This window comes from Sulfitobacter sp. KMM 9851, from assembly GCF_057178245.1.
The window spans coordinates 793815-849310 of the sequence record NZ_CM169991.1; the positions used below are offsets into that span (position 1 = coordinate 793815).

The window sequence follows — 55496 nt, forward strand, 5'->3', positions numbered from 1 at the left end:
CGAAGGGGCATCGGTCTTTTACGGGGTGACATGGCTGGGCCGCGAATTCGAGGCGCAGACCGAAGGCCAGCTTGTCGGCTCGCTGCGGGTCAACCTGCGCTTTTAAGCGGCGGGCGTTCAAGCACACGCCTGGGTTACATGAAGGTCAATTTACAACAGGCTGGAATCGCGTCCAAATACCCCCTTTCGTGAAGACGTCCTTTTTGCTAGGCTCCGGGTAATAAAAAACGTGAGGCAGGCAGAGCAGACTATGAAAACGGGCTTTAAGGGCACGTTTGTCATAAGCTGGTCGCAAACAGAGATCGACGGCCTAGATGCCGCGCCGGTGCAGTCGCTCAACGTAGGGGCAGCATGGGCATGGCGGGGCGACGCCATCCGTGTGGATGGACCGAGCGATGTATTGCGGCTGGATCAGGCAGACGGCGCGGAAGAACTTCGCAAACGTGCGGCACGCATGGTGCACCGCCTTGTCGGCGCGGCGCTGGATCATGATGTGATTGTGCCCGCGAAATTGGCGCGTGAGATTGCCGATACCCCCTTGATGGATAACAGTTTTGTCGTCACCGACGGCGGGCGGTCCTATACCGTGACCCTGATCGAAGTGGGGCGCGGCAGCCAGCCGTTGTTGATGTTCCTCGATGAAATGCCACCGCGCAATTCTGATCTTTGGGTGGTGCATCACACGCTTGGCACCGCGCCAAGTGATCATGCAGGCCCCGGCACCGGCGGCGTTATCTGCTTTACGCCCGGCACCCGCATCCGCACCCCACATGGGGTGGCGCTGATCGAGGATCTGCGCGAAGGCGATCTGATCCAGACCAAGGACAACGGCGCGCAACCCCTACAGTGGGTCGGCAGCCGCCGCATGACCGGCGCGCGTTTCTTTGCCATGCCGCGCCTGCGCCCAGTGCGGTTTCGCGCCGGCGCGTTGGGCAATGATCTGCCCGATGGCGATCTGTTGGTGTCTCCCGAACACCGGATCCTGATCAAAGGCCCCAAGGCCCAGAGCCTGTTCAACACCAACGAGGTGCTTGTTGCGGCCAAGGATCTGATCAACGGCGATAGTATCTCTGTCGACCTCAAGCTGCGCGAGGTGACCTATATTCACGTGCTGCTTGAACGGCATCAGGTGATGTGGGCCAACGGTGTCGAAACCGAAAGCTTCCATCCCGCATCCGCCGCGTTCAACACGCTGGGTGAAAGCGACCGCGGGCGTCTGTTGGCCGAATACCCCGAGTTGGAGTTTGATCCACATACCTATGGCAGCTACGCCCGGCGCAACCTGTCGGCATCTGAAGCGGCAATATTGAACCACGCCGCCTGAGCTTAGCTCTCTTTGTCGCCGACCAGTGCCTTGATGATCGCGCGGGCGCTGTCGGATGACCAATCTGCATCCCCCTGTAGCCGTGCAATCTCGCGCCCGGTGGGATCAATCAATACCGAAATAGGCAGGCCAAAGACGCCCATCTGGCTGGCAAGCATCTGTTTGGGGTCTTGGTGGCGCGGCAGGCTATCGATGCCCGCCTCGGCAAAGAACCGTTTGATCCCCTCGGGCGTGTTGCGCCCGGTGGCGATGGTCAGCACCTGAAACTTGTCCCCGCCAAATTCCTTTTGCAGCGCATTCAGCTGTGGCATTTCCTTGCGGCAGGGGGCGCACCATGTGGCCCAGAAATTCACCAGCACATACTTGCCCTGATAGTCCTCAAGGCTGATCTTTTCGCCATCGTCTTCGCGTTCAAATGTGGCGTCTGATGTGGCCTCGGGCGTGTCATGGATCACCAGTTTGCGCATATCTCCCTCGCGCAGGCCGGCAATGTCTGCGCCCGCCGCTAGAGCGGGGTTTGCACCTGCGACAAGCAGCGTATAAACGAGGCCGAGCACCAGATTTTTCATTCGTCCCTCCAAGGGTTTTTGCACATGACTGACACGACCTCGAACAAGATGTGGGGTGGCCGTTTTGCCGCCGGACCGGACGCGATCATGGAGGCAATCAATGCCTCGATCGGGTTCGACAAACGGATGGCCGCACAAGATATCGCCGGGTCGCGCGCCCATGCCGCCATGCTGGCGGCAACGGGTATCCTGACTGATAACGATGCGGAGGCCATTCGGGAAGGGCTGCTCACGATCTTGTCAGAGATCGAAGGGGGTACGTTCGAATTTTCTGCCGCGCTCGAAGACATCCACATGAACGTCGAGGCACGGCTGAAAGACCTGATCGGCGAACCAGCAGGACGCCTGCATACAGGCCGGTCGCGCAACGATCAGGTGGCGACCGATTTCAAACTTTGGGTGCGCGACCAACTGGATGCGACTGACGCCGGTCTGGTGGCATTGATCACTGCCCTGCTGGGTCAGGCCGAGGCGGGGGCCGATTGGGTGATGCCCGGATTTACCCATTTGCAGGTCGCCCAACCCGTGACATGGGGCCATCACATGATGGCCTATGTCGAGATGTTTGGCCGCGATCTGTCGCGCATCCGCGACGCGCGCAAGCGCATGAACGAAAGCCCGTTGGGTGCTGCGGCGCTGGCGGGCACGTCTTTCCCGATCGACCGCGACATGACGGCGCAGGCGCTGGGGTTTGACGCGCCGTCGGCCAATTCGCTGGATGCAGTGAGCGACCGCGATTTTGCGCTGGAGTTTCTGGGTGCCGCCAGCATCTGTGCCATGCACCTCAGCCGCTTTGCCGAAGAACTGGTGATCTGGTCCTCGGCGCAGTTCCGGTTTGTGGCGCTGTCGGATCGTTTTTCGACCGGGTCGAGCATCATGCCGCAAAAGAAGAACCCCGATGCGGCCGAACTGATCCGCGCCAAGGTGGGGCGGATTTTTGGTGCGAACACGGCGCTGATGATGGTGATGAAGGGACTGCCGCTGGCCTATTCCAAGGACATGCAGGAAGACAAGGAACAGGTGTTTGACGCCGCCGATAACCTGATGCTGGCGCTTGCTGCGATGACGGGAATGGTCGGCGACATGACGGCGCAAAAGGACAATCTGGCAGCGGCGGCGGGGTCGGGTTTTTCGACCGCGACCGATCTGGCTGATTGGCTGGTGCGGGTGCTGGGCCTGCCATTCCGCGATGCGCACCACATCACCGGCACGCTGGTGGCCAAGGCCGAGGCGCAGGGCTGTGACCTGCCGGACCTGACGCTGGCACAGATGCAATCGGTGCACGGCGCGATCACTAATGATGTCTTTGACGTCCTGGGCGTGCAAAATTCGGTCAATTCGCGTATATCCTACGGCGGCACGGCACCGGCGCAGGTGCGTGCGCAGATCAAACGGTGGAAGGATATTCTATCATGAAGTCTATTGCGGTCGTGATGGCCCTGCTGGCGCTGGCAGCCTGCGGCGCCGATGGCGAACCGGTGCAGCCCACTGGCACGGCGCAGGTGACCATGTCGTCGTCTGGGGTGCAACTGGGCACCACTATTGGGGCGCGGCGCGGGCCCTTTGCGCTGACACTGGGGCTGGGTCTGTGAGGCGGCTGACCCTGCTGGCGGTGTTAGGCGCTTTGGCAGCCTGTACGCCGCCGGGGGGCGATACCATTCCCGCCGGCCGCTCTGACAGCCGCCAACAGCCCAGTGTGACCGAACCGGGCATGCATGTGTCGGGCCACGTCAATGTTGGCGTGAAAAAGCGGTTCTGAGATGTCACCACTGCGTATGATCTATCTGGCGCTCGCGATCTGGGGCGCGCTGCATCCGATGTATTATTTTGTGACGTGGTTTCAGGCCAACGGCTGGGACATATGGGCGATGGTCGCGGCTTGGCACGCGAATGCCGCCGCCAGCGGGCTGGTCTGGGATCTGACGATCGCCGCGGTTGCGCTGACGGTCTGGATCTTGGCCGAGGTCGCCGTGCGGCGCAATTGGGTCGCCTTGATTGCCATTCCCGCTACGTTCTGTATTGGGGTCAGCTGTGGCCTGCCGCTTTATCTGTATTTGCGGACAGCGCCCATCAGATAGGGGCCGTTCGCACGGGGCCGGGGCCTCCGGCGGGGAATATTTAGGACCAAAAAGAGATGGATCATTTTCTCTATCGTAACGGTGTGCTGCACGCCGAGGACGTCAGTGTGGCCGAGATTGCCGCCGCCGTAGGCACGCCATTTTACGTCTATTCCACGGCGACGTTGCTGCGGCATTACCGCCTGTTCGACGAGGCATTGGCAGGCATGGAGCATTTGGTCTGTTATGCGATGAAGGCCAATTCGAACCAGGCAGTCCTGCGCACACTGGCGCATGCGGGTGCCGGGATGGATGTGGTATCGGGCGGGGAATACCGACGCGCGCGGGCGGCGGGTGTGCCGGGCGAGCGGATCGTGTTTTCCGGTGTGGGCAAGACCCGCGCTGAGATCGAACTGGCGCTGGCGGGCGGTATTCGCCAGTTTAACGTCGAAAGCGAGCCGGAGATGGTGGTGTTGGACGCGGTGGCGCAATCCATGGGCAAGGTCGCACCGATCACGATCCGCGTGAACCCCGATGTGGATGCCAAAACCCACGCAAAGATTGCCACCGGCAAGAGCGAGAACAAGTTCGGTATCCCGATTGCCCGTGCCCGCGAAGTCTATGCCATGGCCGCAGCGATGCCGGGGCTGGAGGTGATCGGCATAGATGTGCACATCGGCAGCCAGTTAACCGATCTGGAGCCGTATCGGCAGGCCTATTCCAAAGTGGCCGAGCTGACACAGCTGTTGCGCGCCGATGGCCATGATATCAGGCGGCTGGATTTGGGGGGCGGTCTGGGTATCCCTTACGAGCGATCCAATGCCGCACCGCCATTGCCCACTGATTACGGCGCGCTGGTGCGCGAAACGTTGAGCCATCTGGAGTGCGAGATCGAGATCGAACCGGGCCGCCTGATCGCGGGCAACGCGGGGTTGATGGTGAGCGAGGTCATTTACCTCAAGTCCGGCGAGGGTCGCGATTTTCTGATCCTCGACGGCGCGATGAACGACCTGATCCGCCCCGCGATGTATGACGCCTGGCACGACATCGTTCCGGTGGTCGAGCCTGCCGCGGGTGTCGAGACGCAGCCCTATGACATCGTCGGCCCAGTCTGCGAATCCGGCGATACCTTTGCAAAGCAGCGTGCGATGCCGCCGCTTTCTGCGGGTGATCTGGTCGCCTTCCGTTCGGCCGGGGCATATGGCGCGGTGATGAGCAGCGAATACAATTCGCGCCCGCTGATCCCCGAAGTATTGGTCAGTGGCGATCAATTCGCGGTTATCCGCGCAAGGCCAAGCTTTGACGAAATGATAAATCGCGATACCATCCCCGAATGGCTGTGACGGCATAGTGTCGTCACGGGCGTCGGGAGACAGCGTTTCATGGTGACATTTACCCCAAATGATCTGCGGCGCGCGCTGGTGCGGTTGCGCTGGCCGCTGCGCTGGACATGGGGCGGGATGCTGGCCGAAAATCTGGTGCGCAGTCTCTGGCCCTTGCTGAGCCTTTGTTTGGCGATTCTTGCAGTGCTGATGCTGGGTCTGCACGACCAGATGGTGATTGAGGCCGCCTGGGCGCTCGCCGTGCTGGGGGGGCTGGGGTTTCTATGGACGCTGATCTTTGCGCTGCGGCGGTTTCGCGTGCCCAGTCGCGCCGATGCGATGGCCCGACTGGATGCCAGTCTGCCGGGGCGACCTATACAAGCGATGCTGGACGATCAGGTGATCGGCGCGGGTGATGCGGCGTCGATGGCGGTCTGGCGGGCGCATAAGGCCAGGATGGCGGACCGCGCCGCTGCTGCACGTGCCGTGCCGGGTGATCTGCGCGTGGCGCGGGCCGACCCCTTTGCGCTGCGCTATGTCGCATTGCTGGCGTTCATCATTGCGCTGCTGTTTGGCTCGATCTGGCGGGTGGGCACTGTCGCTGGCATGGCACCGGGCGGCGGCGGGTTGGCCAGTGGGCCGGTTTGGGAAGGCTGGGCAGAACCCCCCCGCCACACCGGTAAGCCGACGCTTTACCTCAATGATCTGGCCGAAGGGCCACTGGCACTGCCATCCGGCACACTGATCACTTTGCGGCTTTATGGCGAAGTTGGCGCGCTGACCGTGAGTGAAACCGTGTCTGGCCGCACGGCCGATCTGCCTGCGGCCTCGGACAGTGCACAGGATTTTACCGTGGTGCAGAGCGGGGGCATCGACATCAGTGGCGCTGGCGCACGAGCGTGGGAGATCACAATGCTGCCCGACGGCGCCCCGCAGGTCGAAAAGACGGGTGAGCCGGAAGTCAGCGCGCTGGGCGAGATGCGCCTGCCATTCACCGCGCGCGATGATTACGGCGTCGCGGCGGGCGAGGCGCGGGTCAGCCTTGACCTGCCATCGGTGACTAGGCGCTATGGTCTGACGGTCGACCCTGACACACGCCCTGATATCGTGGTGCCGCTGCCGATGCCGATCACCGGCGACCGTCGACAATTCAGCGAATTCCTGATCGAAAACTTCTCAAAGCACCCGTGGGCAAATCTGCCGGTGACCATCAGCCTCAGCGTGCTCGACGCTGCCGAACAGCAAGGGCAGACGCAAGGTGAGGCGCTGGTGTTGCCGGGGCGCCGGTTTTTTGATCCAGCGGCGGCGGCGGTGATTGAAATGCGCCGCGATTTGCTGTGGTCGCGCGCCAATGCCCCGCGCATCGCGCAGGTTCTGCGCGCCGTCGCCTATCAGCCGGGCGACAGCCTGCGGTCGGAAATCACCGCGCTGCGTCTGCGCGAACTGATTGAGCGGCTTGAGATCCGCGCCCGCTATGGGCTCCCGGATGACGTGCAGGACGACATCGCCGAAGACATGTGGGGCCTTGCCATCACGCTGGAGGAAGGCGTGCTCAGCGATGCGCTGGAGCGGATGCGCCGGGCGCAGGATCGCCTGAACGAAGCAATGAAGAACGGTGCCTCGAAGGAGGAAATCGCCGAGCTGATGGATGAGCTGCGCCGCGCCACCGAGAACTACATGCAACAACTCCAGCGCCAGCAGGCGCAGGAGCAGGAGGGCGAAGGCCAGCAGCAACCGCAGGGCGAGACCATGCAGATGACGCAGGATGATCTGCAACGCATGATGGACCGGATTCAGGACCTGATGGAACAGGGCCGTATGGCCGAGGCCGAACAGGCGTTAAAGGAACTTCAGGAATTGATGGAGAACATGCGTGTTACCGAAGGCCAGCAGGGCGAGCGCGGCCAGACCCCCGGTGAACAGGCGATGGAAGGGCTGTCGGACACGCTGCGCGAACAGCAAGGGCTGAGCGACCGCGCCTTCCGCGACTTGCAGGAACAGTTCAACCCCGGTGCGGGGGCGGGTGAAAACCAAGGCAACGAAGGGCGCAATGGCGGTCAGGGCCGCGGGCAAAGCCACGAGGGTCAGAACGGTCAGGGCCAGGGCGGCGGTGAAGAACCCCAAGGCGAGGGCGAAGGCCAGAGTGGGCCGCGCGCCGACGGCGGAGAAGAGGGTGAAGGTGACGGCCAGGGTGCCGAGGGTCTGGCCGGAAGGCAACAGGCGCTGCGCGACGAGTTGCGCCGTCAGCAGGGTCGCTTGCCGGGCCAGGGTACGCCCGACGGCGATGCGGCGCGCGATGCGTTGGGGCGTGCGGGCGATGCCATGGACCGTGCAGAAGAGGCGCTGCGCCAGGATGATCTGGCCGAAGCGATCGACAATCAAGCGCAAGCGATGGAAGCGTTGCGCGAAGGCATGCGGTCGCTGGGCGATGCTATGGCACAGGATCAAGAAAACCGCGAGCCAGGCCAAGGCACAGCCGAGTTTGACCGCCGCGCCGAAAACCGCGATCCGCTGGGGCGTGAACAGGGCAATTCGGGCGCCAACAGCACTGACGGGCCGTTGGCCGATGGCGAAGATGGCTATGGCCGCGCCCGCCGTCTGCTCGATGAAATCCGCCGCCGCTCGGGCGAGACGGAGCGGCCCGAGGTCGAGCGTGATTATCTCAACCGTCTGCTCGACAGGTTTTAGCAAACGCGCTGCGCGCAGATAGCGGCACGCTTTACTCTCTTTTTGGTTAAAATATTCCCGGGGGTGCGGGGGCTGGCCCCCGCTTGCTGCGCTCAGGTAACGCCTAGCCCTGCGATTTAGATGCCATGTTATCGAGCCAGATCAGCGCCGACTGCAAATGGCCATCCAGCCAGAGGCGCATTTGGTCCATCCAGGTGACATAGGACGACAACACCGGATCAACCTGCGGCACGGTGCGCGCAATCTGGGGGGCATAGGCATAGACCAGCGCCATGACTGCCGCGAGCAGCAGCATCAACCCGAAACCGCGGCGGAAACTGCCACTCTTGCGGGGTTTGGCTGGGTCATCCAATGCGCTGGTGTTGTCTGCGCTGTTGCCTGTGCGGTCACTGTCATTGCGCAGCGTCGAATTGATCTCTTCGATATCGGGCAGCAGATCGCGGCGCGACGAAACGGCAGCGGCATTGGCGGCCGCGTCCGAAACCGGCTCAGGTTCGCCACGCATCCGTGCCATCCGTATCCGGGCTTCGCGCGCGCGGCGTTCAGCCTCGTCGTCGCCGCCATCACCTTCGTCCAGCCCCAGGTCGGGCTGGCTTTCCAGCGGGTCTGACGCCCGCGCACGGCGGGCCTCATGCTCGGCCTCGGCTTCTTGACGCAGAATATCGGCCACCTCAGGGTCCAGCTGTCGGCGCTCCGATTTTGGCTGTGGTGGGGTGGGGGGCGGTGGCGGCGGTGCGGTTTCCTCGTCCGGTGCTGGGGCATCGGCCTCCAGCGCCGCGTCTTCGTCGGCATCGGGGGTATTATCGGGATGATGCTGAAACCAGGTTTGTCCGCAATTGGAACATTGCACGTCACGACCGGCCTGCGGCATGACCTCGTCGGGGACTTCATATTGCGCGTCACAATTCGGGCAGATCAGCCGCATAGTTTATCCTGAAATCCGTTTTCACCAAATGTCATCTTTAACAAATAGCATATGTCCTAGAATACTACAGGAAAAGTGCAATCTGGACGGAATGCCGTGATCTGGTGGATTGAATCCCATCCGGTGCTGAGGCACAACAGGTCGATGGAATTGGGGTATTTTTGTGATCGAGCTGGAAAATGTAGCCTATAGCTATGGCGGCGGCGAATTATTGTCCGACATAACGCTAAAACTGGCCGCCGGATCTTTTCATTTTCTGACTGGTCCGTCAGGGGCGGGCAAGACCACGCTGATGAAACTGTGCTATGGGGCGTTGCTGCCCACGGCGGGGCATGTGCGGCTGTTTGGTGCCGACGTGCGCGGGCTGGGCCGCGATGACATTGCCATGGTGCGCCGCCGGGTGGGCGTGGTGCATCAGGATGTGAAATTTCTCGACCATCTGCCGCTAACCGACAATATCGCGCTGCCGCTCATGGTCTCGGGTCGCCATACAGACGCTGGTGGCGGCGATCTGGACGAGCTGATGTCCTGGGTCGGGTTGACCAACCGCGCAGATGCGCTGCCGCCGGAACTGTCGGGGGGGGAACGGCAACGCGCCGCATTGGCGCGCGCGGTGATCATGTCGCCCGACGTTGTGCTGGCGGATGAACCCACCGGCAATATCGATTGGGAAATGTCCCAGCGCCTGCTGCGCCTGCTGATCGAGCTGAACCGCATGGGCAAGACCGTGCTGATCGCCACGCACGACCTGAGCTTGATCCGCGCCACAAAGGCGCATGTGCAGGCGCGGGTGCTGCGCATCGCCAACCGGCGCATTCAATTGGCGGGGGCGGATCTGTGAAGCGGTTTGAACTAGGCAGTCTCAAGGCGCTGGTTGTAGGGGATCGACAGGCTGACCGCGTGGTGCCACCCTCTGGATTTACCGCGCAGTTGACGTTGTTCGTGGCAGGGGCGATGGCGTTTCTCGCGGTTTTTGCGCTGGCTCTGTCGTTGGCCTCGGGGCGGTTGGCGCATGTCTGGGGGCAGGAATTGGCGCGTTCGGCCACCTTGCGGATTGTTGCCCCGCTGGACCAGCGCGCGGCCCAGACCGAAGCGGCCTTGCGGGTGCTTGAGACCACGCGCGGCGTGGCGTCGGCGCGCGCGCTGAGCGATGCAGAACAGCAGGCGCTGCTGGCGCCCTGGTTTGGCCCGGATCTGGCGATTGACAGCCTGCCTGTGCCGCGCCTGATTGAGATCATCGAAGATGACAACGGCATGGACCCGGTGGGCCTGCGCCTGCGGCTGGCCGCCGAAGTGCCGGGTGCGGTGCTGGACGACCACAGCCGCTGGCGCGCACCCCTGGTGGCGGCCGCGGCGCGGTTGCGTCTGCTGGGCTGGGTTTCGACGCTGTTGATCGGGGTCGCCGTGGCTGCGATGATTACGCTGGCGGCGCAGGCTGCACTGGCGGCAAACGCGCAGGTGATTGCCGTTCTGCGGTTGGTCGGCGCGACAGACGACTATATCGCGCAGGCCTTCATCCGCCGCTTTACCCTGCGCGCCTTTCTGGGCGCTGCGGCGGGGACGGTGCTGGGCATGGCGGCGGTTTTGCTGCTGCCAGATGCCTCTGACGCCGGCGGATTTCTGACCGGGCTTGGCTTTCAGGGGTGGCATTGGGGCGTGCCGCTGCTGGTGCCGTTGCTGGCCGGGGCGGTGGCCTTTGGTGCCACGGGTGCCGCAGCGCGGCGCACATTAAGGGAGCTGACCTGATGTATCTACTGCAATGGATAAGGTCGATCATCTATATTGTGCAGGTGACGATCGCGATGCCGGTGATTGGCCTGGCGTTTGCGCCCTGGGCGATGTTTTCCAAACGCGGCGCCTATGCGGCCTGCAAAACCTATGCCGCTTGGTGCATGTGGTCGGCACGCTGGCTGATTGGGCTGCGCAGCGAAGTGCGCGGCGCCGTACCGCAAGGCGAGGTCTTGGTCGCGGCCAAACACCAGTCGTTTTTGGACATCATGATGATCTTTCACGCCCTGCCACGGGCAAAGTTTATTATGAAACGCGAAGTTCTCTGGACGCCGGTGATCGGACAATACACCAAACGCATGCAGATGATTGCCGTCGACCGTGGCAAACGCGGCAAGGCGATCGGCAAGATGCTGGATGATGTGAACGCCGGACGGATCGAGCCGGGGCAGATCGTGATCTATCCACAAGGCACCCGCGTCGCACCGGGCGCGCACAAACCCTACAAGGTCGGCACCGCTGTTCTTTATGGTCAACTGGGGCAACCCTGCGTGCCGGTGGCGACCAACGCGGGCTATTTCTGGCCGCGCCGTGGGCTGTTCCGCCGTCCCGGTCTGGCGGTGGTGGAATTTCTTGATCCGATTGAACCGGGTTTGGACAAAGCCGCGTTTATGGCACGACTGGAGAGCCAGATCGAGACGCAGTCAGATGTGCTGCTGGCCGAAGCCGGGTGGCAGCCAAATGCCTAAAATCGCCGACATTGCCGCACTTGAGGCGCTGTATGGCACCCCCGGCGCGGTATCGCTGCGCAAGGTCACCGACCATCTGACCCCCAGTTATGCCAAATGGATCGCAGCCGCGCGGCTTTGTGTACTTAGCACGGTGGGGGCCGAGGGCACTGACGCCAGCCCACGCGGCGATGACGGACCGGTGGTGGCGCAGCTGGATGCGCGTACCCTTGCCTTGCCCGATTGGCGTGGCAACCAGCGGCTGGACAGCCTGCGCAATATCGTGGGCGACCCGCGTGTGTCGCTGATGTTTTTTGTGCGGGGATCAAACAATGTGCTGCGTGTGAATGGGCAGGCGTTTTTGAGTGACGATACCGATCTGCGCGCGCGGTTTGAAAAGAAGGGCCGCCAGCCCACCACGGTGATCGTGATTGCTGTGGGTGAGGTATATAGCCAATGCGCACGGGCATTGATGCGCGCCGGTATTTGGGCGGGGGCCGACGACAGCACGGGTCTGCCGACGGTGGGCGACATGATGGCGGAAATCACCAATGGGGTCGAAGGCGGCGCGGCCTACGACAGCGCATGGGGCGCGCGGGCCGAAAAGACGATGTGGTAACGTTGATGCCACAGCAGGTAACCAAAACAAATTGACCATAACTCAAATCTGGTCGTGGTCATATTTTCTGTCTAACCCGTTACTATCGAATAGTTAGATAGGATTTTTTAATGAAGACGTATATTTTGCCCGTATTGATTTCGCTTGCGATGTTGAGCGGGTGCGCCCAGAAATCTACCGATATTTCAGCATCTTACGTGTCGCCATTGGCATACCAAAGCCATTCCTGCAAACAATTGGTGCAAGAGGCCAACCGCGTCAGCGCGCGTGTGGGCGAATTGTCGGGTGTGCAAAATAAAAAGGCCAGCAATGATGCCGTTGCAACCGGCGTGGCGATTGTGGTGTTTTGGCCCGCCGCGTTTTTCATCAAGGGCGATAAACAAACCGCTGGTGAATTGGCGCGTTTGAAAGGCGAATTGGAAGCGATGGAAAAAACCAGCATCCAGAAAAATTGCGGTATTGTATTTCAGCGCCAAGCTGAACCAAAACCGGCTAAAAAAACCTAGGGTCAGGGCATAAATTACAATACCGGGAAAGCAGGCCAATGGCCGCTTTCCCATCGCACGCCAGTGTTGCCGCGCGGGAAGTCTCCGGGCGGTTTTTTTATGATCGCATGTCTGGGATCGGGGATGGGCCGTTTAAAAGAAAGGCGGCGCCGCCAGATCGGATATGTGAAACAGGTGTCAGCCTGCATATCAATACGTATCGACATGGCCCGGTTGGGGCCTCATCCATCGTAGGGTGCCGGGTGGGGGTTTAGCCCGTTCCGGCGGTGTCGCGACGATCGTGGTTTTATGCCAGAACCGTTAACGCCGCGTGGCCAGGCCGTGCGCTGGTGAGCCCGGACAGGCAACAGGAGCAGACCAACGGCTTTTCATTGGCTTGGTGGCGCGCCACCAAACGCTTTCCCTCTCGCACTTTCACGAAATGCCGCGCGGGATGTATGCTGGGCAGTTGTCCGCCGCTGTTTGAGGCAGCAAACAAGCGTTCAATCTCCGTGATCCGGTCGGCGCCAAGGGCCGATGTCGCAGAGGCCCCCATAAAAAGACTTTCGGATGCGACCCCATGGGAGAACAATATCTGATGGGTGTCGAACAGCAGGTGAATATAGGTCACGCCGCGGCCATTTACTGCATAGGCGACGCCCGGCAGATCTAGCAAGGCTTTGGCAGGGGCCAGAACCTGTTTGGTGCCGAACATCCGTTGGGCAGTATGCGAAGATAACAGGATGCGGTGCTGGGGCGAGACGACCAGATCACGCGCCGGTATCCCATCGCCAAGCGCGCCACGTGTAATCTTGATCGGTCGCAGGGCGGCATTGGCCATCACGGCAAGCGGGCCGATCCTGCGCCGGGCCGTCCACCGCAGCGGCTGTGCCCCGTTGTCGAGCGTATTCAGCATATCGCCGCAGCGCAGTGTTTCGATGGGGCGGGGGCCGTATAGCGTCCCTACCAAGGTTCCCTGTGCAAAGCAGGTGAACGCCAAGTTCGCCAGATTTGTATAGGTAAAAGAAAAGGAATCGTCAGCGACACTATCGAGCGTGATTGATTGCACCGGTCCGTCAGTCAAGGCGGCATTGGCCCAATGCCCCTCGACATGCGGTGCGATGAACACCCGCCCGCCCGTGTCCTGCATTACGACGACCTGCGTCAGCGCGGTGGAGCCGTCCGTGTAAGTCACCGTGACGTTATAGAGCATGCTGGAATCTAGCTCGGACGTGGTATCAGCGTGCGTTAGCGTTTCGCCAGCATTCCAATCGTTGTCATATGTCCGGCCGTCCCCATCGGGGTCGTTCAAGGTGAGGGGGGTATCGTTTCGCCATGCGGGATCACCCGCGCTGCCAAAACTTTGGCCAACAAGGTCCATGGAGTTTTCGGAGAAATCGTTCCCTTCGGTGGGGTCGACGTCCGCGTAGGTTCCCAGATAGAATGCGTTGAATGTATTTGATGGCATCCGGTTCCCATCACCTCGTGAAGGGAACTTTTGCCACTATACCATTTCAAAATCGTTAGTGTGATGGGGCACCGGCCCGGGGGTGGGCTGAATGCCCACCCCGCGAACTTTACATATGGATCGCGCCATCGCCGCAGGCCAGTGCCGCTTCGCGCACCGCTTCGGAGTAGGTGGGGTGCGCGTGACAGGTCATTGCCAGGTCCTGTGCCGACGCGCCAAATTCCATAGCGACGCAAACCTCGTGGATCAGATCGCCAGCGCCGGGGCCGATGATGTGGCAGCCCAGGATGCGGTCCGTTTCCTTATCCGCGAGGATTTTCACAAAACCGTCGCCAGCAAAGACCGCCTTGGCCCGCGCGTTGCCCATGAACGAGAACTTGCCGACCTTGTAGTCGCGGCCCGCTTCTTTCAGCGTGGCTTCGGTTTCGCCGACATTGGCGACTTCGGGGTGGGTGTAGATGACGCCGGGGATCACGCTGTAATTTACATGTCCGTGTTTGCCCGCGATCACTTCGGCCACTGCCATGCCTTCGTCTTCGGCCTTGTGGGCCAGCATTGGACCTTCGATCACATCGCCCAGGGCGTAGATGCCTTTGACGGATGTTTCCCAATGATCGTTGACCGCGATCTGGCCGCGTTTTGTCATTTCGATCCCCAGAGTATCGAGGCCAAGACCGGCGACGTAGGGTTTGCGCCCGGTGGCCACAAGTACAACATCGGCGTCGATCGCGTGTTCGCTATCGTCCTTGCGCAGCTTGTAGGTGACTGTGGCCTTGGTCTTGTTGGCTTCGGTTTTCTGCACCGCGGCCCCCATGATAAACTTGAAGCCCTGCTTTTTCAGCATTCGCTGAAAGGTCTTCTGGACCTCTGGGTCCATGCCGGGGGTGATCGCATCAAGGTATTCGACCACCGTCACCTCGGAGCCGAGGCGGGCATAAACGCTGCCCAGTTCCAGCCCGATCACGCCTGCACCGATTACCACAAGCCTTTTGGGCACCTTGCCCAGTTCCAGCGCACCGGTGGAGGTTACGACGATCTTTTCATCGACCTCAACGCCGGGCAGGGTTGCAGGCTCTGACCCGGAGGCGATGATGATGTGTTTTGCGTCATGCACCTCGTCGCCGACCTTGACCTTGCCGGCCTCGGGAACTGATCCCCAGCCCTTGAGCCAGTCGATCTTGTTCTTTTTGAACAGAAATTCAATGCCCTTGGTGTTGGTGTCGATGGTGGTCTGCTTGTAGGACAGCATCTGGTTCCAGTCGACGGAGGGCGATTTGCCTTTCAGGCCCATCGCGGCAAAGTTGTGTTCGGCTTCGTGCAGCATATGGGTGGCATGCAGCAGGGCCTTGGATGGGATACAGCCCACGTTCAGACAGGTGCCGCCCAGTGTCTCGCGGCCTTCGACGCAGGCGGTTTTCAGCCCCAGTTGCGCACAGCGGATTGCAGCGACATAGCCGCCGGGGCCGGAGCCGATCACGATGACATCATAGCTGGACATGGGAAGTCTCCTTAGCAGTCTTGAGTTGGGGGCAGGGTAGGGGGCGCTGTGCCCCGGCGCAAGCGCCTGCCCCTGTTGCGTATAAGTGAAAGGGTGAAATCAGAAAAGGGCCGCGATCAGGATTAGAACAGTGGCAAAAAACCCCACACACCAGATCAGCGAGCGGTGCGGGCGCAGGCCCATTGCATAGGCGGGGACATAGGCGATGCGGGCGATCAGGTAGATCCAGGCACAGACAGCGGTAAAGCCGGAGTTCTGGCCCGACATCTGGGTGACGCCCACAGCGATGCCAAAAAGGATCAGCCCCTCGAAATGGTTGTCAAAGGCCCGCCCCAGCCGCGCGGTACGCTCGGACATTGGGCGGCTAGGGTCGCGGTCGCGTGCGGACATGGTGTAGCCGGGGCCGACCTCGCGGTTGGCGGGGATGGCATAGGCCAGAAACTGCACAGCTTGTAGAAGGGCAGCAAGGGTGAGAACGGTGAGTTCCGGGCTCATGCGGTTTCGAGGAAATAGGCCGAGGCACTGGTAACGGTGGCCTTGTCATCACTGGCAAGGGCGGCAGAACGGTCGAGCCAGGTCTGTGCCTTGGCACGGTCATTGACTGTGGCAAGAAAGAAGGCGTGCGTGTTGCTGCTGGCGTCTTTCCAGACTTGCAGCACGCTTAGCCCCGCATCGCGGCGCGATTCAGCGTCGGCGTCAAAGGCGGTTTTCCACGCGGTGAAATCGGTGACTTCGTAGTGGCAGATCATCTGCATTGGAATGCCCTTTCAGAGCGCGAGAAGGTAAAGGATGGCAGTTGCGGCAAAGCCGATCAGCCAAGTCAGCGTGCGCAGCGCCGGGATCCCAAAAATGTAAAGCGGCAGATAGATGATGCGTGCCAGCAAGAACACCTGCGCGGCGAGCAGCGAGGCGTCGGTGGTGCGGCCCAATGCCACGAGGATCAGAATGGCGGGGGCGAAAAGTGCCAGCGCCACGACGGAGTTATCCAGCGCGCGGCCAAGGCGGGCGGTCATGCCCGTGGTGCTGCGGGTCTCGTCCCGGCTGGAAATCAGGTAGCCCATGGAAAGCTGGGTCATCGCGCCCAGCACTTGCAGCAGGATGGTGAGCATGACCAAAAGGCCATAGGCTGCGAGAATGGTTGTTTCGGTCATTGGGGCGGTCCTTCTCGGCGGTGATTAAAGTGACGGGGCGGGGTTTCCCCCGCCCCAGCCTATCACAGATCCATCAACAAGCGGCGTGGATCTTCGAGCATCTCTTTGACGCGGACGAGGAATGTCACAGCGCCTTTGCCGTCGATGATCCGGTGGTCATAGCTAAGCGAGATATACATCATCGGGCGGATCACGATCTCGCCGCCCACGACCATCGCGCGGTCTTGAATTTTCGCCATGCCAAGGATGCCGGACTGTGGTGGGTTCAGGATCGGGGCGGTCATCAGCGAGCCGTAGACGCCGCCGTTGGAGATGGTGAAAGTGCCGCCCGTCATGTCGGCCATGGTCAGTTTGCCATCGCGGGCTTTTTTGCCCATGGCGTTAACGGCCTTTTCGATTTCGGCAAAGGACATCGCATCCGCGTCCTTGATCACCGGCACGACGAGGCCGGTGGGTGTGCCGGCGGCAACGCCCATGTGGACGTAGTTCTTGTAGATCACGTCGGTCCCGTCGATCTCGGCGTTGACCTCGGGGATCTCTTTCAGCGCGTGGCAGCAGGCCTTGGTGAAGAAGGACATAAAGCCCATGCGCACGCCGTGTTTCTTTTCGAACGCTTCTTTGTATTGGTTGCGGATGCCCATCACCTCGGTCATGTCGACCTCGTTAAAGGTGGTCAGGATCGCAGCGGTGTTCTGTGCCTCTTTCAGGCGGCGTGCCATGGTCTGTTTGAGGCGTGTCATCTTGACCCGTTCTTCGCGCGCGGCGTCATCGGCAGCGGAGGCGGGGCGCGGTGCGGCAGGTTTTGCGTCCTGCTTGGGCGCGGCAGAGGTGCCTGCGGCAATGGCTTTGGCCACATCTTCTTTCATCACGCGGCCATCGCGGCCCGAGCCGGTGACCTGATCGCGGCTGATGCCTGCTTCGGCCATGGCCTTTTTGGCCGATGGCGCGTCTTCGACATCTTTGCTCGAGCCGCTGCTGGCGGGTGCTGCTTTGTCGTCACCCTTGTCGCTGCTGGCGGGGGCGGCGGCGCCGTCGCCGGAGGAAATCACGGCCAGTTTCGCCGATGCCTCGACGGTGCTGCCCTCTTCGGCGAGGATTTCGGTAAGGGTGCCGGCGGCGGGGCTGGGCACTTCGACGCTGACTTTGTCGGTTTCCAATTCGCACAGCATTTCATCCTGCGCGACGGTATCGCCGACCTTTTTGAACCATGTGCTGACGGTGGCTTCGGACACGCTTTCGCCGAGGGTCGGCACCATGACGTCGACAGCGTCGCCGCCGCCGCCATTGCCGCTGTCGCGCTCTTTGGTGTCTTCGGGGCCTGCTTCTTTGGCCTTGTGCGCGCTGCCTGCGTCGCTTGCGGATGTCTTGTCGCTTTTCGTGGATTTGCTGCCTGCGTCGCCTTCGGAGATATTGGCGAGCAGGGCGTCGACCCCCACGGTCTCGCCTTCGGCGGCGACGATTTCGCTGAGCGTGCCAGCCACGGGGCTGGGCACTTCGACGGTGACCTTGTCGGTTTCCAGCTCGCAGAGCATTTCATCAACGGCGACTGTATCGCCGGGTTTCTTGAACCATGTGGCAACGGTGGCTTCGGTCACGGATTCGCCCAGGGTGGGCACGCGTACTTCGCTTGTCATGGTTATTTTCCTTTAACTGTCAGCGCGTCGTCGATGAGGGCTGCTTGTTGTGATTTGTGCATGGATGCCAGCCCGGTTGCGGGCGAGGCAGCGGTGGCGCGACCGGCATAGTCGGCGCGACCGTGTTTGGCTTTGATCCGGCCCAGAACCCATTCGATATTGGGTTCGATGAACGACCAGGCGCCTTGGTTCTTGGGTTCTTCCTGGCACCAGACCATTTCGGCGCCTTTGAAGCGTTCCAATTCCTTGACCGCGGATTGTGCGGGGAAGGGATAGAATTGTTCGAAGCGCAGCAAATAGACATCGTCGATGCCGCGCGCATCGCGTTCTTCGAGCAGGTCAAAGTAGACCTTGCCCGAACACATGACCACGCGCTTGATCTTGTCATCTGCCACCAGTTTGGTGTCGGAATTGCCGTGCTGGGCGTCATCCCACAGCACCCGGTGGAAACTGCTACCGGTGGTAAATTCCTCGGCCCGGCTGACGGCCAGTTTGTGGCGCAGCAGGGATTTGGGCGTCATCAGCATCAGCGGTTTGCGGTAGCTGCGGTGCAACTGGCGGCGCAGGATGTGGAAGTAGTTGGCAGGCGTGGTGCAGTTGGCCACGATCCAGTTGTCGCCACCGCACATGGTAAGAAAGCGTTCCAGGCGCGCGGAGGAGTGTTCGGGGCCCTGGCCCTCGTAGCCATGGGGCATCAGGCAGACGAGACCGGACATGCGCAGCCATTTCGATTCACCGCTTGAGATGAATTGATCGAACATGATCTGCGCGCCGTTGGCGAAATCGCCAAACTGCGCTTCCCAGAGCGTCAGCGCGTTGGGTTCGGCCAGCGAATAGCCGTATTCGAACCCCAGCACGGCATATTCGCTCAGCATGGAGTCGATGACTTCGTATTCGGCCTGCCCTTCGCGGATGTGGTTCAGGGGGTAATAGCGGTCTTCGTTCTCTTGGTTGATGAAGGCCGAGTGGCGTTGGCTGAAGGTGCCGCGGGTGCTGTCCTGACCGGACAGGCGCACCTTGTAGCCTTCGGTCAGCAGGGAACCGAACGCCAGCGCCTCGGCGGTGGCCCAATCAAATCCGGCGCCGTTTTCGAACATGTCGGCCTTGGCTTCGATCAGGCGGCCAATGGTCTTGTGCAGCGGAAATTTTTCCGGCGGAGTGACCAGCGCCTTGCCGACTTCGGCCATCGTCTCCTTGGAAATCGCGGTTTTGCCGCGCTGGTATTTCTTGTTCTGCTTGTCGAGGTGGGACCACTTGCCATCCAGCCAGTCCGCCTTGTTGGGGCGATAGTCCTTGCCCGCCTCAAACTCTTCGCCCAAGTGCTTCTGGAACGCGGCCTTCATGTCTTCGATCTCGCCTTCGGGGATCAGACCGTCCTTGACCAGTCGTTCGGTGTACAGGGTTAGCGTGGTTTTCTGCTTTTTGATCTTTTTGTACATCACCGGGTTGGTGAACATCGGCTCGTCGCCTTCGTTGTGACCAAAGCGGCGGTAGCAGATCAGATCGATCACCACGTCCTTGTGGAATTTTTGACGGAACTCGGTCGCGACGCGGGCGGCGTGAACGACCGCTTCGGGATCGTCGCCGTTGACGTGAAAGATCGGTGCCTCGACCACCAGCGCGTTGTCGGTGGGATAGGGAGAAGAGCGCGAGAAATGCGGTGCGGTGGTAAAGCCGATCTGGTTGTTCACCACGATGTGCATGGTGCCGCCGGTCTTGTGCCCCTTGAGGCCCGACAGGGCGAAACATTCGGCCACCACGCCCTGACCTGCGAACGCGGCATCGCCGTGCAGCAGGATCGGCATAACGGCTGTGCGGTCGCGGTCGTTCAACTGATCCTGCTTGGCGCGCACTTTGCCAATCACCACGGGGTTCACTGCCTCAAGGTGGGACGGGTTTGCCGTCAGTGACAGGTGGACACTGTTGCCGTCAAATTCACGGTCCGACGACGCGCCGAGGTGGTATTTCACATCGCCCGAGCCATCGACGTCTTCGGGCTTAAAGCTGCCGCCCTGAAATTCGTTAAAGATCGCGCGGTAGGGTTTTTGCATGACGTTGGCGAGCACCGAAAGGCGGCCCCGGTGGGGCATGCCGATGACGATGTCGCGCACGCCAAGGGAGCCGCCACGTTTGATGATCTGTTCCATCGCGGGCACCAGGCTTTCGCCGCCATCGAGGCCAAAGCGTTTAGTGCCCATGTATTTAACGTGTAGGAACTTCTCAAAGCCTTCGGCCTCGACCAGTTTGCCCAAGATCGCCTTGCGGCCTTCCTTGGTAAAGGCGATTTCCTTGCCGTAGCCTTCGATCCGTTCCTTGAGCCAGCCTGCCTGCTCGGGGTCGGAGATGTGCATGTATTGCAGCGCAAATGTGCCGCAATAGGTGCGCTTCACGATATCCACGATCTGCTTCATCGTCGCCACTTCGAGGCCCAGCACATTGTCGATAAAGATCGGCCGGTCCATGTCGGCGGCGGTAAAGCCGTACGATGCAGGGTCAAGTTCGGGTTGTTCGCCGGTCTCGCGCATACCCAGCGGGTCCAGATCTGCGGCGAGGTGGCCGCGGATACGGTAGGCGCGGATCAGCATCAGCGCGCGGATACTGTCGAGTACGGCCTGCTTGACCGAGGCATCGGTAATCTCGACGCCCTTCTCGGCGGCCTTGGCCTTGATCTTGTTGCCTGCTGCGGCGGCTTCTTCGGGTTCGGGCCAGACGCCGGTTAGCGCACCCATGACATCGCCTGTTGGTGCTGGGGGCCAGTCGCGGCGCGCCCAGGACGGGCCGGCCGCTTCGGCCTGAGCGGTTTCGGCGTCGTCGCCCATTGCGGCAAAAAAGGCAGCCCATGCGTCATCGACCGCCGAGGGGTCGTTGGCATAGCGGGCATACATCGCCTCAAGGTAGTCCGCATTTTCGCCCTCCATGAAGGACGAGGCGTGAAACTGTTCGTTGGCGGGTTGGTCGGTCATGAGAGTACCTCAGCAGGTGATGTGGGCGCGGGGTCTGTTTGTCGCCGTAGGATGTGCAGCGCGGCTAAGAAGGCTGCGGGTGTATCAACCGTCCCGCAACGGTTTTTGGTCGAGGGGGGCGCCGGGGGGCCACATAATGTGGCCGCTGGCAGGGGTGTTCGCCCGGACGCAGGGCAGAGTATCGCCCGACCGCGTGCGGTCGAGAGGGACTCATATATGTATATGTCCGGGCGTGGCGCATATCAGCCTTTGTCGATCGCTTCCTGAACCGCTTCGCCAAGTGTGGCGGGGCTGTCTGCCACCACAATACCGGCTTCGCGCATCGCGTTGATCTTGCTTTCGGCGTCGCCCTTGCCACCGGCAACGATGGCGCCCGCGTGGCCCATGCGGCGGCCGGGAGGGGCGGTGCGGCCCGCAATGAAGCCAGCGGTGGGTTTCCAGCGGCCTTTTTTCTTTTCGTCGGCCAGGAACTGTGCGGCTTCTTCTTCGGCAGAGCCGCCGATTTCACCGATCATGATGATCGAGGTGGTTTCGGGGTCGGCCAGGAACATTTCCAGCACGTCGATATGTTCGGTCCCTTTGATCGGGTCGCCGCCGATGCCCACGGCTGTGGACTGGCCCAGACCCAGATCAGAGGTTTGTTTCACCGCCTCATAGGTCAGCGTGCCGGAGCGCGACACAACGCCAACGGTACCGCGGCGGTGGATATGGCCGGGCATGATGCCGATTTTGCAGGCATCAGGTGTGATCACGCCGGGGCAGTTGGGGCCGATCAGGCGCGACTTGGACCCTTCGAGCGCACGCTGTACGCGCATCATGTCAAGCACCGGGATGCCTTCTGTGATGCAGACGATCAGTTCCATCTCGGCGTCGATCGCCTCGAGGATCGAATCCGCGGCGAAGGGGGGCGGCACGTAGATGACCGACGCATTTGCTTCGGTGACGTGTTTTGCTTCGTGAACGGAGTTGAACACCGGCAGGTTCAGGTGCGTCTGCCCGCCTTTGCCGGGGGTCACGCCGCCGACCATTTTGGTGCCATAGGCGATGGCCTGTTCGGTGTGGAACGTCCCTTGCGAGCCGGTCAGGCCCTGGCAGATGACTTTGGTGTTTTCGTCGATGAGTACGGCCATGTGAGGCGTCTCCTTTGTTTATTCATTATTTACGTGGCGGGGACCGGTCTGCGCAGGCGCAGATCAGTCGATGATTGGTGCGGACCCGTCTGCGGGGTTCGGGATGTGGCAGGCTTGTGTACCTTGGGTGCCACAGGGCGCGACAACGCCGCTAGGCGACTGCGCAAAGGCCGATGGGCTGGGGTGGACGGCCTGAGGGCCGGGGCGTACGGGCGCATAGCCGCCGCCACAGGCAGACAGCCCGGCCGCGAGGAAGAGCGCGGCACAAAGCCGTAGGGAAGCGGAGGAAGAGAGGAAATGCGTCATGAAGGAGCAGCCTTTTCTATCAAAACCGAAATATTGTCATCAACCGGCAACGTCACGCGGTTGATCAGGCGGGTCGAAAACCCGGCGCGGGCACAGGTGTCACGCAGGGTATTCAGGGTGAAATAATTGACGTGATCCGGGTGGCGAAAGCCGCACCATTTGGCGCCGATCACCCGGCGGTTGAGCGAACCGAAGTTTGGCACGCGAATGAACACGCGGCCCTGATCCTTGAGCGCGCGATGCGCCCCGCGCAGCACCGACATGACGTTGGTTTCATGTTCGAGGTAGGAAAACATCACGATGCCATCGAAGGTTTCCTTGGGAAACGTCCATATCGCTTCGGCGCCCGCGCCGTGCTGACATCGCCCGCCCGCCTGCCGCATACGCGCATCGGCGATAGCGTGCAATTCGTCGGACAATTCGATTCCGTAGGGTGTCATCGGCGCGGTGATCCGCTGGCCCCAGCCACAGCCGACGTCCAGTACATGGCCGTCATTGAACCAGCGGCGAAAGGATTTGGTTTTGTCACGGTACATGCCCAGGCGGTTGCGCAACCGGCGGGCAAGCGGACTGAAAACTGTCGATCCCTTCGAGGCAGCCTTTTTCGCGGTATAGGTTTTTTCCCAGGCCAGATCGTCCTGCAACACCTCATAGGCGGGTGGGTTGCGCAGGTAGGTCATGGTGCAGGCGGTGCATTGGCCAAGCAGCCAGGGCTGCGGCGCATACTGCGGCAGCGGGGTTGCCTCGGTGCACGAACAGCTGGGGCAAGCGCGCAGGCCGTCCTGCAGGGGCTGAGAGGCATGGGGCGATGTCATTGTTGCACCTCAAGGCCCAGCCCATCATAGAGCCGGTCAATGGCCATGAATGTCTGTCTTGTGCCGTCTGTATCGCGGGTGCCGACATGCACAACCGCGACACGGCCGCGCAGCAATTCACGACCCTGCAAAAACGCGGTGCCGGGCAGGGCGGTGTGGGTGTCGGGTAGGGCGATGGCGTGGCCAAAGACCGGCGGCGTCGCCATCTGGTCGTGCAGGGCGGCGATGGCGGCGGGGGTGTGATCGCCGTCAAAACCCACTTCGCAGCGCCGCTCAACGCCGCGTGGGGCATTGGCGGGGCGCGGCTCAAGGCTGTCGTCCCAGAATGTGAGGGTAAAAGGAGCGGTGTCGGCGCCTATGTTGTCGCGGGCCTGTGCCTCGGTCTGGCCAGCCTTGAAGCACCAGGTGTTGAACGCAGCAATAGCCGCCTCTGCCGAGCCGCCAAAGGCGGGTGCGCCAAGGGCGCAGGCCACGAGAAGGGGCGGCACGACACGCATCAGAACAGCGCCTCGTCTTCGTCAACAAGCAGGTCGAGGGCGCGCAGGGTTATTAGCCCGGCCCCCATGATCATCAGGGTCCGCGAAATGGAGCCGGTCAGGTTGGACGGCAGCAGCCCCGCCAATCCGTCACGCGATTTGCGTGCGGCGCGGCGCAGGCCACGGTCGCGGCGGGTGTGATTGTCGGGCTCTGGAAGGCGCAGCAGATCGGGCTGCCACTGGCGGATCAACAGCCCGGCACCAAGAAGCACGATGCCCGCGAGAACAGGCGAGGATTGTGGGGAGTCATCCATCATGCGTTCCTTACGATGCGCCAGACAGGGATGCGCGGAGCCCGAAAAGTGCCAAGATGCACCCTTCGTGGCCCCGCCCTGTTTGCCCCAAACGCCCCAAAGGAGCGTTTGCCGACATCAAAGATGTCGGGAAGGCAATCACCCCTTCACAGCTTTCACGATCTTTTCGGCGCCATCCTTGAGGTTGTCCGCCGCGATCACGTCGAGACCACTTTCGTTGATGATCTTCTTGCCTTCTTCCACCTTGGTGCCTTCCAGGCGCACAACCAGCGGCACTTTCAGACCGACTTCCTTTACCGCCGCAACAACGCCTTCCGCGATGACGTCGCAGCGCATGATGCCGCCGAAGATGTTGACCAGAATGCCTTTGACCTGCGGGTCGGAGGTGATGATCTTGAACGCCTCGGTAACCTTTTCCTTGGTCGCACCACCGCCCACGTCGAGGAAGTTGGCAGGTTCGGCACCATAAAGCTTGATGATGTCCATCGTCGCCATCGCAAGGCCCGCACCGTTGACCATGCAGCCAATCTCGCCGTCCAGCGCGATGTAGTTCAGGTCGTATTTGGACGCTTCGAGTTCCTTGGGGTCTTCTTCGGTGGTGTCGCGCAGTTCGGCGATATCGGCGTGGCGGTAGATCGCGTTGCCATCAAAGCTGACCTTGGCGTCGAGGACCTTGAGGTCGCCGCCGTCGGTGACGATCAGCGGGTTGATTTCCAGCATCTCCATGTCTTTGTCCATGAAGGCTTTGTAAAGTTGACCCATCAGCGTGACGCACTGCTTGGTCTGCTTGCCCTCAAGGCCAAGCGAAAACGCAATGCGACGACCGTGGAACGCCTGATAGCCGGTGGCCGGATCGACGGAGAAAGACAGGATCTTTTCGGGGGTCGATGCAGCAACCTCTTCGATGTCCATACCGCCTTCGGTCGAGCACACGAACGAAACGCGACTGGTCTGGCGATCGACCAGCAGGGCGAGGTAAAGTTCAGTCTCGATGCCGGAACCGTCTTCGATGTAGATGCGGTTGACCTGTTTGCCCGCAGGGCCGGTCTGATGCGTGACCAGCGTGCGGCCCAGCATTTTTTTGGCTTCTTGCGCGGCTTCTTCAACCGATTTGGTCAGACGCACGCCGCCTTTGTCGCCAGCATCCGCTTCTTTGAAGCTGCCCTTGCCACGGCCACCTGCGTGGATCTGTGCCTTGACCACCCAAAGCGGCCCGTCCATTTCGCCAGCGGCGTTTTTCGCGTCTTCGGCCTTTAGCACAACGCGGCCATCGGACACGGGCGCACCATAGCTGCGCAGGAGGGCTTTCGCCTGATATTCGTGGATGTTCATGAAAAACGGTCCCGTTTCTGTTCCAGTCAACCCGCAGTATGCGAGTGAGTCTTACGGCTCGGTAAACAGTTTTTCTGAGAAACATAGGTTTGGCCAGCTAAAAGCGACATTTGTGATCACACGGCAAATACGTGTGATCACAAAATTTGCAGTCTGGCGATGTTTCAGGTTTTGCCGGGAGTGATTCCAAAATGTTATGTGTTATTTGCGGGGTTGGGACAGGCAGCACCTACGACGCGGGGGGCTATTTTATTGAGTTGAGGCCGAACATATTGCCCTCGCTGTCCATACATAAGGCGACCCAGCCAAATTCGCCGATGGAAAACTTGGGCCGGATGACCTTGCCGCCCGCATGTTCGACACGCGCCTGTTCTGCGGCGCAGTCGTGAACCGCAAAGTAGATGATGGTGCCGCCGATACCTGGTGCGCCGTGGGGTGATTTGGTCAGCGCACCCGCGGCGCCATAGCTGTTCATGTCGGCGGGAAAGCTCATCATCTGGGTATCGCCGGTGGGGTCGCCCATGGCCTCAAGCTTGCGGTCGAGGACGGTTTCATAAAACTCAGTGGCTCGGGCGAGGTCATCTACGAAGATATCAAACCATGCGACGGCGTTCATTTGGGACATTCATCCATTCCTGTGTGTCATTTCGTTCATGACACCGGTTTAGCGGCCCCCTATGCGCGGGTATTGTAGATTTCAGACATCGAATTTCCGCGAAAACTGGCCCGGGGTGTATCCGGTGGCCTTGCGAAACGAATGGATGAAGTGGGACTGGTCGGCATATGACAGTGACGGTTCACCGCGCAGAGACTGCTGCAGGCGCAGGACCTTGAGGAAATCATGCGGGGTAAAGCCGGTCGTGGCCTTGAGTGTGCGCTGTAACTGACGGGCGGAAATCTGCGCGATCTCGGCCATATCCGCGACCGAATGAATATCATCGAGGTGCTGAAAAATCTTTTCGGTAACAGGGTTTGCAACGACAAGTTCATGCGCAACCAGTTTGTGTACGAAGTCAGTTAGCGCTGACTGCTGTGCGGCAAAATCTGCACCGGCAATCTGCTGGTTCAGTGCCAAGAGGGCCAGATCACCCCGATAGGCGGTCTCGACCATGCCGTACCCCACGGGCGCACGGTGCAGTTGCCAGACGCCGGGCAGGAAACGGATATTGACGTAGTGAAAGCGTTTGCCGAGATTAAGCTCTTCTGAGGTGGCGCGCAGTCTGGTCGGGCCGGCCACGAGAGGGTTAAGCTGATCCAGCACGATATAGGTGCAGGCGTCAGGCAGGGCGTGAAATCGGTAGTCCTGCTGCAATGGCGCGGTCGTTTTGATCTCAAGGAAACGATGCACAACGGCGCGCAGGGCCTCTGGCGGTTCCGCTTCGGTAAAGGCGATGGCGTCGACCGTTCGATCCTTGCTGTTGCCTGTGGGTTCGTACATCTGCGGGCCTTCCTGACGCTGCGCTGAGGCTGGCCCGCGATGGTTCCGGGCCAGCCTGCGGGGCGGTTACAGGGGCATCAAGGCCCAATAATCCAGATCCAGCAGCACATGGGGCTGATATTTGCCGTCCGCACCGCGCAGGTCGAACGGATCGCCGCCCTTGGTGGCGACCAGCCGCAGGCGGATGGCGCCGATGCCGGGGGCTGTGGTTTCGGCCTTGTCCAGCACTTCTGACCAGGCGCGGATCGTGTCACCGGCAAGGCAGGGATTGGCATGGGCGCCGCCGTTCAATCCGACGATCATCTGAGCGTTGGCCAGCCCGTTGAACGACAGCGCGCGCGCCATTGAAATCACGTGGCCGCCGTAGATCAGGCGGCTGCCATCGGGGCGAGCGGAGGTGTCGAAATGCACCTTGGCGGTGTTCTGCCAAAGGCGGGTGGCCAGCATGTGTTCGGCCTCTTCCACGGTGACACCGTCAATATGGTCAATCTGTTCGCCGATGGTGTAATCGCCCCAGCGGTGCGGTTCGCCCGCCAGTGTGAAATCATAGGCGCCAAAGTCGAGGCCGTCGGGGATGCGCAATTGCCCGACGCTTAGCGCGCCGGTCAGATCGGGAACGACGGGTTTGGGCGCGGCGGCATCGACGTCGCCTTTGCGGACCATGACCCAGCGTATGTATTCCAGCACCGTCTCGTCGCGCTGGTTCAGCCCGGTGGTGCGCACATAGACAACGCCGGTCTTACCGTTCGAATTTTCCTTGAGGCCGATCACCTCGGATTGGCTGCGCAGGGTGTCGCCGGGATAGACAGGCACGCCCCAGCGACCCTGGGCATAGCCAAGGTTCGCCACAGCGTTCAGCGATACGTCGGGCACGGTTTTGCCAAAGACAATGTGAAATACCGCCAGATCGTCGAGGGGGCTGGCGGGTAGGCCGCAGGTCTGTGCGAATTGGTCTGATGAATGCAGCGCGTGACGGGCCGGGTAGAGCATGTGATAGAGCGCGCGTTCACCGCCCGATACAGTGCGCGGCACCGCGTGGTGCAAGGTGTCGCCCACGGCGTAGTCTTCGAAGAAGCGACCCTTGTTGGTTTTGGACGGCCGCATCAATGCGCCCCCAGTTTGGTGTCAGGGGTATATGTGCCGTCGACCTCTTTGGTGACGGCCTGACCGCAGCGCATCACACCTGCGCTGTGATCCCATGTCTGAGTGGGAGACCCGTGCAGCGCCCAACCTTTGTTCACGGCATCGGTGACCTTGTGGCAGAACGCGGAAGTGTCTTCTTCGGACAGAAAACGATATAAAATCATAACAGCCTCAGGCGATCAGGAAGGGAAGGGAGACACGCCAAGCCACAGGTGGATGGCGGCGACAATGGCAAAAAGCACGGCAGAGATCACGGCGAGCCGGATGTAGGTGGCGCGGCCTGCATGGGCAGGCGCGGTCCAATGTGGTTCGGCCCGATTGATCAAGATGACGGACCCAACGGCCCAGCCCAAAATCGTGCCAAACAGCAGTATCGACGCCAGATCACCGTTCACCAGCAGGTGCGCCGTGGCCCAGATTTTCACTGCCAGCAATTGCGGGTGGCGGGTTTTGTAAGCAGGCCATGCCTTGGCCCCCTTGGCAGCACTTGAACCAAAGACCCAGAACGCCAGAAGCATAAGCAGGTTGTTAAGGTGCGTCAGGAACAGCGGCGGGTTCCAGACCGGGATAAAGTCGGCCACACGGTAGCCCCAGATAATCAGCCCAAGCGCCACCACGAGCACAACGGCGACAAGGCCACGGCCCGCATCGCCCATTGCGGCGCGCTGTGCGGGCATCAGGCGTTTAAAGTAGTGGGCGGCAACCCACAGGATGAGGCCGAGGATCAGAAGGGTCATTGCGTTACTCCGCGTTCAGGGCTGATATTGCGTCCAGTCTTGCCAGTGTTTCACGCGCGGTGGCAACATGTAGATTTTCAACAATCCGCCCATCGACGACGGCAACCCCTTGCCCTGCCGCCTGTGCGGCATCGAATGCGTCAATCTGGCGGCGGGCCAGAGCGGCTTCTTCGTCTGAGGGGGAAAAGGCGGCGTTGGCGACATCGAGCTGGGCCGGGTGGATCAGTGTTTTGCCATCAAAGCCCATATCGCGGCCCTGTTCACATTCGATGCGCAGCCCGTCGTCGTCCTTGAAGGCATTGTAGACACCATCGACAATCGCCACCCCATGCGCCTTGGCCGCGAGCAGGCACAGGCCCAACCCGGTTATAAGGGGCAGGCGGTCGGCGCGGTGGCGGGTTTGCAGGTCTTTGGCCAGATCGTTGGTGCCCATGACCATGGCCTGCAACCGCTGGTGACCTGCGATGGCAGCGGCGTTCAGCATGGCACCAGGGGTTTCCATCATGGCCCAAAGCGGGATGTCACCGGTGATTTCGGCCAGCGCATCAAGATCGGCAGGGCTGCTGACCTTGGGTAGCAAGATCGCATCGGGGTGCATTGCGGCGGCAGCGCGGGCGTCTTCTTTGCCCCATTCGGTATCCAGCCCGTTAATGCGGATCACCCGCAGCCGCGCACCATAGCCGCCCTGATCCAGTGCCTCAGCCAGAGTTGTACGGGCTGAGACTTTTTCATCCGGGGTGACCGCATCCTCGAGGTCAAAGATGATCGCGTCGCAGGACAGGCCGCGGGCCTTGTCGAGGGCGCGGGGCTTTGAGGCCGGGATATAGAGGACCGATCGCAGGGGGCGGATAAAGGGGGGCATAGGTGGCTCCGACAGCGTATGGGCGCGGGCAAGACCCGAGCACTAAGATTGTTGCGCATAAGGGGGCATTTTTGTCTGAAAAGTTCAAGGGCAAACGTGCCGCGGTGCAGCAAATATCAAATGCAACAGTCATCGTGCGCCGCGTTAACCTATATTTCAAACCTGCGTTGCAATCTGTAGCGGTCACATCCTCTCGGAGGGCCGTTACGGCAGGGCCAGGATAGAATGCGAAAAGAGAGATCGGGACATTCGTTTTAACCGGGGCTGCCCGGATCACATCGGGAAAATCCCGGCCTGCCAGTTGATCCCAGGGCGACGTCTTTTGAATGAAGGCAAGAAGCTATGAAACGCACAGTCAAGATTTTTCACTTTGTGGTGCTGAGCGCCGCTGCGGCGCTGTTGCTGGCCACGACCACAAACGTAGCGGCCGAGAATCCGCGCAATTGCGGCCCGCGCGAGGCAGTCGTCACGCGGCTGGCTGATGGCTATGGCGAAACGCGCCAGTCGATCGGTTTGGGGGCAAATAACGCGGTGGTTGAGGTATTCGCCTCTGCTGAGACTGGCAGTTGGACGATTACCGTCACGCGACCCAACGGCATTACCTGTCTGGTGGCATCGGGACAGGCGTTTGAAGAATTGGCCGAGGCATTGCCCGCCAAGGGCAACGACGCCTGACGGCAACAACGCCTGACGGGCGCCACGCCTGATGATGTACGAGAACGGGGCTGTCTGAGGGCAGCCCTTTTTGCGTGCTCGCACCTGACTGGGGCCGACCCCTAGGTCACCCCATCCCAGATCAGTTTGCCGCCGGTGATCAACAGCAATATGTAGGTCAGCGCAAAGAACACCCGCTCCGGCACGAGATGATGGGCGCGCACGCCAAGCCATGCACCCAGCAGCGCAAAGGGAGCCAGCACAAGATTGGCCTGTGCCGTTTCCCAAGTGAACATGCCCAGAACGGCATAGGGAATGAATTTGGCAATGTTCAGTATCCAGAACACCAGCACGGTGGTCGCCTGAAACCCGGTTTTACCGAGGTTGCGGCCCAGAAGATAAACCGCGGCAAGTGGTCCGCCCGCGTGGCTAACGAAGCTGGTAAAACCGACGCCGACACCGATTAACGCGGCCCCCCATTCGGGCATGGGCCTTGAGCCGGGGCGCAGCCATCCGCGCCGCAGGCAAAGTTGCCAGACCACAAAGCCCACTGATATCGCGCCGATCAGCAGCCGCAGCACATCAGGCGAGGCAACGCGGTAGAGTGCCGCCCCCATGGCCACGCCGGGCAGGCCGCCAAGTGTCAGGAGCCAGGTTTCGCGTGTGCCCCATTTGCGCCAATAGGGTTTCAGCGTCGCCGCGTCGATCAGCATGAGCAACGGCAACATGACCCCAAGCGCAAGCCCCGGTTCGACAACCAATGCCAGTGCCGTGGCCGAGGCAAAGGCAGCGCCTGAGCCGAAACCGGCCTTGGAAATACCGGCAAAAATAACGGCGGGTCCGGCGATCAGGAAGAACGTCCAATCGAGGGTCAGTATGTCATATTTTATGTCGTCACCAAAATTTTCGCAAATGTGTCGGAACAAGTCTCCGCAATCTGGGTTGTGATGGCAGAGGCGCAACAAGCGTCAAGAAAAAATATAGGAGCATCTATTATGAAACGTTTTCTGAGCACAACTGCTGTCCTGCTGACCATGTCCGGCGCGGTGTATGCTGATGCGCACGCTAACGCCTTTGGTAGCGTCACAGTACAAGAAACAGACTTTCTGGCGTCCGACCTGATCGGTATGCGGATCTACAATTCCGAAGCCGAAATGGAAGGCGACATGACAATCGCAGATGGCGGCGAAAAAGAATGGGATGACATTGGCGAAATCAATGACATCATCATCAACGCCGACGGCGAAGTCACTGCTGTGATCCTGGGTGTTGGCGGTTTCCTCGGCTTGGGCGAGCGCGACGTCAGCGTTTCGATGGATGACATCCGCATCGTGCGTGAAGAAGGCGACAGCAACGACCGTTTTCTGGTTGTAAACACCTCGAAAGAGATGCTGGAAAATGCCCCTGCGTTCGAGCGTGACATGAACGCCGAAGCTGAAAAAGTTGAAGCCGACGCCGAGCAGGTGGCTGCAAACGTCGAAGCCGAAACCGAAGAAACGGCTGAAAACGCCGAAGTGAAGACCGAAGAAATGGCTGCAGAAGCTGAAGCAGAGACCAAGGAAATGGCTGCTGACGTGGACAAGTCCGTGGAGCGCGACATGCTGCCACGTACTAAAGTGGCCCGTGACGGCTATGCCGACGTTGAGTGGACAGAAATGACCGCTGACGATCTGGAAGGCGCACGTATCTATGGTGTTGAAGACGAAGACATCGGTGAAATTGACGAGCTGATCGTCGACGACAGCGGCAAGATCACACATGTTCTGGCTGACATCGGTGGCTTCCTCGGCCTGGGCGAGCACACGGTAAAGCTTTCCTTTGAAGAGCTGCAGATCATCGGCAAAGGTGACGCGAACGATTTCCGCATCTACGTCGACAGCACAGAAGAGAAGCTGGAGAACCTGCCAGAATACGAAGACTAACTCTGGTATTGTCTAACCGACATGATTGGGCTGCCCTTAACCGGGCGGCCCTTTTTCGCTGGGTGAGGTCCGTGGTAGAGGCCGGGCTGTCGCGCAACTTGCACGGCGCGCCGCATTTCGCTATCCGGGGCGCGAATGCAACCTCTGTCGGAGACTTGAACATGGCCAGACCCAAGATCGCGCTTATTGGCGCGGGGCAAATCGGCGGCACACTTGCCCATCTCGTAGCACTGAAAGAATTGGGCGATGTTGTCCTGTTCGACATCGCCGAGGGCACACCTGAAGGCAAGGCGCTTGATATCGCCTCCTCTGGTCCTGCGGGCAAATTCGACGCCACGCTGTCAGGCACCCAGGATTACGCAGACATCGCAGGCGCGGACGTATGTATCGTGACCGCCGGTGTCGCGCGCAAGCCCGGCATGAGCCGTGATGACCTGCTGGGCATCAACCTCAAGGTTATGAAATCGGTTGGAGAAGGCATCGCGAAACACGCGCCTGATGCCTTTGTCATCTGTATCACCAACCCGCTGGATGCGATGGTCTGGGCGCTGCGCGAATTCTCTGGCCTGCCACATGAGAAAGTCTGCGGTATGGCCGGTGTCCTTGATTCGGCGCGCTTCCGTCATTTCCTTGCCAGTGAATTCAACGTGTCGATGAAAGACGTCACAGCATTTGTGCTGGGCGGCCATGGCGACACTATGGTGCCGCTTGTGCGTTACTCCACCGTTGGTGGCATCCCACTGCCGGATCTGGTGAAGATGGGCTGGACCACGCAGGAGAAACTGGACGCGATCGTGCAGCGTACCCGTGATGGCGGGGCCGAGATCGTGGGCTTGCTGAAAACCGGGTCGGCGTTTTACGCGCCTGCCACAAGCGCGGTCGAGATGGCCGAAAGCTATCTGAAAGACCAAAAGCGCGTGTTGCCTTGCGCTGCATACGTTGATGGCGCTTACGGTCTCAACGGGTTCTACGTCGGGGTGCCAACGGTCATCGGTGCCGGCGGTGTAGAGCGTGTTGTCGAGATTTCGATGAACAAAGACGAACAGGCGATGTTCGACAATTCCGTAAAAGCGGTCAAAGGTCTGGTCGAAGCCTGCAAGGGCATCGACGGGTCGCTCAGCTGAACCTGACGGCATGATATCGAAAGGCGCGCCCGCTGTGGCGCGCCTTTTTCGTTTTTGGGGGCATTTGCACAGGCGCTGGGCCAGCCTCACTGTTGCCGTATTTAGGGGATATGGTCACTGCCACGGCGGCCTAAACAAGGCATCCGGTTTCTTGTCGTATCGTAAGGGACCCGTAGCGTCATGTGGGATAACGCACCTCAACAAAAGGCAAAACCTGTGCCTCAGGCCTGCACCCGCTGCCATGCGACGGGTCGACTACCCTGTGAATTCTGCGGTGGCAGGGGGCAAGTTCTGGCCGGGCGCGACAGCAGAGGGCAACCGACACACGCGCGCTGCACGTCTTGTTTCGGGCTGAAAACGATGCGTTGCCGGACCTGCGCGGGCGTTGGCTATCTCCACCATATTTAACGTGTTTAGCCTAGGGTTCGACCCTCGGGGCGCCTGACGTATTTGTCATGCGCGACGCCTACGCGTCATGGTATGTTCGGATCATGCGCCATTTATTTGCTGCCATTCTGGCCGTTTGGCCATCTTTTGCCACCGGCTGTGACCTTGCGCTGGTGCTGGCAGTGGATGTCTCGGGGTCTGTGGACAACGACGAATACCGCACCCAGATGGACGGGCTTGCCACTGCGTTGCGCGACGGCATTGTGACAGAAGCGCTGATCGCGCAGGCCGCGAAAGTTACGTTGGTGCAGTGGTCGGGCGCGTCGCGACAGGTGCAGACACTGCCGTGGATCGCGATTGCAAACGAAGCAGATGTGGCGGCGCTGGCCGAAGACATCGCGCACAACCCCCGCGCATGGCGCAATTTTTCGACCGCGGTGGGCGAGGCGGTGGCGCTGTCAATTGACCTGCTGGCGCAACAGCCTGACTGCCGCCGCAAGGTGATTGATGTCTCGGGAGATGGGCGGTCAAACGAGGGGATTGAGCCTGCTGAACTGCGCGCGAGACTGGCGGCGCAGGGGATCACGGTCAATGCCTTGGCAATAGAAACCGCCAATGATGACCTGACTGCATATTTTTTCGAGAATCTAATTGCGGGTGAAGGCGCGTTTGTGATCACTGCCAACGGGTTCGCGGACTACCCGGCCCAGATCAGGCGGAAACTACAGCGTGAAACCACGGAGCAGCTGAGCAATCTTACCGTCGGCGTTAATTGTGATCACAGGCGACATTCGTGTGATCACAAAAATGATCAATAGAGAAAAAACGCATCACTTTTATCTGGTTGGCCTGTGTTTTGGCGCAGATTCCCGCGCAGACCACGTGACAGGGCTGGAAAAACCAGTAACAAGGGGCAAAGTACAGGACAAAGGACCGCACAATGGCCGATGTGAACCGGGGCAACCGCCCGCTTTCTCCGCATATTACGATCTACCGCCCACAATTAACTTCGATGACCTCCATCCTCACGAGGATCACAGGCAATGCCATGCTGGTTTCAGCGTTGCTGATTGTGTGGTGGTTCCTCGCGGCCGCGACATCTGCCGGTTACTTTGACACCGTGAACGGGCTGCTGACCAGTTGGTTCGGCGATCTGGTGATGGTGCTGTCGCTTCTTGGGCTGTGGTATCACACGCTGGCGGGCATTCGTCATCTGATTTGGGATACAGGGCGTGGCCTTGATATCCCGACGGCTGAAAAGATGGGCTGGGCGGCTCTCATTGGGTCGGTTGTGTTGACCATCCTCACCGTTTTCGTGATTTAAGGAGGCCCCGATGGCATTTCTCACAGACCGCAAGCGCGCCCGTGGCCTTGGCTCCGCGAAATCCGGCACCGCGCATTTTTGGGCGATGAAGGTCAGCGCCGTGGCGCTGCTCGTGCTGATCCCGTTGTTTGTCTATACCTTTGGCAGCGCGCTGGGCGGCTCTTACGAAGATATCCTCGCCTATTACGCGCGGCCTTTCCCGGCGATTGTGGCGGCGCTCACGATTGTAGTGGTGTTCAAACACTTTAACGACGGGGTGCAGGTGCTGATCGAAGATTACGTACACGGGCTGTCTCAGAAGGTCACGATTATTGTGATGACCTGTATCAGCTACGGCGCTGCGGCCATTGGCGTTTTCGCCATCGCCAAGCTCGCCCTGTAAACCAAATACGCACAAGCCGGGAGTCTGACCAAATGGCAGCATATGAATATGAAACCCACGAATATGACGTTGTCGTTGTGGGGGCAGGCGGCGCTGGCCTGCGCGCGACATTGGGCATGGCTGAACAAGGGCTGCGCACGGCCTGTGTGTCCAAGGTATTCCCGACCCGGTCGCACACCGTTGCGGCACAGGGTGGCATTGCCGCCTCGCTGAGCAATATGGGCCCCGACAACTGGCAGTGGCATATGTATGACACGGTCAAGGGCTCTGACTGGCTGGGCGACACCGATGCAATGGAATACCTGGCCCGCGAAGCGCCTAAGGCGGTTTATGAGCTTGAGCATTACGGGGTGCCGTTCTCGCGCACTGAAGAGGGCAAGATCTACCAACGGCCCTTTGGCGGCCATACCACCGAATTTGGCGAAGGTCCGCCCGTGCAGCGCACCTGTGCTGCGGCTGACCGCACCGGCCACGCCATTCTGCACACGCTTTATGGCCAGAGCCTGAAACATAATGCGGAATTCTACATCGAATATTTCGCCATTGATCTGATCATGTCGGATGATGGCGTCTGCCAGGGTGTGCTGTGCTGGAAGCTGGACGATGGCACCATGCACCTGTTCAGCGCCAAGATGGTCGTGTTGGCAACTGGCGGCTATGGCCGCGCCTATTTCAGCGCGACATCGGCCCATACCTGCACCGGCGATGGCGGCGGGATGGCTGCGCGCGCGGGTCTGCCCCTGCAAGACATGGAATTCGTTCAATTTCACCCGACCGGCATTTATGGCGCCGGCTGCCTTATTACCGAGGGTGCCCGTGGCGAAGGTGGATATCTGACCAACTCCGAAGGCGAGCGTTTCATGGAACGCTATGCGCCGACCTACAAGGATCTGGCGTCGCGCGACGTTGTTTCGCGCTGTATGACGATGGAAATCCGCGAAGGCCGTGGCGTGGGTGAGAACAAAGACCACATTCACCTGCACCTGAACCACTTGCCGCCAGAAACGCTGGACCTGCGTCTGCCGGGCATTTCTGAAAGTGCGCGTATCTTTGCCGGGGTGGACCTCACCAAAGAGCCGATCCCGGTTTTGCCGACAGTGCACTATAACATGGGCGGCATCCCGACAAATTACTGGGGCGAAGTGTTGAACCCCACCGCCGATAACTCCGATGCGATTGCGCCTGGCCTGATGGCCGTGGGCGAAGCGGGCTGTGCAAGCGTTCACGGGGCGAACCGCCTTGGGTCCAACTCGCTCATCGACCTTGTTGTATTCGGTCGCGCCGCTGCGATCCGCGCGGCCAAGATCGTTGACCCGAACACGGCTGTGCCTAAGCCGAACCTGGCATCCGTTGAAAAGGCATTTGACCGGTTTGACGGGCTGCGCCATGCCAAGGGCGGCACGCCCACGGCCGACCTGCGCCTTGAAATGCAAAAGACCATGCAGGCCGATGCTGCCGTGTTCCGCACCGACAAGACGCTGGAAGAGGGTCGCGTGAAAATGATCGAAGTGGCTGACAAGCTGGCCGATCTGCATGTCACCGACCGCAGCCTGGTGTGGAACTCTGATCTGATGGAAACGCTAGAGCTGACCAACCTGATGCCCAACGCGACAGCCACTATCACCGCTGCTGCCGCGCGCAAGGAAAGCCGCGGCGCCCACGCGCATGAGGATTACCCGGATCGAGACGACAATGAGTGGCGCAAGCATTCGCTGGCATGGTTCGATGGCAACAAGGCCAATCTGACCTACCGCGCCGTTCACCTTGACCCGCTTACCACCCAGGACGAGGGCGGCATCGACCTCAAGAAAATTGCCCCCAAAGCGCGGGTGTATTGATCATGCGCATCGTCTTAATTGCCGCCTGCCTTGCCGCGTTGTCGGGCTGTGTCGAAGTGCAGCGCGCCGTGGATGACACCGCGCGCCAAGGGTCCAAAGGGGTGGTGACCGAGATTTTGGCCACCCGTTTCCCGCAGGTGCCCAAGCAACTGATCACCCCCTTTACCGACTGTATCATCGACAATGCCGATGCGCTGGAATTGCGCGAGTTGGCCCGCGCGGCCGTCGTCGGTGTGGACGATACGGCTGTCGCGACCGTGCGCACGGTGCTGTCACGTCCCGAAACCCGAACTTGTCTGCTCGCTGCCGCCCCCGCAGCCGGCCTGACGCTCTAGGAGACGCAAAATGGTTCAACTGACGCTTCCCAAAAATTCGCGCATGACCAGCGGTAAAACTTGGCCAAAGCCACAAGGCGCCACCAATCTGCGCGAATTCCACATCTACCGCTGGAACCCGGACGACGGCAAAAACCCGGCGCTGGACACCTATTTTGTCGACATGGACGATTGCGGTCCGATGATCCTTGATGCCTTGATCAAGATCAAAAACGAGATTGACCCTACGCTGACGTTCCGGCGTTCCTGCCGCGAGGGGATTTGCGGCTCTTGTGCGATGAACATCGACGGGATCAACACGCTGGCCTGCACCTACGGCATGGAAGAGATCAACGGTGTGGTGAAAATTTACCCGCTGCCGCATATGCCCGTCGTCAAAGACCTGATCCCCGACCTTACGCACTTCTACGCCCAGCATGCCAGCATCATGCCGTGGCTTGATACCGACACGCCCGCACCTGCGACGGAATGGAAGCAGTCGATCGACGACCGCGCAAAGCTGGACGGGTTGTATGAATGTATCATGTGCGCCTGTTGTTCGACGTCCTGCCCCAGCTACTGGTGGAATGGCGACCGCTACCTTGGGCCAGCAGCCTTGCTGCACGCCTACCGCTGGATCATCGACAGCCGCGATGAGGCGACGGGCGTGCGTCTGGACGATCTTGAGGACCCGTTCAAGCTTTACCGTTGCCATACGATCATGAACTGCGCCAAGACATGCCCCAAGGGCCTGAACCCAGCAGCGGCGATCGCGAATATCAAGAAACTAATGGTCGAACGCACCATTTGACCGCAGGTGCGGCCCGGCGTGTACCGGGCCGCCTGATCTCTTATGCTGATCCCCCTTATCTTTGTCATTGCCCTTGTGATCGTCGCAATTGTGGCGCGCCGGGGCGCGGCCACACGCGATTGCCGATGGCGTGAAGACCGCACCGGCGACAGGGGCACGCTGCGCAAATACCAATGCACCGCCTGCGGAGCCGAAGCGTTCCGCAGTGAAGGCCCGCCGGATCGCTGCCTCAAACGGATGGACACGCCACGTCTCTAGGCACGGCCGCTTGCCGGGGATTGATTTTGGCGCAGCCTGCTCGCACTCTGACCTGAACAGGGAGGGGTGCCGTGGCAGGTCAGGGTTTCACGCCGGATATTATCATCGTGGGGGCCGGGCTGGCCGGGATGGTTGCAGCGCATGAGGCGGTCCTGCGCGGACGCCGCGTGCTGCTGATGGACCAAGAAGGCCCGCAAAGCCTCGGGGGGCAGGCGTTCTGGTCGCTTGGCGGGCTGTTTATGGTCAACACCCCTGAGCAACGCCGTATGGGCATCCGCGACAGTGCCGAGCTGGCCCTCAGCGATTGGATGGGGTCGGCCCAGTTTGACCGGGCAGAGGATGCCAATCCCCGCACACTTGCCGAAGGCTTTATCGAATGGGCCGCGGGCGATATGCGCCCTTGGCTACAGGGGCTGGGGCTGCGCTGGTTTCCGGTGGTTGGTTGGGCCGAACGTGGCGGCGCGCAGGCCCACGGTCACGGCAATTCGGTGCCGCGGTTCCACATCACCTGGGGCACCGGCACTGGCGTGGTGGCGCCCTTTGCCAGGTTGATGGCCGATCACGCGGCAACGGGAAAGCTGCGTCTGGCGTTTCGGCATCGGGCCACGCGTTTGATTATACAGAACGGTGCGGTGATGGGTGTGGCGGGGGATGTTCTGGCAGATAGTGACGCACCGCGTGGGGCCAGCAGCGGGCGGGAAACTATCGGCGCGTTTGAACAGCGGGCCGAGGCCGTGATTCTGACCACGGGGGGCATCGGCGCCAATCATGATCTGGTGCGCAAACACTGGCCCACAGACCGCCTTGGCCCCGCGCCCAAGCAGATGATCAGCGGGGTGCCGGACTACGTCGATGGTAAGATGCATGCCATTGCGGCAAAGGCCGGGGCCGGACTGATTAACGAGGATCGCATGTGGCACTATTGCGAAGGCATCCAGAATTGGAACCCGATCTGGCCCAACCATGGCATCCGCATTCTGCCGGGTCCGTCATCGCTGTGGTTTGACGCGCGCGGCGATCGGATGCAGGCGCCCTGCCTGCCGGGTTTCGACACGCTGTCGACCCTGCAGCGCATTCTACGCGCGGGCGAACACAGTTGGTTTATTCTGACGCAGAAAATCATCGAAAAGGAATTTGCGCTGTCAGGCTCGGAACAGAACCCTGACCTGACGGATGGCGGTTGGCGGGATGTATTGAGCGCGCGTCTGGGCAAGGGGGCCACCCCAGCGGTCGAGGCCTTCAAGGAGAAGGGCGCCGATTTTATCGTGGCAGACGACCTTGATACGCTGATCACCCGGATGAACGCACTGACGCCCGATCACCCGCTGGACCCAGACCACATCCGCGCCCAGATTATCGCGCGTGACGGGCAACTGACCAATCCTTTCGCGAAGGACGCGCAGATCACCGCGATCCGCGGGGCGTGGGCGTATCGGGGCGACAGGCTGATCCGTACTGCGAAGCCGCATGCGATCCTCGATGCTGCAAATGGCCCGTTGATCGCCGTGCGGCTGAATATCCTGACGCGGAAATCTCTGGGTGGGCTGCACAGCGATGCGCAGGGCCGCGTGCTGACCCCGGCGGGTGACGTGTTGCCCGGCCTGTTTGCGGCGGGCGAAGTCTGTGGCTTTGGCGGTGGTGGGTACCACGGCTATAATGCGCTGGAAGGTACGTTTCTTGGCGGCTGTCTTTATTCAGGCCGTCTGGCGGGGCAAAACGCCTGATCGCACATCATCGTGCTGCATGAACTTGGGGGATGAGGGGGGACGTCCCCCCTCATTTAACTGGTAATAGGCGCTTTACGAAAACGCCGCTTCAAGCGCGATCTCGACCATATCACCAAACGATTTTTCACGGTCCTCGGACGGCAAAGCCTCGCCCGTTTGCAGGTGGTCGCTGACCGTCAGGATCGCCAGCGCCCGGCGCTTGTGGCGCGCTGCCAGCGTATAGAGCTCGGCCGCTTCCATTTCGACGCCCAGAATACCATGGCGTACCATCTGTTCATCCAGATCGGGGCGCTCGGCGTAAAAGACATCTGAAGAATAGATCCCGCCTACATGCGTTTTTGTCGCCCGGGTTTCGGCGGCGGCAACGGCGGCGCGCAGCAGGCCCCAGTCGGCGCAAGGGGCATAGTTCAATTCGCGAAAGATACCGGATGAGGGGGAGGTGATCGTGCTGGCAGTCATGGCTATGATCACGTCGCGAATGCCCACATGGGCCTGCATTCCGCCACACGACCCAATTCGGATCAGTGTCTGCGCGTCAAATTCGCTCATCAATTCGTTGGCGTAGATCGACAGCGAGGGCATCCCCATTCCGGACCCCTGAATGCTGACCTTGTTGCCGCGCCATGTGCCGGTAAAGCCCAGCATGCCGCGCACTTCGTTCACCAGCGTCACATCCTGCAAAAATGTTTCAGCCGCCCACTTTGCGCGGTAAGGGTCGCCGGGCATCAAAACGGTTTGTGCGTAATCGCCGGGTTTGGCGCCAATATGAACCGACATCTGGTGGTCTCCTGTTGTTATGCGGATAAGTTTGCCCCTGCCACCAGACGGCGGCAAGGGGTCAAAAAAACATCCCGCCACAGACGCTATGCCGGGGCGGGATGTTTTTAATGGACGGCTTTAATGCACGCGAATTCAGACGCGCATGGAATCCGCACTTGTGCCTTTTTCAACTTCGGCGCGAAACCAATTCGGCTGACGGCCTTTTCCGGTCCAGGTCTGGCTGCGATCTGCCGGGTTCGCGAATTGCGGCTTGGATTTAGGTTTTGCCGCTACAGCCTTTGTTTTCTTGGGCTTTTTCACGATCTTTTCGTCTTGGGTCAATTCACCCAACGAAAACCCGAATTCAGCCGCAGCAGTTTCGGCTGCCTTCAGTGCCTGGCGGCGTTCACGCGCCTGCGCAGCATGCAGTGCCTTTTTCACATCTAGCAAATGCTTTTCGAGCTGTTTGCGAGACATGGATTTGAGATCAATTGTCATGATTTCCTTCCTCGAAGAAATGTACAGATATGCGCAGTTATAGGGAAACTCCGGAGAGCGCATCTACATTTTTGTGTCAGATTACTCTGCAGCAACGGATTCAGGATCAACCAGTGATACAATATCGGCCATAATCGCATTCAATTCGAAATCCTTGGGGGTATAGACCCTTGCCACGCCAATTTCGCGCAATCGTTTAGCGTCTTCTTCGGGAATGATACCGCCGACAATTACGGGAATAGCACCCAGCCCGGCGGCACGCATTTGTGCCATCAAATCTTCGACCAGGGGAATATGAGAACCGGACAAGATCGACAGGCCGACAACATGCGCCGCATCGTCGCGCGCGGCGGTGACGATCTCTGCTGGGGTCAGGCGGATGCCCTCATAAGCGATATCCATACCGCAGTCGCGGGCGCGTACGGCGATTTGTTCGGCCCCATTGGAATGACCATCCAGACCCGGTTTGCCGACGAGGAATTTCAATCGCCGCCCCAGCCGGTCACTGACTGCATTCACGGCCTCGCGCAGATCATCCAGGCCTTCGGTCTTGTTCGATTGTCCGGCAGCGACGCCTGTGGGGCCACGGTATTCGCCATGTACGGCACGCATTTGTGCGGCCCATTCGCCAGTGGTCACCCCGGCCTTGGCCGCTGCGATGGAGGCGGGCATCACGTTATCGCCTGCCGCTGCGGCGGCGCGCAGATCGGTCAATGCCTGCGTAACGGCTGCGGTATCGCGGGTGTCACGCCACGCGGCCAGTCGCGTCAGTTGATCGGCCTCGGCGCCGGGGTCGGACTGCATGATGTCGCCTTCGCCGGTCATCAGTGGTGAGGGTTCGCCCTGTTGCCATTTGTTGACACCCACCACCACGGTTTCTCCGCTTTCGATGCGGCGCAGGCGGTCGGCGTTGCTATCAACAAGGCGACCCTTCATGTAATCAATTGCGGAAATCGCACCGCCCATTCCATCCAGATTGGCCAATTCGGCCCGTGCGCCGTCCTTGAGCAATTCAACCTTGGCGTCCACTGCTGGATTGCCATCAAATAGATCGTCGAATTCCAGCAGATCGGTTTCATGCGCCATGATCTGCTGCATGCGCATCGACCATTGCTGGTCCCAGGGCCGGGGCAGGCCAAGCGCCTCATTCCAGGCAGGCAATTGCACGGCGCGGGCGCGGGCCTTTTTCGACAGGGTGACAGCGAGCATTTCAATTAGAATACGGTAAACGTTATTTTCTGGCTGCTGTTCAGTCAGCCCCAGCGAATTAACCTGCACACCATATCTGAAACGTCGGAATTTCGGGTCTTCTACACCATAGCGGGTCAGGCAGATTTCATCCCACAGGTCGACAAAGGCGCGCATCTTGCACATTTCGGTGACAAACCGAATGCCGGCATTTACGAAAAACGAAATACGCCCAACCAGCGCGGGAAAGTCGGCGTCGGGCACGCGGGGTTTCAGTGCATCCAATACGGCGGTCGCGGTGGCGAGGGCAAAGGCCAGTTCCTGCTCCGGTGTCGCACCGGCCTCTTGCAGGTGATAGGAACAGACGTTCATCGGGTTCCATTTTGGCACGTTCGTATAGCAATATTCGGCCACATCCGCGATCATGCGCAGGCTCGGGGCAGGTGGGCATATATAGGTGCCGCGGCTGAGATATTCCTTGATCAGGTCATTCTGCACCGTGCCTTGCAGCGCAGATATATCCGCGCCCTGTTCTTCTGCCACCGCGATATAGAGCGCAAGAAGCCAAGGCGCGGTGGCGTTGATCGTCATCGAGGTGTTCATCTGATCCAGAGGAATACCGTCAAACAGCGCCCGCATGTCGCCCAGATGGGACACCGGCACGCCAACCTTGCCCACTTCACCGCGCGCCAGCACGTGATCACTGTCATAACCGGTCTGCGTCGGCAGGTCGAAGGCGACTGAAAGCCCGGTCTGGCCCCGCGCAAGATTGGACCGGTAGAGCGCGTTAGAAGCGGCGGCGGTCGAATGACCCGCGTAGGTACGGATCAGCCAAGGACGGTCTTTCTGCGGGTGCGACATTGCGGGCCTCTATCAATCGTGTTGGCAATATTATTGCGTCATAACGTTCATAAGGGAAACTTTATGGCGGTGTCAATTCGCTGCGTTGCGGCATCCCTATGTAGTGAGGTTTCCGCCGCTCCCTGCAAGATTGAAATCCGGGGCGTGGCAGTCGCGGGGTTGTGATACGCGTCCTGTGGGTCTGGCGTTACTGGTCAGATAGCGTGGTTCAGTTAGATATTGTCCTTGTCCTGCGGCCCTGTAAGGGTGCTGTTCATGACGCAAACTGTGCAATTGCCCCTGTGGCTTTTCATCCTCATCTTGGTATTTGCCGCCGTCACGGCGCTAAGCCACTTTCTGCTGCCATCGGTGCGCTGGTTCTTTCGCCGTCGGTTGGAACGGGCTGTGGCGCGGCTGAATACGCGACTGACGCGGCCGATTGAGCCGTTCAAGCTGGCGCGGCGGCACGACATGATCCAGCGCCTGATCTATGATCCTGAAGTCACCCAAGAGATCGTCAACCATGCCCGCGCCAATGGCGTGCCCGAAAACGTGGCCTTTCAAAAGGCGCGGGAATACGCGCGCGAGATCGTGCCCAGCTTTTCCGCGTTTGCCTATTTTAGCTTTGGCATCCGTTTGGCCCGGCTGCTGGCGAATGCCGTTTACCGGGTTGAGACGGCCAGCAGCAACGAAGTGACTTTTGCCGCGATCCCCAAGGATGCGACCGTGGTGTTCATCATGAACCACCGCTCGAACATGGATTATATGTTGGTGACATATCTGGCGGCGCGGTCGTCGGCGCTAAGCTATGCTGTGGGGGAATGGGCGCGGGTCTGGCCGCTGAGCCGGTTTATCCGGTCGCTTGGGGCATATTTCATCAGGCGCCGGTCGCGCGGGGCGCTGTATCGCAAGGTATTGGCGCGTTACGTGCAACTGGCCACAGCAGGCGGCGTCACGCAGGCGATCTACCCCGAAGGCGGGTTGAGCCTGAATGGTGCCGTGCAACCGCCCAAGATGGGACTACTGTCCTACGTGGTGGAAGGGTTTGACCCGGAAGGTGAGCGCGACATCGTGTTTGTGCCGGTTGCTATCAACTATGACAGGGTGCTTGAGGACCGTGTGTTGATCGCGGCCGACCAGCGCGGTGACCGTCGTTTTGGTGCGCGGATCACCGTGGTGGTTGGGTTTGTGCTGCGCAAGCTGTGGCGGCGGTTGCGCGGCAAGGAAACGCGCTTTGGCGCGGCGGCGGTCGCCTTTGGCGCGCCCGTGTCGATGCGGGGCGGCGGCGAGGGGCTGAGCGTTGAAGATCTGTCGCACCTGCTGATTCAGCGCATCACCGATGCGATGCCGGTGCTGGTGGTGCCGCTGATTGCGCATGTGCTGTTGCGCAGTGACACACCGCTGAGTGAAGAGGCGCTATTGGCCAGGGTTGGCGAAGCATTGGCCAGCGTCCCTCCCGGCAACCGCGTGCCAAAGCCCGACAGCCTGCCAGAAGAGGTAAGCCTTGCCACGGCGCGTCTGGCCAAGCGTGGAGTGATCCTGTGTGAGGGTGCGGAATGGCGGATTGAGGTGGATCAGGCGCCGGTCCTGCGCTTCTATGCAAATTCAATCACACATTTCTTTGCTCAGAATGCTGCGGATGCGAAGGAATTTTCTGCACCTGCTGGGTCATAAAGTTACAAAAATAGTTTTACTAGGGTTGCATTGTTGCGTGACCGATCTTATCCCATGGGGGAGCCGCCGCGATTCTGCATTGCGGCATCCAAGTTGAAAAGCTGTAAAGATCAGGAGGCCCGCATGGCACTGGACACCAAGCACGCGGCATATGACGCACCCGAAAAGGACCTCTATGAGCTGGGCGAAATGCCCCCCATGGGGCATGTCCCGAAACAGATGTACGCCTGGGCGATCCGCCGCGAACGGCATGGCGACCCGGACAGTGCGATGCTGCAGGAAGTTGTCGATGTACCGCAGCTCGACAGCCAGGATGTGCTGGTGCTGGTGATGGCCGCCGGCGTTAATTACAACGGTGTCTGGGCCGCGCGCGGCGTGCCAATCAGCCCCTTTGACGGTCACAAGCAGCCCTATCATATCGCGGGCTCTGATGCCTCGGGCATCGTCTGGGCTGTGGGCGACAAGGTAAAGCGCTGGAAGGTCGGCGACGAGGTGGTGATCCACTGCAACCAAGACGATGGCGACGATGAGGAATGTAACGGCGGCGATCCGATGTATTCCCCAAGCCAGCGCATTTGGGGCTATGAGACACCCGACGGGTCGTTTGCGCAGTTCACACGCGTACAAAGTCAGCAGCTTATGCCGCGCCCCAAGCACCTGACCTGGGAGGAAAGCGCGTGCTACACGCTGACGCTAGCCACCGCATATCGGATGCTGTTCGGCCACGAACCTCACGACCTGAAACCGGGGCAGAACGTGTTGGTCTGGGGTGCATCGGGTGGCTTGGGTTCTTACGCGATCCAGTTGATCAACACGGCCGGGGCGAATGCGATCGGGGTTATTTCTGACGAGAGCAAGCGCCAGTTCGTAATGGATCTGGGGGCCAAGGGCGTGCTGAACCGCAAGGATTTTAAGTGCTGGGGGCAACTGCCCACAGTGAACACGCCGGAATACAAGGAATGGTTCAACGAAACGCGAAAGTTTGGCAAAGCGATCTGGGATATCACCGGCAAGGGCGTGAACGTCGACATGGTGTTTGAACACCCCGGCGAGGCGACGTTCCCGGTTTCCACCTTTGTCGTGAAAAAGGGTGGCATGGTGGTGATCTGCGCGGGCACCAGCGGGTTCAACCTGACCTTCGATGTGCGCTATATGTGGATGCATCAGAAACGTCTTCAGGGCAGCCATTTTGCGCATCTCAAGCAGGCATCGGCGGCCAATAAGCTGATGTTGGAGCGGCGGCTTGATCCGTGCATGTCCGAAGTCTTTACCTGGGAAGACCTGCCGCAAGCGCATATGAAAATGCTGCGCAATGAACATAAGCCCGGCAATATGTCGGTGCTGGTGCAGGCCCCCAAAACTGGTCTGCGCACCTTTGAAGACGCATTGGACGCGCGCTGACGACAGCAGTGGCAAACCGTCGTCATATTACCCCCGTCGCGGTCAGCCTGCGGCGGGGGTTTTCGTTGATATGATGCACTGCCCTTTGCAATCAGTGCCTTAGAAACGGCCCCCTCGCTATTTTGGGGGAGGTGAAATGTGCGAATTTCGTAAAAACTCAGCACATGCTATGGTTGTGTTAATCAATCGTTAACCATTTAGGGACGACCCTCATCATGCGAAGTGACTGGATATTGGACGTGTTGGCCGATCTGAGAGCATTTGCGGTGTCGAACAACCTGCCACGCCTTGCGGAGCAGTTGGATGACACCGCGCATGTCGCCCTGGCTGAAATGTCTGAGCTGAAGGAAAGGGCCACGGGCCAGACGCATGGGAATACAGCCGCAGGTGGAACAGATATTGGAGGCGCTGGAGCAGGCTGACACGCTCGACGCGCTGCAGGACGCAACGGTCGCGCTGCGCGATCATTATGCCATTGATCACATCGTTTATCATTGGGTCGACAGCGCAGGCGCGCAATATGGTTGCGGCACCTATGACCGCGCCTGGGCCGAACATTACCAAAAGCAGAACTACCTGCGGATCGATCCTGTGGTCAGTGGCTGCTACCAACGGTTTCACCCGGTGGATTGGAAGCGTCTGGACTGGTCGTCAAAGGCGGCGCGCGCCTTTCAACGAGAGGCAGTTCAGCATGGCATTGGCAATCAAGGGTTTTCCGTCCCGATCCGGGGGCCGAATGGCCAATTTGCATTGTTTACCGCAAATCATACCTGCGACGATGCGATCTGGGCTGATTTCACGGAAAGCCATCGGCGCGACCTGATCCTGATTGCGCATTATTTTAATCAAAAAGCGCTGGAGTTTGAGCCGAACCGCACCCCCGATGCGGCACAATCGCTGTCGCCGCGCGAGGTCGATGCGATGACGTTGCTGGCGATTGGGTATAACCGCGCGCAGGTCGCAAATACCTTGGCGATCTCGGAACACACGCTGCGGGTTTATGTGGAAAGCGCGCGGTTCAAGTTGGGCGCGCTCAATACCACCCATGCGGTTGCCCGCGCGCTGAGCAGGGGATTGATCGTTGTCTGAGAGGGGTGCTGCGCCCTTCAAGCTCACCTTGAGGAATATTTTCACCAATAGACGAGGGCGTGTTGCGTGATCCGGGCAAAAGGCGCGCGCTCGGTCGACGGGGCATTAAGGCGCGCAGGGTTAAGACCTTGGTCATTGTTGGCGATCAGGGGGCGGCATGCTGAGATATCTTTACGGGCGTGATCTGGCGAAATTTCCGCGGTTGGCGGCGGGGATGTTTCGGGGGCGGGCGGACCAATTCAAGGCGCGGTTGGGCTGGGACGTCAGTGTTGATGAGAACGGATATGAGAGGGACGCATATGATGCGATGGACCCGCTATATGTCATCTGGGAGGACGCGCAGGGCGATCACGCAGGGTCGATGCGGTTTTTGCCGACAACAGGGCCGGTGATGATCAATGACCACTTTGCGCATTTGCTGGACGGCCCGCTGCGCAGCCCGCTGATATGGGAATGCACACGATTCTGTCTGGCGCGCGGGGCCGGGCCCGAAGTCGCGGCAGCGCTGATGCTGGCGGGGGGCGAGATCATGCAGGGGTTCGGTGTTAAGCATTTCGTGGGGGTGTTTGATGCCCGCATGGTGCGCATCTACCGCATGATTGGTGCATCGCCCGATGTGCTGGGCAGCACGGGTGCCGGGCGCGATCAGGTGTCGGTTGGATTGTGGGCCTTTGATCAGGATGACGCGGGGCGGGTGGCACAGCGGGCGGGGGTGACCCCGGCGCAGTCTCGGCGATGGTTCGACCGCGCTTTTTCACCTTCCGGAGGGGAGGGAAGGGTCAAAACAGGATAACCTGTCTGGCCCCCGGCGCGACCCTGATTTAGGGTCGCGCCATGACATCAACCGACCTTACATATTCCGAAGATCAGGCCGCAGCACATGATAGCGTGGCAGCGATGCTGCGCAGTGCCGGTATTGATCTGGACGACAATCTGCTGATGCCGCCGCCGGGCGGCGCCGACCAGGTGATGGCAGTTACCGGTAAGGCAGGATCCGGCAAGACATTGCTGCTGGCCGAGCTTTACAAGGCGCTGGAGGCGACGGGTGTCGATATTGTTTCGGGTGATTATGAAGCGCGCAAGCGGCGGGACAAACGCTCGCTTGCGATTCTGGCGCCGACGAACAAGGCCGCCAGCGTGCTGCGTCTGCGCGGCGTGCCGGCGACGACGATCCATCGAATCCTCTATACGCCGGTTTACGACCCGGAATACGAGCGTATCGCTGAATGGCTGACAGGCAACGGTGAACGCCCGGTTGATGTCGAAGGGCTTACAGAAATTGCGCTGGACCGGGCGGCGGCGTTTTATGCGAACAACAAATCCATTCCCGGCGCGCTGGCCGCCGCCGGGCTGCGCGGCAGTGATTTCATCACGGGCTGGAAACGGCGTGAAGAGCCGTTGGATATCGGGTTTGTCGACGAAAGTTCGATGCTGGACGACAAGCAGTTCGAAGATCTGAAAGAGATTTTTCCGACGCTGCTGTTGTTCGGCGATCCGGCGCAGTTGGCCCCGGTGGGGCAGTCGGGCACGATGGTGTTCGAGAAGTTGCCGGAAAACCGGGTGATGAACCTTAGCCGGGTGCATCGGCAGGAGGCGGATAACCCGATCCTTGATCTGGCCCATGCTCTTGCTGATCCGCAGCTCGGCTTTGAGGATTTCGAGCGGATGATCGAAGACGCCGCACGCCGCGATGATCGCGTGGTCTGGGGCCAGCGGGTCGAGGTTGATCTGATGGCGCGCAGTCCGGTGCTGGTCTGGCGCAACGCCACGCGCATCAGGCTGATCAATGCGTTTCGATCCGTGCATGGCGCGCCCGAAGATGCGCTGCTGGCGGGGGAGCCGTTGATCTGCGATGGTATCGAATTGCCGTTGAAGCACCGCAAGAAACGGCTGGATCTTGAGGCGCGCGGTCTGATCAAGGGTGCGCAGGTGGTGTATCTGGGCGAGGGGCGCAAGCCGGGCTTTAGTCGGTTGCACGTCATCGGGGCAGAGGACCCGCAGATCAGCGCCGCGTCGATCGTAAAGATCGAAAAGCCCGACGAGGAAGAGCCCTTTATCCCCTTTGCGGCGCGTATGGGGGCGACTTTTCTGCACGGCGCGGCGGTGACCATTCACAAGGCGCAGGGCAGCCAGTGGGAAACGGTGCAGGTCTTTGCGCCCGATCTTTTTGCGGCCGCCCGGATGGGGCGGTCTGAGGCCGGCCAGCCGTTGTGGAAAAGGCTGGCTTATGTTGCCATCACCCGCGCGCAGGAACGGCTGATATGGGTTGTGCGCAACCGGTTGAGCAAACCCAGCGGGCCGTTGCAGGTCGACGATCTGCGTGCGACGCCAGCAGCAGCACTGACGTTGGACGCACCAGAAGAGGATTTTGCATGAAGTCGATACTGATCACCGGGGCGAGTTCTGGCATTGGCCGCGCCACCGCAGAGGTCTTCTTGGCCGCAGGATGGCGGGTGGGGCTGATTGCGCGGCGGGCCGAGGTATTGGCCGCTTTTGCTGCGGATTATCCCCATGCGGTCGCGCTGCCTGCGGATGTCACGGATGCCAAGGCGATGCAGGCGGCGTTTGACCAGTTCGGGCATGTCGATGTGCTGTTCAATAATGCGGGTATGTTTGGCCCCTCTGCCCCGATTGATGAGGTGCCGCTTGAGGATTGGGCGCAGGTGTTGTCGGTCAATCTGCATGGGATGTTCATCGCGGCACGGCTGGCCTTTGCTGCCATGCGCGCGCAGGGCGCTGGCGGGCGGATCATCAACAACGGGTCATTGTCGGCGCATGTACCGAGGCCCGGTTCGGTTTGTTATACCACGACAAAGCATGCCATCACCGGGCTGACAAAATCACTGTCGCTGGACGGGCGGCCCTTTGACATTGCCTGCGGTCAAATTGACATCGGCAATGCCGAGACGCCGATGGTGGCAGCATTGAAAGCGCAGAACCCAAGCATGGACGCGATGGATGTGGATCATGCAGCGAAATCCGTGCTGCATATGGCCGAATTGCCTTTGTCGGCGAATGTGCAGTTCATGACGGTGATGGCAACAAAAATGCCCTATATCGGCCGAGGTTAGCGGCGCAGCAGACCAAAGACCGCAGAGGCGCCCCATCCGGCAGCGATGGCGATGATCAGCGACAACACCCCATAGAGGAACGACTGTTCGCGCGACATGTTGAACAGTAGGCGTTCCAGACCGACCTTGCGCACGTCGATAATCGTTTCATATTGCGCCACCACAGTGCCGCCGCGCGTCAGGAAGATGCGCGTGTCATAGGCGCCTTCGGTCAGGGCAGCGGGCAGGGCGACGGCGGCGCGGAACAGGGTTTGTTCGTCAATCGTCACGCCGTCTTCGATGACATGATACAGGCCATCGCGGGTGCGGATACGGATCAGCGCTTCGGTAAAGCTACTGGAATTGGTAATGTTCATCGGCGCCCCGACGGACCTAATCGCGCGCGGGATGGATATCTTGTGCCGTAGGTCTTCGATACGTTTGAGGACCTTGGACAGCGGGCCGGATGTGACGACGGCATAGAAGCTGGGCGCGCGGTCGACCTCGACGGCGTCGGTATTGACCCAGATGCCAAAACGCCGTTCCTTGCGCCGCACCAGCACGGGCAGGGAAGGGCCGGATACGGTGACAATGACCTGCAGCGGCGCGCCATCCGGGATCGGCGTTTCGCGTTTTACGGCACCGTAGACCAAGATTTCCGAGCCGTCGAAATTGGTGGTTATAGACACTTCGGCCTGGCTGAGACCAAGCACGATTTCCTCGTTCGCCGTAGCGGCCAACGGCAGCAGGAACAGCACGATGACAGAGACCAGAACCCGCCTCATCGCCGGGCCACCGGGGCGAGGCTGTAAAGCTCGGTGGGTTGCAGCAGCAGGTCCAAGGCCAGCTTGCCACAGACCGCCAGCACCAGCAGTGCCAGAAGGATGCGCAACTGTTCTGCCTTCATGCGCACACCTATGCGGGTGCCGACCTGCGCGCCCAGCACACCGCCCACCAGCAACAGCACCGCCAGAACGATATCAACTGTCTGGTTCGTCGTGGCGTGCAGCATCGTGGTGAAACTGGTGACAAAGATGATCTGAAGCAGCGATGTGCCGATCACGACTTTTGTGGGCATTCCCAACAGATAGATCATTGCCGGCACCATGATAAAGCCGCCTCCGACGCCCATGATGGCCGACAATACACCGACAGAGGCGCCAACCATCAGGGGCGGGATGACGGAAATATAAAGCCCCGAGACGCGGAACCGCATCTTGAAAGGCAGCCCGTGTACCCAATTGTGTTTCTTGCGCAGGATGCGGCCGCCCTTGCGGGTGCGGCGGATGGCGTTGAAGGATTCGACGAACATCAAGGCGCCGATGATGCCCAGAAATATGACATAGCAAAGCGTCACCAGCAGATCGACCTGACCCAGAGATTTTAGGTAGTTGAATACCACCATGCCAAGGGCAGAGCCGATCAGCCCGCCCGCCAGCAGCACCCACCCCATGCGAAAATCCACCGTGCGGCGTTTGAGGTGAGCCAGCAGGGCGGAAAAGGATGAGGCGACGATCTGGTTGGTCGAGGTGGCCACAGCCACGACAGGCGGGATGCCGACAAAGAACAGAAGTGGCGTGATCAGGAACCCGCCCCCGACACCAAACATGCCTGACAAGATGCCCACAAGCCCGCCAAGGCCAAGCAGCATGAAGGCGTTGACCGATAGTTCGGCAATGGGCAGGTAAATTTGCATGGCAATTGGTAGACCTGAACGTAGGGTCAAATCAATAGACCCTGCTGCCATGCAGCGAAATGGGATGATGGGAGGGGGCAAACTGGCCTTAAAACCAGTTTGCCCCGGTTCCCGTCAGCGTTCCTTTACATAGGGTTCGCCGCCGGCGCGTGGTGGTATCGCCTTGCCAACGAAGCCTGCGAGAATCACCACGGTCATCAGGTAGGGCAGCGCGCTCAGCAATTGTCCCTGCACTTTGATACCCATGACCGCCTGGATGACATCTGGCCGGGTTTCCAGCGCGCCGAACAAACCAAAGAGCAGCGTTGCCCAAAGCGCGTACCAAGGACGCCATTTCGCAAATATCAGGGCCGCCAGGGCGATAAAGCCGCGTCCGGCAGACATGTCCTTTACGAAACCCGCCTGTAAGGCGGTGCTGAGGTAGGCGCCCGCGATTCCGCAGAGCACACCGCAGATTGCCACGGCAGCGTAGCGCAGGCCGACGACAGACACGCCTGCGGTATCGACTGCGGCGGGGTTTTCACCCACGGCACGCAGGCGCAGACCAAAGCGGGTGCGAAACAACAGCCACCACGTGAACGGCACAGCGGCGAAGGCCACGTAGACAAGGATGGAATGGCCTGAGATCAGTTCAGCATAAAGGGGGCCGATGAAGGGAACATCGGCAATGGCATTTGCGCCCGGCAGGGTCAGCGGCTCGAACCGCGCGCCGCCAAACAAGGAAGGGGTGCGCCCGCCCTGGGCAAACCAGTCTTGTGCGATCAACACGGTCATGCCGGCGGCCAGAAAATTGATTGCCACGCCCGAGATCAGTTGATTGCCGCGAAAGGTGATCGAAGCAACTCCGTGAAGCGCGCTCAGCGCCAGCGAGGCCCCGATGCCTGCGGCAAGGCCAAGCCATACCGATCCGGTGATTGACGCAAGGGCTGCTGAGAAGAACGCCGCCGCCAGCATCTTGCCCTCTAGGCCGATGTCAAAAATTCCTGCACGTTCGGAATAAAGCCCTGCCAGGCAGGCCAGCAAAAGCGGTGTTGCCAGACGCACGGTACTGTCGAGCAGTTGGATAAGGGTAAGATAATCCATCAGTTTGCAGGCTCCGCCGGGTTGCGTTTGGGCTTGGGCGGGCCGGGGCGGCGCCACATCAGGAACAATCGTTCCAGCGGCATCCGCACCATGTTATCAAGCGCCCCTGTGAACAGGATCACTAACGCCTGAATGACCACAATCAGCTCTCGTGGAATTGACGTCCAGAGGGCCAGTTCTGCCCCGCCCTGGTAGAGAAAGCCGAACAGCAGGGCGGCGATGAACACGCCCAAGGGGTGACTACGCCCCATCAGGGCCACTGCGATGCCGATGAAACCGGCCCCTTCGGTGGCGTTCAAGACCAGTCGTTCGCTTTCGCCCATGACGTTGTTGATCGCCATCATGCCCGCCAGCGCGCCCGAAATGATCATCGCGATCATTGTAATGCGCACTGGTGAGATACCTGCGTATCTCGCGGCTGGTTCGGAATGGCCGTAGGCGCGGATCTCGTACCCGAGTCGGGTGCGCCAGATCAGCAACCACAGCAGGACACAGGCCGCCACGGCCACCAAAAGAGAGATATTTGCCGGGGCGGATTTGGAGAAATTGATGCCAATGGGAGCCAGCATCTCGTGCAGGCTGGGCAGGTGGGTCGCGTCGGGGAAACGCGCGCTGGCCGGGTCCATGCTGCCCTTGGGACGCATCAGGTTGACCAACACGTAGTTCAGCAGGGCGGCGGCGATGAAGTTGAACATGATCGTCGTGATCACCACGTGGCTGCCGCGTTTGACCTGCAACCAACCGGGTACCGCGGCCCAGACTGCCCCAAATAGTCCCGCCATTGCCATCGCGCCGATCAGCGCCAGCGACCAATGTGGCCACGGAATATACAGCACCGCCAGTGCAACGCCCAAGCCGCCGAGCATCGCCTGACCTTCGCCACCGATGTTGAACAGACGCGCGTGAAAAGCGATGGAAACCGCCAGACCGGTAAAGATGAAATTGGTTGCGTAATACAGGGTATAGCCCCAGCCATAGGTCGACCCCAGCGCGCCTTTGACCATCATGTTCACGGCGGCAATTGGGTCTTCGCCGATGGCAAGGATCACCAGCGCCGAAATAAATGCGGCGAGCAAGAGCGATATCAGTGGCACGAGGATCACCTCGGCCCATTTTGGCATCACGTCCATGTCAGGCCCCCTTTTCGCTGGCTTTGGCACGGGCAAGATTTGCCTCTACCTCTGCCACGCTGTGTTCGGTGTCCGTGTCGGTGATACCCGCCATCAACAGCCCCAGTTCTTTTTCGTCGGTCTGATCGGGCAGGCGTTCGCCCATGATGCGCCCGTCAAACATGACCGCAATGCGGTCGGACAGGGCGAGGATTTCTTCAAGCTCGACCGATACCAGCAGGATCGCCTTGCCTTGATCGCGCAGCGCGACGATTTGCTGGTGGATAAATTCAATGGCGCCGATGTCAACGCCACGGGTGGGTTGACCGACCAACAGCAGGTCAGGGTTACGCTCAATCTCGCGGGCCAGCACGATCTTCTGCTGGTTGCCGCCAGAAAAGTTCTTGGCCGCCAGGCTGGGGTCAGGGGGGCGTACGTCGAAACGCTCCATCTTGGCCACAGTGTCGGCGCGGATGGCCGCGTTGTCCATCAGCACGCCGTTTTGATAATTAGGGTCATCATGGTAGCCGAAAGCCGTGTTTTCCCAAGCGTGGAAATCCATGATCAGCCCTTCGCGCTGGCGGTCTTCGGGCACATGGGCCACGCCGCGCGCCCGGCGCGAACGCCCGTCGGAGTATTTGCCAGTGAGGTCCAGT

The 55496-nt window shown here is 60.4% G+C and carries 60 protein-coding genes (2 of these 60 cut by a window edge); 30 read left to right on the top strand and 30 right to left on the bottom strand.

Annotated features, from left to right (window positions below):
- Positions 1-106, top strand: partial view of a lipid A-modifier LpxR family protein gene (locus tag AC1965_RS03885; RefSeq protein WP_483885980.1) — the final stretch only. Its footprint begins 812 nt before the window's first position; only the last 106 of its 918 coding nucleotides appear in the window; its start codon lies beyond the left edge, outside the window; the stop codon is at positions 104-106.
- 144 nt (positions 107-250) lie between these two features.
- Positions 251-1324, top strand: coding sequence for a Hint domain-containing protein (locus tag AC1965_RS03890; protein ID WP_483885981.1), 1074 nt, complete (start codon positions 251-253; stop codon positions 1322-1324).
- Between the two features lie 2 nt (positions 1325-1326).
- On the opposite strand, the gene AC1965_RS03895 is transcribed toward AC1965_RS03890, so the two are convergent.
- Positions 1327-1893, bottom strand: coding sequence for a TlpA disulfide reductase family protein (locus AC1965_RS03895; RefSeq protein WP_483885982.1), 567 nt, complete (start codon positions 1891-1893; stop codon positions 1327-1329).
- 24 nt (positions 1894-1917) lie between these two features.
- On the opposite strand from AC1965_RS03895, the gene argH reads away from it, so the two are divergent.
- Genes argH through AC1965_RS03925 form a run of 6 tightly spaced genes read left to right on the top strand, consistent with a single transcriptional unit; the run spans position 1918 to position 7960 of the window.
- On the top strand, positions 1918-3309 hold the full coding sequence (gene argH, locus AC1965_RS03900; protein WP_483885983.1) for an argininosuccinate lyase: 1392 nt from the start codon (positions 1918-1920) through the stop codon (positions 3307-3309).
- A complete protein-coding gene (locus tag AC1965_RS03905) occupies positions 3306-3485 on the top strand; it encodes a hypothetical protein (protein WP_483885984.1) in 180 nt (59 codons plus the stop codon). Before argH ends, AC1965_RS03905 begins: the two co-directional genes overlap by 4 nt.
- Positions 3482-3652 carry a hypothetical protein gene (locus AC1965_RS03910; RefSeq protein ID WP_483885985.1) on the top strand — a complete coding sequence of 57 codons (171 nt, stop codon included), beginning with the start codon at positions 3482-3484 and terminating at the stop codon, positions 3650-3652. Before AC1965_RS03905 ends, AC1965_RS03910 begins: the two co-directional genes overlap by 4 nt.
- A 1-nt stretch (position 3653) precedes the next feature.
- Entirely contained in the window at positions 3654-3971 is a 318-nt protein-coding gene (locus AC1965_RS03915; protein WP_483885986.1) for a DUF2834 domain-containing protein, read from the top strand.
- A 56-nt stretch (positions 3972-4027) separates the two neighbouring features.
- The gene (gene lysA / locus AC1965_RS03920) at positions 4028-5293 is read left to right on the top strand and encodes a diaminopimelate decarboxylase (protein WP_483885987.1); all 1266 of its coding nucleotides are present in this window, start codon (positions 4028-4030) and stop codon (positions 5291-5293) included.
- Positions 5294-5332: 39 nt separating this feature from the next.
- Positions 5333-7960 (top strand): DUF4175 domain-containing protein, encoded by a 2628-nt coding sequence (locus AC1965_RS03925; protein ID WP_483885988.1) that lies wholly within the window; start codon positions 5333-5335, stop codon positions 7958-7960.
- A gap of 103 nt (positions 7961-8063) precedes the next feature.
- On the opposite strand, the gene AC1965_RS03930 is transcribed toward AC1965_RS03925, so the two are convergent.
- Positions 8064-8885 (bottom strand): zinc-ribbon domain-containing protein, encoded by an 822-nt coding sequence (locus AC1965_RS03930; protein ID WP_483885989.1) that lies wholly within the window; start codon positions 8883-8885, stop codon positions 8064-8066.
- A 163-nt stretch (positions 8886-9048) separates the two neighbouring features.
- Here AC1965_RS03930 and AC1965_RS03935 point away from each other — a divergent pair, with 163 nt between their 5' ends.
- The 5 genes from AC1965_RS03935 (at position 9049) to AC1965_RS03955 (ending at position 12466) form a co-directional block, all read left to right on the top strand.
- Positions 9049-9726, top strand: coding sequence for a cell division ATP-binding protein FtsE (locus AC1965_RS03935; protein ID WP_483885990.1), 678 nt, complete (start codon positions 9049-9051; stop codon positions 9724-9726).
- Entirely contained in the window at positions 9723-10631 is a 909-nt protein-coding gene (locus AC1965_RS03940) for a cell division protein FtsX (RefSeq protein ID WP_483885991.1), read from the top strand. The genes AC1965_RS03935 and AC1965_RS03940 overlap by 4 nt, the downstream gene beginning before the upstream one ends.
- Positions 10631-11362, top strand: coding sequence for a lysophospholipid acyltransferase family protein (locus AC1965_RS03945; RefSeq protein WP_483885992.1), 732 nt, complete (start codon positions 10631-10633; stop codon positions 11360-11362). Before AC1965_RS03940 ends, AC1965_RS03945 begins: the two co-directional genes overlap by 1 nt.
- Positions 11355-11960: a pyridoxamine 5'-phosphate oxidase family protein gene (locus AC1965_RS03950; protein WP_483885993.1), complete on the top strand. Its 606-nt coding sequence runs from the start codon at positions 11355-11357 to the stop codon at positions 11958-11960. Before AC1965_RS03945 ends, AC1965_RS03950 begins: the two co-directional genes overlap by 8 nt.
- A 269-nt stretch (positions 11961-12229) precedes the next feature.
- The gene (locus AC1965_RS03955; RefSeq protein ID WP_483885994.1) at positions 12230-12466 is read left to right on the top strand and encodes a hypothetical protein; all 237 of its coding nucleotides are present in this window, start codon (positions 12230-12232) and stop codon (positions 12464-12466) included.
- A 286-nt stretch (positions 12467-12752) separates the two neighbouring features.
- Here AC1965_RS03955 and AC1965_RS03960 read toward each other — a convergent pair whose 3' ends face one another.
- From AC1965_RS03960 to AC1965_RS04050, 19 genes are all read right to left on the bottom strand, one after another.
- On the bottom strand, positions 12753-13913 hold the full coding sequence (locus tag AC1965_RS03960; RefSeq protein ID WP_483885995.1) for a Hint domain-containing protein: 1161 nt from the start codon (positions 13911-13913) through the stop codon (positions 12753-12755).
- Positions 13914-14022: 109 nt separating this feature from the next.
- Positions 14023-15411, bottom strand: a complete 1389-nt coding sequence (lpdA, locus tag AC1965_RS03965) for a dihydrolipoyl dehydrogenase (RefSeq protein ID WP_483885996.1) — start codon at positions 15409-15411, stop codon at positions 14023-14025.
- Positions 15412-15510: 99 nt separating this feature from the next.
- Positions 15511-15906, bottom strand: coding sequence for an MAPEG family protein (locus AC1965_RS03970; RefSeq protein WP_483885997.1), 396 nt, complete (start codon positions 15904-15906; stop codon positions 15511-15513).
- Positions 15903-16166 (bottom strand): hypothetical protein, encoded by a 264-nt coding sequence (locus AC1965_RS03975; protein ID WP_483885998.1) that lies wholly within the window; start codon positions 16164-16166, stop codon positions 15903-15905. Before AC1965_RS03975 ends, AC1965_RS03970 begins: the two co-directional genes overlap by 4 nt.
- A 12-nt stretch (positions 16167-16178) precedes the next feature.
- Entirely contained in the window at positions 16179-16562 is a 384-nt protein-coding gene (locus AC1965_RS03980) for an MAPEG family protein (RefSeq protein ID WP_483885999.1), read from the bottom strand.
- Between the two features lie 62 nt (positions 16563-16624).
- Positions 16625-18196: a 2-oxoglutarate dehydrogenase complex dihydrolipoyllysine-residue succinyltransferase gene (gene odhB / locus AC1965_RS03985; protein WP_483886000.1), complete on the bottom strand. Its 1572-nt coding sequence runs from the start codon at positions 18194-18196 to the stop codon at positions 16625-16627.
- A gap of 2 nt (positions 18197-18198) precedes the next feature.
- Positions 18199-21159 (bottom strand): 2-oxoglutarate dehydrogenase E1 component, encoded by a 2961-nt coding sequence (locus AC1965_RS03990; RefSeq protein ID WP_483886001.1) that lies wholly within the window; start codon positions 21157-21159, stop codon positions 18199-18201.
- A gap of 242 nt (positions 21160-21401) precedes the next feature.
- A complete protein-coding gene (gene sucD / locus AC1965_RS03995) occupies positions 21402-22289 on the bottom strand; it encodes a succinate--CoA ligase subunit alpha (RefSeq protein WP_483886002.1) in 888 nt (295 codons plus the stop codon).
- 63 nt (positions 22290-22352) lie between these two features.
- On the bottom strand, positions 22353-22595 hold the full coding sequence (locus AC1965_RS04000) for a hypothetical protein (protein WP_483886003.1): 243 nt from the start codon (positions 22593-22595) through the stop codon (positions 22353-22355).
- Positions 22592-23410, bottom strand: a complete 819-nt coding sequence (locus tag AC1965_RS04005) for a class I SAM-dependent methyltransferase (RefSeq protein ID WP_483886004.1) — start codon at positions 23408-23410, stop codon at positions 22592-22594. Before AC1965_RS04005 ends, AC1965_RS04000 begins: the two co-directional genes overlap by 4 nt.
- The gene (locus AC1965_RS04010; RefSeq protein WP_483886005.1) at positions 23407-23907 is read right to left on the bottom strand and encodes a hypothetical protein; all 501 of its coding nucleotides are present in this window, start codon (positions 23905-23907) and stop codon (positions 23407-23409) included. The genes AC1965_RS04005 and AC1965_RS04010 overlap by 4 nt, the downstream gene beginning before the upstream one ends.
- Entirely contained in the window at positions 23907-24203 is a 297-nt protein-coding gene (locus AC1965_RS04015; protein WP_483886006.1) for a hypothetical protein, read from the bottom strand. Before AC1965_RS04015 ends, AC1965_RS04010 begins: the two co-directional genes overlap by 1 nt.
- 135 nt (positions 24204-24338) lie before the next feature.
- Positions 24339-25532 carry an ADP-forming succinate--CoA ligase subunit beta gene (gene sucC, locus AC1965_RS04020; protein ID WP_483886007.1) on the bottom strand — a complete coding sequence of 398 codons (1194 nt, stop codon included), beginning with the start codon at positions 25530-25532 and terminating at the stop codon, positions 24339-24341.
- 244 nt (positions 25533-25776) lie between these two features.
- Positions 25777-26157, bottom strand: coding sequence for a VOC family protein (locus tag AC1965_RS04025; protein ID WP_483886008.1), 381 nt, complete (start codon positions 26155-26157; stop codon positions 25777-25779).
- 72 nt (positions 26158-26229) lie between these two features.
- Positions 26230-26970 carry a helix-turn-helix domain-containing protein gene (locus tag AC1965_RS04030; protein WP_483886009.1) on the bottom strand — a complete coding sequence of 247 codons (741 nt, stop codon included), beginning with the start codon at positions 26968-26970 and terminating at the stop codon, positions 26230-26232.
- 66 nt (positions 26971-27036) lie between these two features.
- Positions 27037-28074 carry a MaoC family dehydratase gene (locus tag AC1965_RS04035; RefSeq protein WP_483886010.1) on the bottom strand — a complete coding sequence of 346 codons (1038 nt, stop codon included), beginning with the start codon at positions 28072-28074 and terminating at the stop codon, positions 27037-27039.
- Positions 28074-28277 (bottom strand): DUF1737 domain-containing protein, encoded by a 204-nt coding sequence (locus AC1965_RS04040; protein ID WP_483886011.1) that lies wholly within the window; start codon positions 28275-28277, stop codon positions 28074-28076. The genes AC1965_RS04035 and AC1965_RS04040 overlap by 1 nt, the downstream gene beginning before the upstream one ends.
- Positions 28278-28292: 15 nt before the next feature.
- Positions 28293-28850, bottom strand: a complete 558-nt coding sequence (locus tag AC1965_RS04045; protein ID WP_483886012.1) for an NnrU family protein — start codon at positions 28848-28850, stop codon at positions 28293-28295.
- Positions 28851-28854: 4 nt separating this feature from the next.
- The gene (locus AC1965_RS04050) at positions 28855-29712 is read right to left on the bottom strand and encodes an HpcH/HpaI aldolase/citrate lyase family protein (protein WP_483886013.1); all 858 of its coding nucleotides are present in this window, start codon (positions 29710-29712) and stop codon (positions 28855-28857) included.
- A 342-nt stretch (positions 29713-30054) separates the two neighbouring features.
- Here AC1965_RS04050 and AC1965_RS04055 point away from each other — a divergent pair, with 342 nt between their 5' ends.
- A complete protein-coding gene (locus tag AC1965_RS04055; RefSeq protein ID WP_483886014.1) occupies positions 30055-30387 on the top strand; it encodes a hypothetical protein in 333 nt (110 codons plus the stop codon).
- A 101-nt stretch (positions 30388-30488) separates the two neighbouring features.
- Here the strand turns inward: AC1965_RS04055 and AC1965_RS04060 are convergent, their stop codons facing one another.
- The gene (locus AC1965_RS04060; RefSeq protein WP_483886978.1) at positions 30489-31244 is read right to left on the bottom strand and encodes a sulfite exporter TauE/SafE family protein; all 756 of its coding nucleotides are present in this window, start codon (positions 31242-31244) and stop codon (positions 30489-30491) included.
- A 117-nt stretch (positions 31245-31361) separates the two neighbouring features.
- On the opposite strand from AC1965_RS04060, the gene AC1965_RS04065 reads away from it, so the two are divergent.
- The 10 genes from AC1965_RS04065 (at position 31362) to AC1965_RS04110 (ending at position 40450) form a co-directional block, all read left to right on the top strand.
- Positions 31362-32288, top strand: a complete 927-nt coding sequence (locus tag AC1965_RS04065; RefSeq protein WP_483886015.1) for a PRC-barrel domain-containing protein — start codon at positions 31362-31364, stop codon at positions 32286-32288.
- A 161-nt stretch (positions 32289-32449) separates the two neighbouring features.
- Positions 32450-33412 carry a malate dehydrogenase gene (gene mdh / locus AC1965_RS04070; protein WP_483886016.1) on the top strand — a complete coding sequence of 321 codons (963 nt, stop codon included), beginning with the start codon at positions 32450-32452 and terminating at the stop codon, positions 33410-33412.
- Positions 33413-33903: 491 nt separating this feature from the next.
- A complete protein-coding gene (locus AC1965_RS04075; protein WP_483886017.1) occupies positions 33904-34617 on the top strand; it encodes a DUF1194 domain-containing protein in 714 nt (237 codons plus the stop codon).
- A gap of 122 nt (positions 34618-34739) precedes the next feature.
- Entirely contained in the window at positions 34740-35123 is a 384-nt protein-coding gene (sdhC, locus tag AC1965_RS04080) for a succinate dehydrogenase, cytochrome b556 subunit (RefSeq protein ID WP_483886018.1), read from the top strand.
- Between the two features lie 10 nt (positions 35124-35133).
- Entirely contained in the window at positions 35134-35505 is a 372-nt protein-coding gene (gene sdhD / locus AC1965_RS04085) for a succinate dehydrogenase, hydrophobic membrane anchor protein (protein ID WP_483886019.1), read from the top strand.
- A 32-nt stretch (positions 35506-35537) separates the two neighbouring features.
- Positions 35538-37343 carry a succinate dehydrogenase flavoprotein subunit gene (gene sdhA / locus AC1965_RS04090; protein WP_483886020.1) on the top strand — a complete coding sequence of 602 codons (1806 nt, stop codon included), beginning with the start codon at positions 35538-35540 and terminating at the stop codon, positions 37341-37343.
- Between the two features lie 2 nt (positions 37344-37345).
- On the top strand, positions 37346-37678 hold the full coding sequence (locus tag AC1965_RS04095; RefSeq protein WP_483886021.1) for a hypothetical protein: 333 nt from the start codon (positions 37346-37348) through the stop codon (positions 37676-37678).
- Positions 37679-37688: 10 nt separating this feature from the next.
- The gene (locus AC1965_RS04100; RefSeq protein ID WP_483886022.1) at positions 37689-38468 is read left to right on the top strand and encodes a succinate dehydrogenase iron-sulfur subunit; all 780 of its coding nucleotides are present in this window, start codon (positions 37689-37691) and stop codon (positions 38466-38468) included.
- 42 nt (positions 38469-38510) lie between these two features.
- Entirely contained in the window at positions 38511-38726 is a 216-nt protein-coding gene (locus AC1965_RS04105) for a hypothetical protein (protein WP_483886023.1), read from the top strand.
- A 128-nt stretch (positions 38727-38854) separates the two neighbouring features.
- The gene (locus tag AC1965_RS04110) at positions 38855-40450 is read left to right on the top strand and encodes an FAD-binding dehydrogenase (protein WP_483886979.1); all 1596 of its coding nucleotides are present in this window, start codon (positions 38855-38857) and stop codon (positions 40448-40450) included.
- A 75-nt stretch (positions 40451-40525) separates the two neighbouring features.
- On the opposite strand, the gene deoD is transcribed toward AC1965_RS04110, so the two are convergent.
- The 3 genes from deoD to AC1965_RS04125 form a co-directional block, all read right to left on the bottom strand.
- Positions 40526-41230, bottom strand: coding sequence for a purine-nucleoside phosphorylase (deoD, locus tag AC1965_RS04115; protein WP_483886024.1), 705 nt, complete (start codon positions 41228-41230; stop codon positions 40526-40528).
- Between the two features lie 135 nt (positions 41231-41365).
- Positions 41366-41710: an H-NS histone family protein gene (locus AC1965_RS04120; RefSeq protein WP_483886025.1), complete on the bottom strand. Its 345-nt coding sequence runs from the start codon at positions 41708-41710 to the stop codon at positions 41366-41368.
- Positions 41711-41791: 81 nt separating this feature from the next.
- Positions 41792-43759, bottom strand: a complete 1968-nt coding sequence (locus tag AC1965_RS04125) for a methylmalonyl-CoA mutase family protein (RefSeq protein ID WP_483886026.1) — start codon at positions 43757-43759, stop codon at positions 41792-41794.
- A 255-nt stretch (positions 43760-44014) separates the two neighbouring features.
- Here AC1965_RS04125 and AC1965_RS04130 point away from each other — a divergent pair, with 255 nt between their 5' ends.
- The 6 genes from AC1965_RS04130 to AC1965_RS04155 all read left to right on the top strand — a co-directional run bounded on the left by AC1965_RS04130 (position 44015) and on the right by AC1965_RS04155 (position 50973).
- Positions 44015-45412 carry a 1-acyl-sn-glycerol-3-phosphate acyltransferase gene (locus tag AC1965_RS04130; protein WP_483886027.1) on the top strand — a complete coding sequence of 466 codons (1398 nt, stop codon included), beginning with the start codon at positions 44015-44017 and terminating at the stop codon, positions 45410-45412.
- 123 nt (positions 45413-45535) lie between these two features.
- A complete protein-coding gene (gene ccrA, locus AC1965_RS04135) occupies positions 45536-46813 on the top strand; it encodes a crotonyl-CoA carboxylase/reductase (RefSeq protein WP_483886028.1) in 1278 nt (425 codons plus the stop codon).
- A 369-nt stretch (positions 46814-47182) separates the two neighbouring features.
- Entirely contained in the window at positions 47183-47902 is a 720-nt protein-coding gene (locus AC1965_RS04140; RefSeq protein ID WP_483886029.1) for a helix-turn-helix transcriptional regulator, read from the top strand.
- Positions 47903-48059: 157 nt separating this feature from the next.
- Entirely contained in the window at positions 48060-48695 is a 636-nt protein-coding gene (locus tag AC1965_RS04145) for an acyl-homoserine-lactone synthase (RefSeq protein WP_483886030.1), read from the top strand.
- A gap of 41 nt (positions 48696-48736) precedes the next feature.
- Positions 48737-50278: an ATP-dependent DNA helicase gene (locus AC1965_RS04150; RefSeq protein WP_483886031.1), complete on the top strand. Its 1542-nt coding sequence runs from the start codon at positions 48737-48739 to the stop codon at positions 50276-50278.
- On the top strand, positions 50275-50973 hold the full coding sequence (locus AC1965_RS04155) for an SDR family oxidoreductase (RefSeq protein ID WP_483886032.1): 699 nt from the start codon (positions 50275-50277) through the stop codon (positions 50971-50973). The genes AC1965_RS04150 and AC1965_RS04155 overlap by 4 nt, the downstream gene beginning before the upstream one ends.
- On the opposite strand, the gene AC1965_RS04160 is transcribed toward AC1965_RS04155, so the two are convergent.
- The 5 genes from AC1965_RS04160 to AC1965_RS04180 form a co-directional block, all read right to left on the bottom strand.
- On the bottom strand, positions 50970-51737 hold the full coding sequence (locus tag AC1965_RS04160; protein WP_483886033.1) for a TIGR02186 family protein: 768 nt from the start codon (positions 51735-51737) through the stop codon (positions 50970-50972). The two genes, AC1965_RS04155 and AC1965_RS04160, sit on opposite strands and share 4 nt — an antisense overlap.
- Positions 51734-52648 carry a sulfite exporter TauE/SafE family protein gene (locus tag AC1965_RS04165; RefSeq protein ID WP_483886034.1) on the bottom strand — a complete coding sequence of 305 codons (915 nt, stop codon included), beginning with the start codon at positions 52646-52648 and terminating at the stop codon, positions 51734-51736. The genes AC1965_RS04160 and AC1965_RS04165 overlap by 4 nt, the downstream gene beginning before the upstream one ends.
- A 114-nt stretch (positions 52649-52762) precedes the next feature.
- Positions 52763-53731 (bottom strand): ABC transporter permease, encoded by a 969-nt coding sequence (locus AC1965_RS04170; RefSeq protein ID WP_483886035.1) that lies wholly within the window; start codon positions 53729-53731, stop codon positions 52763-52765.
- A complete protein-coding gene (locus AC1965_RS04175; RefSeq protein WP_483886036.1) occupies positions 53731-54861 on the bottom strand; it encodes an ABC transporter permease in 1131 nt (376 codons plus the stop codon). Before AC1965_RS04175 ends, AC1965_RS04170 begins: the two co-directional genes overlap by 1 nt.
- A 1-nt stretch (position 54862) precedes the next feature.
- Positions 54863-55496, bottom strand: partial view of an ABC transporter ATP-binding protein gene (locus tag AC1965_RS04180; protein WP_483886037.1) — the final stretch only. 1004 nt of this gene lie beyond the right edge of the window; the window shows 634 of its 1638 coding nt (coding positions 1005-1638); the start codon falls outside the window, past its right edge; its stop codon occupies positions 54863-54865.

Excerpts from the sequence above, each read along its gene's own strand:
- sdhA (WP_483886020.1), top strand. The coding sequence starts at position 35,538 with ATGGCAGCATATGAATATGAAACCCACGAATATGACGTTGTCGTTGTG.
- AC1965_RS03930 (WP_483885989.1), bottom strand. The coding sequence starts at position 8,885 with ATGCGGCTGATCTGCCCGAATTGTGACGCGCAATATGAAGTCCCCGAC.
- AC1965_RS04165 (WP_483886034.1), bottom strand. The coding sequence starts at position 52,648 with ATGCAAATTTACCTGCCCATTGCCGAACTATCGGTCAACGCCTTCATG.
- AC1965_RS04015 (WP_483886006.1), bottom strand. The coding sequence starts at position 24,203 with ATGATGGATGACTCCCCACAATCCTCGCCTGTTCTCGCGGGCATCGTG.
- AC1965_RS04040 (WP_483886011.1), bottom strand. The coding sequence starts at position 28,277 with ATGATTTTATATCGTTTTCTGTCCGAAGAAGACACTTCCGCGTTCTGC.
- AC1965_RS03970 (WP_483885997.1), bottom strand. The coding sequence starts at position 15,906 with ATGAGCCCGGAACTCACCGTTCTCACCCTTGCTGCCCTTCTACAAGCT.
- AC1965_RS04155 (WP_483886032.1), top strand. The coding sequence starts at position 50,275 with ATGAAGTCGATACTGATCACCGGGGCGAGTTCTGGCATTGGCCGCGCC.
- AC1965_RS04150 (WP_483886031.1), top strand. The coding sequence starts at position 48,737 with ATGACATCAACCGACCTTACATATTCCGAAGATCAGGCCGCAGCACAT.
- sucC (WP_483886007.1), bottom strand. The coding sequence starts at position 25,532 with ATGAACATCCACGAATATCAGGCGAAAGCCCTCCTGCGCAGCTATGGT.
- AC1965_RS03905 (WP_483885984.1), top strand. The coding sequence starts at position 3,306 with ATGAAGTCTATTGCGGTCGTGATGGCCCTGCTGGCGCTGGCAGCCTGC.
- sucD (WP_483886002.1), bottom strand. The coding sequence starts at position 22,289 with ATGGCCGTACTCATCGACGAAAACACCAAAGTCATCTGCCAGGGCCTG.
- AC1965_RS04030 (WP_483886009.1), bottom strand. The coding sequence starts at position 26,970 with ATGTACGAACCCACAGGCAACAGCAAGGATCGAACGGTCGACGCCATC.
- AC1965_RS04160 (WP_483886033.1), bottom strand. The coding sequence starts at position 51,737 with ATGAGGCGGGTTCTGGTCTCTGTCATCGTGCTGTTCCTGCTGCCGTTG.
- AC1965_RS04100 (WP_483886022.1), top strand. The coding sequence starts at position 37,689 with ATGGTTCAACTGACGCTTCCCAAAAATTCGCGCATGACCAGCGGTAAA.
- sdhC (WP_483886018.1), top strand. The coding sequence starts at position 34,740 with ATGGCCGATGTGAACCGGGGCAACCGCCCGCTTTCTCCGCATATTACG.
- AC1965_RS04045 (WP_483886012.1), bottom strand. The coding sequence starts at position 28,850 with ATGACCCTTCTGATCCTCGGCCTCATCCTGTGGGTTGCCGCCCACTAC.
- ccrA (WP_483886028.1), top strand. The coding sequence starts at position 45,536 with ATGGCACTGGACACCAAGCACGCGGCATATGACGCACCCGAAAAGGAC.
- AC1965_RS03950 (WP_483885993.1), top strand. The coding sequence starts at position 11,355 with ATGCCTAAAATCGCCGACATTGCCGCACTTGAGGCGCTGTATGGCACC.
- AC1965_RS04025 (WP_483886008.1), bottom strand. The coding sequence starts at position 26,157 with ATGTCCCAAATGAACGCCGTCGCATGGTTTGATATCTTCGTAGATGAC.
- AC1965_RS04055 (WP_483886014.1), top strand. The coding sequence starts at position 30,055 with ATGAAACGCACAGTCAAGATTTTTCACTTTGTGGTGCTGAGCGCCGCT.
- AC1965_RS03990 (WP_483886001.1), bottom strand. The coding sequence starts at position 21,159 with ATGACCGACCAACCCGCCAACGAACAGTTTCACGCCTCGTCCTTCATG.
- AC1965_RS04065 (WP_483886015.1), top strand. The coding sequence starts at position 31,362 with ATGAAACGTTTTCTGAGCACAACTGCTGTCCTGCTGACCATGTCCGGC.
- AC1965_RS03925 (WP_483885988.1), top strand. The coding sequence starts at position 5,333 with ATGGTGACATTTACCCCAAATGATCTGCGGCGCGCGCTGGTGCGGTTG.
- AC1965_RS04110 (WP_483886979.1), top strand. The coding sequence starts at position 38,855 with ATGGTTGCAGCGCATGAGGCGGTCCTGCGCGGACGCCGCGTGCTGCTG.
- AC1965_RS03895 (WP_483885982.1), bottom strand. The coding sequence starts at position 1,893 with ATGAAAAATCTGGTGCTCGGCCTCGTTTATACGCTGCTTGTCGCAGGT.
- AC1965_RS04050 (WP_483886013.1), bottom strand. The coding sequence starts at position 29,712 with ATGCCCCCCTTTATCCGCCCCCTGCGATCGGTCCTCTATATCCCGGCC.
- AC1965_RS04095 (WP_483886021.1), top strand. The coding sequence starts at position 37,346 with ATGCGCATCGTCTTAATTGCCGCCTGCCTTGCCGCGTTGTCGGGCTGT.
- AC1965_RS04175 (WP_483886036.1), bottom strand. The coding sequence starts at position 54,861 with ATGGACGTGATGCCAAAATGGGCCGAGGTGATCCTCGTGCCACTGATA.
- lpdA (WP_483885996.1), bottom strand. The coding sequence starts at position 15,411 with ATGTCCAGCTATGATGTCATCGTGATCGGCTCCGGCCCCGGCGGCTAT.
- AC1965_RS04130 (WP_483886027.1), top strand. The coding sequence starts at position 44,015 with ATGACGCAAACTGTGCAATTGCCCCTGTGGCTTTTCATCCTCATCTTG.
- AC1965_RS03980 (WP_483885999.1), bottom strand. The coding sequence starts at position 16,562 with ATGACCGAAACAACCATTCTCGCAGCCTATGGCCTTTTGGTCATGCTC.
- lysA (WP_483885987.1), top strand. The coding sequence starts at position 4,028 with ATGGATCATTTTCTCTATCGTAACGGTGTGCTGCACGCCGAGGACGTC.
- sdhD (WP_483886019.1), top strand. The coding sequence starts at position 35,134 with ATGGCATTTCTCACAGACCGCAAGCGCGCCCGTGGCCTTGGCTCCGCG.
- AC1965_RS04170 (WP_483886035.1), bottom strand. The coding sequence starts at position 53,731 with ATGGATTATCTTACCCTTATCCAACTGCTCGACAGTACCGTGCGTCTG.
- odhB (WP_483886000.1), bottom strand. The coding sequence starts at position 18,196 with ATGACAAGCGAAGTACGCGTGCCCACCCTGGGCGAATCCGTGACCGAA.
- AC1965_RS04120 (WP_483886025.1), bottom strand. The coding sequence starts at position 41,710 with ATGACAATTGATCTCAAATCCATGTCTCGCAAACAGCTCGAAAAGCAT.
- AC1965_RS03915 (WP_483885986.1), top strand. The coding sequence starts at position 3,654 with ATGTCACCACTGCGTATGATCTATCTGGCGCTCGCGATCTGGGGCGCG.
- mdh (WP_483886016.1), top strand. The coding sequence starts at position 32,450 with ATGGCCAGACCCAAGATCGCGCTTATTGGCGCGGGGCAAATCGGCGGC.
- AC1965_RS04145 (WP_483886030.1), top strand. The coding sequence starts at position 48,060 with ATGCTGAGATATCTTTACGGGCGTGATCTGGCGAAATTTCCGCGGTTG.
- AC1965_RS03890 (WP_483885981.1), top strand. The coding sequence starts at position 251 with ATGAAAACGGGCTTTAAGGGCACGTTTGTCATAAGCTGGTCGCAAACA.
- AC1965_RS04000 (WP_483886003.1), bottom strand. The coding sequence starts at position 22,595 with ATGACGCATTTCCTCTCTTCCTCCGCTTCCCTACGGCTTTGTGCCGCG.
- AC1965_RS04140 (WP_483886029.1), top strand. The coding sequence starts at position 47,183 with ATGGGAATACAGCCGCAGGTGGAACAGATATTGGAGGCGCTGGAGCAG.
- AC1965_RS04075 (WP_483886017.1), top strand. The coding sequence starts at position 33,904 with ATGCGCCATTTATTTGCTGCCATTCTGGCCGTTTGGCCATCTTTTGCC.
- deoD (WP_483886024.1), bottom strand. The coding sequence starts at position 41,230 with ATGTCGGTTCATATTGGCGCCAAACCCGGCGATTACGCACAAACCGTT.
- AC1965_RS04105 (WP_483886023.1), top strand. The coding sequence starts at position 38,511 with ATGCTGATCCCCCTTATCTTTGTCATTGCCCTTGTGATCGTCGCAATT.
- AC1965_RS04125 (WP_483886026.1), bottom strand. The coding sequence starts at position 43,759 with ATGTCGCACCCGCAGAAAGACCGTCCTTGGCTGATCCGTACCTACGCG.
- AC1965_RS04005 (WP_483886004.1), bottom strand. The coding sequence starts at position 23,410 with ATGACATCGCCCCATGCCTCTCAGCCCCTGCAGGACGGCCTGCGCGCT.
- AC1965_RS04035 (WP_483886010.1), bottom strand. The coding sequence starts at position 28,074 with ATGCGGCCGTCCAAAACCAACAAGGGTCGCTTCTTCGAAGACTACGCC.
- AC1965_RS04010 (WP_483886005.1), bottom strand. The coding sequence starts at position 23,907 with ATGCGTGTCGTGCCGCCCCTTCTCGTGGCCTGCGCCCTTGGCGCACCC.
- AC1965_RS03945 (WP_483885992.1), top strand. The coding sequence starts at position 10,631 with ATGTATCTACTGCAATGGATAAGGTCGATCATCTATATTGTGCAGGTG.
- AC1965_RS03960 (WP_483885995.1), bottom strand. The coding sequence starts at position 13,913 with ATGCCATCAAATACATTCAACGCATTCTATCTGGGAACCTACGCGGAC.
- AC1965_RS03975 (WP_483885998.1), bottom strand. The coding sequence starts at position 16,166 with ATGCAGATGATCTGCCACTACGAAGTCACCGATTTCACCGCGTGGAAA.
- argH (WP_483885983.1), top strand. The coding sequence starts at position 1,918 with ATGACTGACACGACCTCGAACAAGATGTGGGGTGGCCGTTTTGCCGCC.